The following is a 55,672-nucleotide window of genomic DNA, read 5'->3' on the forward strand; positions in this document are numbered from 1 at the left end:
CCGGCGTGTCACTGGTTCTCGCAAGGCAATCACCCCGATTACCGCGCGGTGCTGCCCGAAGCGCTCGCGGGCCTTGCCGCAACCGGCGACGCAGCCGACGCTCCCGCCGACAAAGCCGATGGCGAAGAAGGCAAGAAGACCCGCACGCCGAGCAAGGAAATCAAGATCGAGCAGGTGCGCGGGCTGCTGGATTTCTGTGGCGTGGGCTCGCATCGGGGCGGCTTGCGCGTCGTCGTGCTGTATCCGGCCGAGGCGCTCAACGTCGCAGCGGCGAACGCGCTCTTGAAGACGCTCGAAGAACCGCCGTCGGGCGTCGTGTTCCTGCTGGTGTCGGCCCGCGTCGACCGGCTGTTGCCGACGATCATCAGCCGCTGCCGTCAGTGGCCGATGAGCGTGCCGCCGGCGAACGAAGCGAGTGCGTGGCTCGCGTCGCAAGGCGTCGACGATCCGGCGGCGCTCCTCGCGCAGGCCGGCGGCGCGCCGCTCGCTGCGCTCGCGCTGGCGAACGACGAGAACCGCGCCTTGCGCGACTTCACGCTCGCGCAACTTGCCGCCGGACCGAATTGCGATGCCTTCGCGTGCGGCGAAAACCTGCAGAAGCTGCCGGTGCCGCTCGTGCTCGGCTGGTTGCAGCGCTGGCTTTACGATCTGCTCGCGCAACGCACGGCTAGCCGTCCGCGCTATTTCCCCGGCGCGGCGAAGGCGCTCGCACGTTGCGCGCAAAGCGCCGATCCGGCCGCGCTCGCGCGCTACATGAAGACGGTCACGCGGCAGCGCGCGGTGGAAAATCATCCGCTGAACGCGCGCCTCGTGTTCGAGGAACTGTTCATGGGCTATCGCGGGATCTATACGGCCTGAGCGGCCAGAGCGGCCTGAGCGGCAGAGACCGTCGAGCCGCGCCGCAAGGAATGCACCAAGGAGCACCCGATGTTTGTCGATTCACACTGTCATATCAACTTCGAAGGGCTCGCGGACCGATTGCCCGACGTCCTCGACAAGATGCGCGCGCATTCTGTGACACATGCGCTGTGCGTGTCGGTGGATCTCGAGACGCTGCCTTCGGTGCTCGCGATCGCCGAACAGCACGAAAACGTCTATGCGTCGGTCGGAGTGCATCCCGACCACGAGGATATGCGCGAGCCGAGCGTCGCGGAACTCGTCGAGCTGGCGAAGCATCCGAAAGTTTGCGCGATCGGCGAAACCGGGCTCGACTACTATCGGCTGGAAGGGCGCAGCATCGCCGACATGGAATGGCAGCGCGAACGCTTTCGCACGCATATCCGCGCCGCGCACGCGACGGGCAAGCCGCTCATCATCCACACGCGGTCGTCGTCGGACGACACCTTGCGCATCATGCAGGAAGAGCGCGCGGACGTGCCGGGCGGCGTCATGCATTGCTTCACCGAACCGTGGGAGATCGCCGAACGGGCGCTCGCGCAGAATTTTCATATCTCGCTGTCGGGCATCGTCACGTTCAAGAAGGCAACCGATGTGCAGGACGTCGCGCGGCGCGTGCCGATCGAGCGCCTGCTCATCGAAACCGATTCGCCGTACCTCGCGCCGGTGCCGTATCGCGGCAAGCCGAATGAACCTGCGTACGTGAGTTATGTCGGACGTTTCATCGCGCAGTTGCGCGAGCAGCCGGAAGAGGCCGTCGCGCAGGCGACCACCGACAACTTCTTCCGGCTCTTCAAGATCGCGCGGCCAGTCTGAGGGCGGCCGGCCCGCGCGCAAAAAAACTGTTTCAAGGCAATTCGAAGGTCACTTATGAACACTTCCCCGATGGTTTCCACTCTGAACACGACGCGCGGTGCGCGCAAGGGCACGGCCGTGCGCGGACTCGTCGCCGGCGCGCTGCTGGCGGCCTGCGCGATCGCTCAGCCGGTCTGGGCCGCGTCCGTGGACTCGCTCATCAAGGCGGTCAAGTTCGACGACGTATCGGCGGTCAAGAAGCAGCTCGCGCAGGGCGCGGACCCGAACACCGTCGACAACACGGGCACGCCGATCCTCGTGATCGCCGCGCGCGAGAAGTCCGACAAGGTCGGCCAGTTGCTCGCCGACAACCCAAAGACCGATCTCGAGAAGCTCGATCCCGCCGGCGAAAACGCGATGATGCTTGCCGCGCTCAATGGCGACGCGACCTTCGTGAATCTGCTGATCGCCAAGGACGCCGAAGTGAACAAGAAAGGCTGGACGCCGCTGCACTACGCCGCGACCAACGGCCATGACGACATCGTGAAGATTCTGGTCGACCATTCGGCCTATATCGACGCCGGCTCGCCCAACGGCACGACGCCGCTCATGATGGCGGCGCGCGGCGGTCATCTTTCGACGGTCAAGCTGCTGCTCGACTCGGGCGCCGATCTGCGCGTGAAGAATCAGCTCGGCCTGACGGCGGTGGATTTCGCGCAGAAGTACAACGAGAAAGATGTCGCCGAAGGTCTGAAGGCGCGTCTGGACTCGATGCAACAAGGCGGCGGCGCTGCGCAAAGCGGCTCAAACGGTGCAAAATAACGGCGCGACATCAAGTCACGGGGCGAGCGCGGTCAGGCGCGGCCGCGCATCGCTCCGAACCCGTTGCTCCGACCAAGCCGCCGCTCAACATAAAAGGAAGACCATGCTGCGGGAATTCGTCCTCGCCTGTGCTCTCGCGACGCCCGTCTGTGCGTTCGCGTTTACCGGCAACGATCTGAACAAGCTCTGCACCAAAACGGATCCCAACTCACGGACCGCCTGCGCGGCCTATATCGAAGGCGCGGCGGACGGCATCTACAACACGATCGAGGCGATCGGCGGAACCTCCGGGCCGCAGGTCGGCCAGTACTTCTGCCTGCCGGCGGACGTGAAGCCGCAGCAGCTTACGGACGCGGTGCGCAAGTACATCGCCAACAATCCCGACAAGGCCGATTTCAACGCGACCACGATGGTTTCGCTCGGACTCGGCAAGGCGTTTCCCTGCAAGGCGGAACGCTGAGCATCTGGTGACGCCGGAGCACTGGCGTCACGCTTGCTGAACCAAGAGGCGACGGCCGCGCCCGGACGGCCATCGCCGCTGCTGTCTGCAACCTGGCGCAATATCGCGCAGCACCACGCATCCGTGCGATGCGACCGCCGTATCCTCCTCGCCGCTTTCACTTTCTCGAGGCTGATCCCGCGACGCTCATGCTCTCACTCGACCATTTCCTGAATCTTGCGGAACGTCCGCTCGGCACCTGGCCCGGCGCGCTCGTCGTGGCCGTCATCGCGGTGGCGTTTGCGATTGCCGCGCATCGCATCGGCGCGCGCATTCTCGTGCGCATCGCGCGTCCTTATCCGCTGATGAGCGTCGTGCTGCGCTATATCGACACGCCCGCGCTCATCCTGCTCATCATCCTCGGGCTCGGTTTCATGATCTTCGAGGCGCCCGATACGCTGCCGTTCATCGGCGTGCTGCGCGATGTCGAGACCGTCGCGCTGATCGTCGCGCTCACGTTTCTCGCGGCGCGCTCGGCGGGCGCGGTGGGCGAGGCGATCGTGCAGGCGCATCCGCTCGACACCGACGACAATCTCAACGCCCGCCGCATCCACACGCAGGCGCGCGTGCTCGCGCGCTCGGTGATGGTGGTGATCGTAATCATCGGTTTCGGCGCGGCGCTGATGGCGTTTCCGAGCGTGCGGCAGATCGGCGCGAGCCTGCTGGCGTCGGCGGGCGTCGCCGGGCTCGTCGCCGGTATCGCCGCGCGGCCGGTGCTCGGCAATCTGATTGCGGGCTTGCAGATCGCGCTGTCGCAGCCGATTCGCCTCGACGATGTCGTCGTGATTCAGGGCGAATGGGGACGCGTCGAGGAAATCACGGGCACGTACGTGTCGATCCGCATCTGGGATCAGCGGCGGCTTATCGTGCCGTTGCAGTGGTTCATCGAAAATCCGTTCACGAACTGGACGCGCAACAGTTCGCAGATCATCGGCACGGTGTTTCTGTATGTCGATTACCGGATGCCGCTCGCGCCGCTGCGCGAGGAGCTGGAGCGCATCCTCGAGCACGCGCCGGAATGGGATGGCCGTGTGCAGGTGCTGCAGGTCACCGACGCCACCGATCGCGCGATGCAACTGCGCGTGCTCGTCAGTTCGTTCGACTCGGCGCTGAATTGGGATTTGCGCTGCCGCGTGCGCGAAGGGCTCGTGAACTTCGTGCAGGCGACTTATCCGCACTATCTGCCGCGCGCGCGGGCGGATCTGTCGACCGACAAGGAAAGTCACGTCGATTTCGCGCCGCCGCTCGAAAGGGCGGGCACGGCACACGCGGCAAGCACGGCGAATACGGCCGCCGATCCGGTCGCGAGCCGCGGCGAACCGACCGGGCCGGACCCGAGGGCGCACCCGGCGGCGTCCACCGCGCCGGCGCCGGCAGAAAAGACCTGACGGAAACCCGCGCGGCGTTTCCGGGTCGAAATTTTGGGTTGATGCTGAGAAAGTCACGTTAAGTCACGTTAATCACGTTCGAAGAGGAAAAGGAAAGTCTATGAGCCGTCTCGTCGTCGTATCCAACCGGGTCGCCACGCCGACCGAAACCAAGGGCTCCGCGGGCGGGCTCGCCGTCGGTGTCTTCGGCGCGCTGAAGGACAGCGGCGGCGTCTGGTTCGGCTGGAGCGGCGACGTCGTGAGCGAAACCGTCGCGAATCAGGGACCGAAACTCGAACGGGACGGCGCGGTGACCTTTGCGACCGTCGGCCTGCCGAAAAAGGACTACGACCAGTACTACCGCGGTTTCTCGAACGCGATGCTGTGGCCGGTTTTCCACTATCGCAACGATCTCGCCGTCTACGACCGGGACGAGTACGCGGGCTACCGGCGCGTGAACGCGTGGCTCGCGCACAAGCTCATCAAGCTGCTCGAACCCGGCGACATCATCTGGGTCCACGACTATCACATGATCCCGTTCGCCGAGGCGCTGCGCTCGGCGGGCATCACGAATCGCATCGGCTTCTTTTTGCACATTCCGTTTCCGTCGCCGCAGATCCTGTTGAACATTCCGCCGCACGAGGAACTGGTGAAGTCGCTGTGCTGCTATGACGTCGTCGGGTTTCAGACGGAAAGCGATCGCGTCGCGTTTCACGACTACATCGTCCGGCACGCGCACGGCACCGCGACCCCCGACGGCCACGTCGAGGCTTTCGGACGCAAGCTGCGGACGAACGTTTATCGCATCGGCGTGTTTCCCGATGAAATCGCCGAGCAGGCCGAACGCGGCGAGGCGCGTCAGGACGTGATGGACCTGAAGCAGAGCCTCGAAGGCCGTAAGCTCATCATGAGCGTGGATCGGCTCGATTACTCGAAAGGACTGGTCGAGCGCTTCCGCGCGTTCGAGCATTTTCTGGAAAAGTCGCCCGAGTGGCGCGGCAATGTCACGCTCGTGCAGATCGCGCCGCCGACGCGCTCGGACGTCGAAACCTATCAGCAGATTCGCCAGAACCTGGAGTACGAAGCGGGGCGCATCAACGGACGTTACTCCGGGCTCGATTACACGCCGATCCGCTATCTCAATCAGCGATACGACCGCTGGAAGCTGATGTCGCTGTTTCGCGAATCGCAGATCGGGCTCGTCACGCCGCTGCGCGACGGCATGAATCTCGTCGCGAAGGAATACGTCGCGGCGCAGAACCCCGACGATCCCGGCGTGCTCGTGCTTTCCCAGTTCGCCGGCGCGGCCGATGAAATGACCGGCGCGGTGATGGTCAATCCGCACGATATCGTCGGCACGAGCGAAGCGATCGGCCGCGCGCTGGCGATGCCGCTCGCCGAGCGCAAGCAGCGCTACGAGACCAACATGGCGGCGCTGCGCAAGCATGATCTGGGCGTGTGGCGCGACAACTTCCTCGCCGATCTGCGCGGCGACGCCGAACGGTAACCGTCGCCGGAAACGAATGTTTCCGTGCTGTAACAGAGCGATGAAAGTGCAAGAGACGTCCGGAACGGGCGCATCCGCACTCGATAATGGGCTTCATCGCAGCGGATGGCGGAACGATTCGTAAGGGCAAACCTCGTTGTCCGGCCTTACGATCCGCTGTCATACTCGATGCGCGCCGCGGCTGGCAAGCGATCAGCCGCACGTCGATATCCGCATGGAGACGAGAACGATGAGAATTGCCCAGATTGCTCCGCTGACCGAATCGGTGCCGCCGAAGCTCTATGGCGGGACCGAGCGTGTGGTGTCGTACCTGACCGAGGCGCTCGTCGAGCTCGGTCACGAGGTGACGCTCTTCGCCACCGGCGATTCGCAGACCAGCGCCAACCTGGAACCCGTGTGGCCGCGCGCGTTGCGGCTCGACCCGGCGATCCGCGACCGCATCGCGCCGCACATGCTGCTGATGGAACTCGTGCGCCGCCGCGCCGAAGAGTTCGATGTCCTGCACTTTCACATGGACTATTACTCGTTCTCGCTGTTCAAGCGCCAGGACACGCCGTTCGTGACGACAATGCACGGCCGGCTCGATCTGCCCGAGCAGCAGCCCGTATTCGATACGTTCAACACCGCGCCCGTAATCTCCATTTCCGACGCGCAGCGGCATCCGCTGCCGCAGGCGAAATGGGTCAGCACCGTTTATCACGGCTTGCCGGAGAAGCTCTACGTGCCGCAGCCGGTGGAGCAGAAGTATCTGGCGTTCCTCGGACGCATTTCGCCGGAAAAGCGCGTCGATACGGCCATTCGCATCGCGGGCCGATGCGGCTTGCCGATCAAGATTGCCGCCAAGGTCGATTTCGCCGACCACGAGTATTTCGAGCGCGAGATTGCGCCGCTGCTGGAGCTGCCGTATGTCGAGTACGTCGGCGAGATCAACGACAGTCAGAAAGCCGAATTCCTGTCGGGCGCGCACGCGCTCGTGTTTCCGATCGACTGGCCCGAGCCGTTCGGCCTCGTGATGATCGAGGCGATGGCGTGCGGCACGCCGGTCATCGCGTTCAATCGCGGCTCGGTGCCGGAAGTGGTGGACGAGGGCGTGTCTGGCTTCATCGTCGAGGATGAAATCGGTGCGGTGGCCGCGGTGAATCGTCTGCATACGCTGTCGCGCGAGCGCGTGCGCAATCGCTTCGAGGAGCGCTTCACGTCGCATCGCATGGCTCGGCAATATCTGGAGGCGTATCAGTCGGTCGTGCGCGCGCAGAAGCGTGCGCGCTTCAAAGTGATCGATCGCGCGACGACGACCTGACGCGCGACCCGACACGAAGCGGGAAAAAACAAAAAACCGCCGTGTGGCGCGACCCGGAAGGTCGCACCACACGGCGGTTTTGCATTCGCCGCGAGGTCAAGCGCGACGCGCTCAGTACTTGATGCGCGACACCTTCGTGCCTTGCAGCGACACGTCGGCCATCAGGCCGGCGTTGGTCAGCACGATGGCCTCGACCGGTTTCGTGGCGGTGGTCGTGTCGATCACGCCGTTCGCGCCCATCTTCACCAACGCCACCGATGCGTCCGCGCCCGCCGACCAGCCGTCGGAGTTGCGGAATTTGTCGAGCGCATCCTGCGTCATGAACAGGAAGATCAGCGCCTTCGACTGCGCGCCTGCCTGCAGGCCGAACGAGCCGGACGTCGTGCTGTAGTAGCCGACGCTGCTGCCCCCCACACGCAGCGCACCCTTGCCGTATTGCGCGCCGACGATGAAGCCGGCCTGAAGCACCGACGGGAACACCAGCACGCCGCGCGCTTTCGCGACCAGCTCGCGCGAGCCGCCGACGGTGGCATAGAGACGCTGGATCGTGCTGTCGACATCTGCGTCGATGGCGCGGCGGTCATCGGCGGCGCCCGCGGCCGCTTCGCTGCCGGCGTTCCGGTTTGCCGTGCAGCCGGCAAGCGCGAGGCCACCCATTGCCAGCACGGCCGTCGACTTGAGCATGAAGTTTCGTCTTTGCATCATTGTTCTCCATCGTGGAATTTAGGAAACCCCATAAGAGCGGGAGGGTGAGGCACGCCAAGTTATAGCACAGCAAGGTGAAACCGCGAGCCTCGGCCCATGCGCCGAAAGCCTTGTCAGGCTTGGGTCTTCAGGCTCCGCAACATTCGGGCGAACAAGCCGGACCTAGCTTACTCCGAATCCGTCCCCATAAGCGTCAGGCGCGTCGTTAAATTACACAAATCTTTCGAAGCACACATCGTCTGATACAAGGTTAGACGAAGCTTTGACCAAACCGAAATGGAAACGGCGTTTTCGCCCGAAGTGCGGCCCAAGGCGAGCAGAATTTTCGTGACGCTGCCTTTAGGTCGTACGAGAAAACCGCTGAAGGAAGTAGCAACGACCGTACCCGAGGCTCGGTCACGGATGGGTCGTCGTTTTTACTTCGGCGGAGGGCGGCGCAGGCGTGTGTTGCGGACGGCGCAGCGCGCGCCGGATGCCGCCGATCAGCACGCCGAGCACGAGCAGGAACGCTGCGGGCACGATCCAGTAGCCGACGAACGCATGCCAGAGATAATCGGCGAGCGTCGCCTTGCGATGCGCGTATTCGTTGAGCGCTTCCTGATGCTTCACCTCGGTGGCGGCGATGGCATCTTCGGGACAACCGGCTGCGCGCGCTTCTTCGGACGTGCCGTGGCAGCGCGCCGCGGCGCCGGCCGCGCGTTGGGCATCGGTCAACTCCCAGCTGGCAAGCGACTTCTGGAGATCGACGTTGTTGTACGCCATCTCCTCGCGCACTTCGTTCACCGCGACGATCAGCACCGGCACGAACCAGAACGTGATCGCCACGAGCCACCGCCTGAACCAGCGGTTCTTGTGTCTCCATGCCATCCGATGCCTCCATGCGCGGCTTTTCGCCTCGCTCGAAACGGCGGCGGCCGATGGCGTCTTTCTTGTATTTCGTAAGGGGCCGCCTTCGCGCCATCTTATGAGAAAAAGACGACGGTGCGAATCACTAGCTTGGGTGCAGTGCAATATCGGCCGGTAGGGAGCGTAAATACGCAAGGGGCGCCGCGCGCGAACGGCGCGGCGTGCAGAACGCGAACGCAGGCGAGATCAGCCCTTGTTGCTGAGGCAGCTTTTCATGAAACTCTTGCGGTCGTCGCCTTTCTTGTCGCCTGCTTGGCTGTTGCACGCCGTCATCTTCTGCTGCTGCGTCATCGGCGCGGATGCGGCAGCCGGCGCGGCGGACAGACAGCTCTTCATGAAGACCTTGCGGTCGTCACCTTTCTTGTCGCCCGCCTGCTTGTTGCAATCGGTCATCTTGCTTTGCTGACTGTTGGCGGCGAAGGCGACGTTCGCGCCGAGCGTCAGGCTCAGCACGGCGATGAGGGCGGTGGCTCGAATGGTCATGTGACGCTCCCTGATTTGAGTGACGGTTGTTGTTCGACGGCGCGTGTCTGTATCGGCATGTCGCCCGCGCATTATGGCAAACACAATATGAACGGTGTGCGGGATAGGGTGAAATCGGGAGTCGCGGGAACGAGGCTTGCAAACGCCTTTCGTCGCCGGCGATCCGCACGACCGATGCAGCCGACGTATGATCGTGCGATGCATGTCAATGCGAAAGGAGATCGTCCATGTCCACGCCGCTGTCGGATCATTACAAAGGCTTCGAGATCAGGGTTCAGGCATTGAGGCGCGCGAAGGATCGCGACGAGCCGGACGACAGCCCGCGACACTTCGACATAGTCGTGACGATCGCGAAGAGCGCGCACGGCGAAAGCGGCCGCTCGGTGATGTTCGGCGTGCCCGATCAGGAACCGTTCGACAGTCCGATCGACGCGACGCGCGCGGGCATCGACTACGCGCGCGACATCATCGACAACAAGGTCGAAGGGCAGTCGGTCGAAGATCTCTGAGTCTTGTCCGCAGGCAACTAAAAACGCCGTCGAGCAGCCGTTCGACGGCGTTGTCGTATGTGCTGCACTACACGTTAGCCCGATTGACCTCCGGCGCCTGTCCAACGAGAATCGACGGCGAGCAAACGTTCAAACGTGCGCGAAAGGGCGTCGAAGGCATTGGCGCGCGAGCGTCCGGCGCGTTTCGATTGGCGTTGCTCGCGTTCGCTGCATCTCGCAAGACCAACAAACCAGAATAAGCATTGGAGATCCGCATGAACCGAATCATCCGCCGACGCGTCCTCACGGCTGCCGTCGCGCTCGCCGCCTGCACCGCATTGCCGTTCGCGTCGTCATCGGCGTTCGCGCAGCCGGCGGGCAAGCCCAAGGTGGCGCTCGTCATGAAATCGCTCGCCAACGAGTTCTTCCTGACGATGGAAACCGGCGCGAAAGACTATCAGGCGCACAACGCCAGCCAGTTCGACCTGATCACCAACGGCATCAAGGACGAGACCGACACGGCGGCGCAAATCCGCATCGTCGAACAGATGATCGTCTCGAAGGTCGATGCGCTCGTGATCGCGCCGGCTGATTCGAAGGCGCTCGTGCCGGTCATCAAGAAGGCGGCGGACGCGGGGATCATCGTCGTGAACATCGACAACCGGCTCGATCCGGACGTGCTCAAGTCGAAGGATCTGAACGTGCCGTTCGTCGGACCGGACAACAAGAAGGGCGCGCGTAAGGTCGGCGACTATCTCGCGCCGAAACTGAAGAAGGGCGATGAAGTCGCGATCATCGAAGGCGTGACGACCACGACGAATTCGCAGGCGCGCAGCGCGGGCTTCAAGGAAGCGATGGACGCCGCCGGCATGAAGGTGGTCGCGCTGCAGTCGGGCGAATGGGAAATCGACAAGGGCAACGCGGTCGCGTCGCAGATCCTGAACGCCAATCCGAACGTGAAGGCGCTCCTGTGCGACAACGACAACATGGCGATCGGCGCCGTGTCGGCGATTCGCGCGGCGGGCAAGGCGGGCAAGGTGCAGGTCGTCGGCTTCGACAACATCGGCGCGATCAAGCCGATGCTCAAGGACGGCCGCGTGCTCGCCACGGCCGACCAGTACGCGGCGAAGCAGGCGGTGTTCGGCATCGACGTGGCGTTGAAGGCGATTGCCGGCCACAAGAAGCAGTCGGAGCTTTCGCAGGTCGTGGAAACGCCGGTCGATCTCGTGACGAAGTGAGCCGGCGCGAAGCCTCAAGTTCGCGGCGGGCGTGCCGATAACACACTGACGAGCGCGAAAGGCAGACGGCGCGGGCACGCTCCGCGGCCTTTCGCGCGGGCTTCGCCCAGCCGTGCTGGATCATTCCGAGGATGCACAACCGAGCCTTGAAGCGCCCCATGACCGGACCGAACGATGCGAACGTGCTGACGGTGACGGGCATCGGCAAGACCTATGTCGAGCCGGTGCTGACGGACGTATCGCTCGATCTCGTCGCGGGCGAGGTGCTCGCGCTGACCGGCGAGAACGGCGCGGGCAAGAGCACGCTGTCGAAGATCATCGGCGGGCTGACCGATCCGTCGACCGGCGCGATGACGCTCGCGGGCCAGCCCTACGCGCCGAAGAGCCGCTCGGAGGCCGAATCGCTCGGCGTGCGCATGGTGATGCAGGAGCTGAACCTGCTGCCGACGTTATCGGTGGCGGAGAATCTCTTTCTAAACCGCTTGCCGCGCAAGGGCTTCGGCTGGATCGACCGCAAGCGCCTCGCAGAAGACGCGCGTCACGCGATGGCGCAAGTCGGGCTCGACGCGATCGATCCGGATACGCTCGTCGGCGGTCTCGGCATCGGGCATCAGCAGATGGTCGAAATCGCGCGCAATCTGATCGGCGATTGCCGCGTGCTGATTCTCGACGAGCCGACCGCGATGCTCACCGCGCGGGAAGTCGATCTGCTGTTCGAGCAGGTCGAAAGGCTGAAGGCGCGCGGCGTCGCGCTCGTGTACATCTCGCACCGGCTGGAGGAATTGCGGCGCATCGCCGAGCGCGCGGCAGTGCTGCGCGACGGACGCCTCGTGCATATCGGTCCGATGGACGCGCTCACGAGCGACCGGCTCGTCACGCTGATGGTCGGACGCGAGATCGGCGAGCGCATCGATCTGGGCGAACGGCGGATCGGCGATGTCGCGCTGAAAGTGGAAGGCATGACGCGGCTGCCGGCCGTGCGCGACGTGTCGTTCGAGGTGCGCGCGGGCGAGATTTTCGGCGTGAGCGGGCTGATCGGCGCGGGCCGCACCGAGCTGATGCGGCTCATCTACGGCGCGGATCGCGCGGACGCGGGCACGGTGTCCGTCGCGCGCAAAGGGCAGGCGCTGCGGCGCGTGACGGTGCAATCGCCGTCGGATGCGGTCGAAGAAGGCATCGCGCTCATCACGGAGGATCGCAAGGGCGAGGGCCTGCTGCTCAGCCTGCCGATCGCCGCGAACGTTTCACTGGGCAACGTCGGCGCGGTGGCTCGGCACGGCGTGGTCGACGCGCGCCGGGAAGCGGCGCTCGCGCAACGGCAGATCGACGCGATGCGGATTCGCACGTCGGGGCCGGCGCAGGCCGTGTCGGAACTGTCGGGCGGCAACCAGCAGAAGGTCGTGATCGGCCGGTGGCTCGCGCGCGACTGCTCGGTGCTGCTGTTCGACGAGCCGACGCGCGGCATCGACGTCGGCGCGAAGTTCGACATCTACGGGCTGATGGGCGCGCTCGCTCGCGAAGGACGCGCGCTCGTCGTCGTGTCGAGCGACCTGCGCGAGCTGATGCTGATCTGCGACCGTATCGGCGTGATGTCGGCGGGGCGCATGACGGGCGTGTTCGAGCGCGCGAACTGGACGCAGGACGCGCTGCTCGCGGCGGCGTTCTCGGGTTACGCGAAGCGCGAGGCGATCCTGCACGAGCCCATCGCCCCGGACGCGAAAGCGCCCGAAGACAACGTGGAGCATTGAATGAGCGAAGCGAATCTGCCCGCCGATGCGCCGAAGAGCACGAAAGGCGTCGGCACGCGTCTGGGCATTTCGAATTACCTGGGTCTCGCGGGCGCGCTCGCCGCGATGATCGCGCTGTTTTCGGTGCTGAGCACGCACTTTCTGACGTACGACACGTTCAGCACGATCGCGAACCAGATTCCGGATCTCGTCGTGATGTCGGTCGGCATGACGTTCGTGCTCATCATTGCGAGCATCGATCTGTCGGTCGGCTCGGTGCTGGCGCTGGGCGCGTCGGTGGTGAGCGTGGCCGCGCTGAAATGGCACTGGCCGGCGTTTCCGGCGGCGCTGATCGGGCTCGCGGCCGCCGCACTGACGGGCGCCGTGACCGGCCTCGTGACGGTGGCATGGCGGATTCCGTCGTTCATCGTCTCGCTCGGCGTGCTGGAAGGCGCGCGCGGGCTTGCGTATCAGATGACGAATTCGCGCACGGCGTACATCGGCGATGCGTTCGATTTTCTGTCGAATCCGATCGCGTTCGGCATCTCGCCCGCGTTCCTGATCGCGGTCGCGGTGATGATAATTGCCCATCTGGTCTTGACCCGGACGGTTTTCGGCCGATATCTCGTAGGGATCGGCACGAACGAGGAAGCCGTGCGTCTCGCGGGCGTGAATCCGCGGCCGTACAAGGTGATCGTTTTCGCGCTGATGGGCGCCTTGTCCGGACTCGCGGCGCTCTTTCAGATCTCGCGGCTCGAAGCCGCCGATCCGAACGCCGGCGCGGGGTTGGAACTGCAGGTGATCGCGGCGGTCGTGATCGGCGGAACGAGCCTGATGGGCGGGCGCGGCTCGGTCATCAGCACGTTTTTCGGCGTGTTGATCATCTCCGTGCTGGCGGCGGGACTGGCGCAGATCGGCGCGAACGAGCCGACCAAGCGCATCATTACCGGCGCGGTGATCGTGGTGGCGGTGGTGCTGGATACATACCGCAGCAGGAGAAAGCGGGTTTGATCGAAGGGCGGCGCAGGCGGGCGCTCCGGAACGGGGTGGAGCAACGGCCGGCGACGAGAGAAGGCAGCGGGCGGCAGCGGCGAACGGGGATTCATCGCCGCCGCACACAATGAAGCAGGCAGGGCGCGGGGAAAGCAGAGCGGCGCATGAAAAGTGGTCGCGCCGGACGCCTTACGACCAATAAGAGCAGTTGGACCAAAGCATAGCGAAGGACGATGTATGGCGACGATCAAAGACGTGGCAGCCATTGCCGGGGTGTCGTTTACGACGGTATCCCACGTAGTGAACAATTCGCGGCCGGTTTCGGCCGACGTGCGGGCGAAAGTCGAGCGGGCGATCCGTGAGCTCGACTACGTGCCGTCGGCGGTCGCGCGCTCGCTGAAGGCGCGCTCGACGGCGACCATCGGCCTGCTCGTGCCGAACGCGACGAATCCGTATTTCGCCGAGCTCGCGCGCGGCGTCGAGGACGGCTGCGCGAAGAACGGCTATTGCGTGTTCTTCTGCAACTCCGACGACGATCCCGCGAAGCAGCGCAACTATCTGCGCGTGCTGCAGGAAAAGCGCATCGACGGGCTCGTGATTGCATCGGCGGGCGAGGACTCGGTGCTCGCGCAATGCCTCGCGGGCGCGCGCGAGCCGCTCGTGATCGTCGACCGCAATATCGAGGGGCTGCAATCGGACCTCGTGCAGATCGACCACGAAAAGGGCGCGTATCTCGCGACGCGGCATCTGCTGCAGCTCGGGCATTCGAAGATCGGCTGCATCACCGGCCCCGTCGCGACCGCCGTTTCCGCGATGCGCCTGCACGGCTTCATCCGCGCGATGGCCGAGCGCGGCATGGAAATCGCGCCGAACGCGATCCAGCAGAGCGATTTTTCCGCGACGGGCGGTTACGCGGCGGCCTCGCTCCTGCTCGACAACATGAAGCCGACGGCGATCTTCGCGTGCAACGACATGATGGGCATCGGCGCGCTGCGTGCGGCGGCGGAGCGTCACATCAACGTGCCGACGGACTGCTCGATCATCGGTTTCGACGATGTCGAGCTGTCGCGCTACACCTATCCGGCCTTGTCGACGGTGGGGCAATCGGTGCGCGCGCTCGGCGAAATGGCCGCGCAGACGCTGATCGAGCGCATCACCGGCAAGCTGACGGGCACGACGCGCCGCCGCGTGGTGCCGCCGCGCCTCGTGCGCCGCGAATCGACCGCGGTAGTGCCCGAGTCGCGCGGCGCGAAGGCGTAACGACCGCGGTGCAGTGAAGGAACCAAAGGAAACGAGATGGGCGACAGTGCCAAAACCGGCCGCGTGACCGTGGTCGGCAGCCTCAACATGGATCTCGTCGCGCGCGCGCCGCGCCTGCCGCGACCGGGGGAAACGCTCGCCGGACACGCGTTCGCGCAGATGCCGGGCGGCAAGGGCAGCAATCAGGCGGTCGCCGCGGCGCGCCTGGGCGCGCATGTCGCGATGATCGGCTGCGTCGGCGACGATACGAACGGCGCCACGCTCAGAGGCAGCCTCGAAGCGGAAGGCATCGACTGCACGGCGCTCGCGACCAGCGCCAGCGCGCCGACGGGCGTCGCGCTCATCGTCGTCGACGATGCGAGCCAGAACGCGATCGTCATCGTCGCGGGCAGCAATGCCGAAGTCACGCCCGCGCGCATCGAAGCGCAGGAGGCGCTCATCGCGCGCGCCGACGTCATCGTGTGCCAGCTCGAAACGCCGCCGGACGCCGTGCGCGCCGCGCTTGCCGCCGGCCGTCGCCTGAAGCGCACGACGATCCTGAATCCCGCGCCCGCCGCGCGCAAATTGCCGCCGGACTGGTTCCCGCTGATCGACTATCTGATTCCGAACGAACTCGAAGCCGCGACGCTCTCCGGGGTCGCCATCGAAACGCCCGACGACGCGCGCCGCGCCGCGCAGGCGCTCAAGGCGAAAGGCGCGCGCAACGTCATCGTGACGCTCGGCGCGCAAGGGGTGCTGGCTTTGCTCGACGGCGCGGACGACGAAGGCGTTCATCTGCCGTCGCCGCGCGTCGAAGCGGTCGATACGACCGCCGCCGGCGACACGTTCATCGGCGGCTTCGCGGCGGAACTCGCACGCGGCGCGGCGGCAATGCACGCAATCGCGTTCGGCCAGCGCGCGGCGGCAATCGCGGTGACGCGGGAGGGCGCGCAACCATCGATTCCGCACCGCAGCGAAATTTCAGCATAACTTTTCAATATTCATTGAAAACACGGCGCGTCTGACGCGCCGTTTTCTTTTCATACGAAACAAATTCCTCAAGTGCCGACACATTCGCGCCGTTTACATCGATAGCGGTCGCGCGATGTCCCGCGCGCACGCTGCCACGCAACGACGACTCCGCTCGCGAGCGACATCAGGGAAAAAATTCAATGAAAACAGCTTTGACGATCAAGGCGCGCCTCGGCATCTCGATGGCGTTTCTGGGGGCACTGCTCATCGCGATCGGCGCGTTGGGGCTCACCGGCATGAGCCATTCGAATCGCGCGTTTCAAGACACCTATTCGGTGCAGATGCCCGCGGCGATCGCCGTCGGCAACGCGGAAATGTATGCGGCGCGCGAGCGTCTCGTGTTCGATCGCGCGGCGCTGCTCGCCGGCACGCCGGAGGTGGCGGCCACGGTCGAGCGCGCGCGCATGATGCGCGAACGCGCGGACGGCTACTGGAAGCAATACCTGGCGCTGCCGCAAGCGCCGGAAGAAAAGCGCCTCGCCGACGCTGCTCAGGACCGGCGCCTCGCGCTGCAGGGCATCGTCGACAAGGGCGTCGCGGCGGTCTTGGCGAACGATCACGACGCCATCATCGCGAACGCCAAGGCGATGCAGGCCACGTACAACGAACTCGCCAACGCCAACGACGCGCTGCGCAAGCATCTGACCGAAGCATCCGCGAGAAGCTATGAGGAGACGCAGGACCGCTTCGGATGGTTCCGCGCGCTGAGCTTCGGCGCGATCGCGCTCGGCATCGCCGCGGCCGCGTTCGCGTGGCTGTCGCTCAGGCGCGCCATCGCGCGGCCGCTCGAAGCGGCGCTCGGTCATTTCGAATCCATCGCCGCGGGCGATCTGCGCCGCGAGGTCGCCATCACGTCGCGCGACGAAATGGGCCAGTTGCTCGAAGGTCTCGCCAAGATGCGCACGAGCCTGCTGACGACCGTCCGCACGGTGCGCTCGGGCAGCGAATCGATCGCGTCGGCGACGCAGCAGATCGCCGCGGGCAATACCGATCTGTCGTCGCGCACGGAAGAACAGGCATCGGCGCTGCAGGAAACCGCGTCGAGCATGGAAGAGCTGACCGGCACCGTCCGCCAGAACGCCGACAACGCACGGCAGGCGAGCGCACTCGCGGCGAACGCGTCGGAAATCGCCGGCAAGGGCAGCGCGGTCGTCACGCAGGTCGTCGACACGATGCGCGAGATCAACGGCAGTTCGTCGAAGATCGCGGACATCATCACGATCATCGAGGGCATTGCGTTCCAGACCAACATTCTGGCGCTCAACGCGGCCGTCGAAGCGGCGCGCGCGGGCGAAGAAGGGCGCGGCTTCGCGGTCGTCGCGGGCGAAGTGCGCAGTCTGGCGCAACGCTCGTCGGCGGCGGCGAAGGAAATCAAGGAACTCATCGACACGTCCGTCGCGCGCGTGCAGACGGGCACGACGCTCGTCGACGCAGCCGGCCGCACGATGAGCGAGATCATCGGCGCGGTGCAGCGCGTGACCGACATCATGGGCGAGATCGCGGCGGCGTCGGAGGAACAGTCGAGCGGCATCGAGCAGGTGTCGCGCGCCGTCACGCAGATGGACGAAGTCACGCAGCAGAACGCGGCGCTCGTCGAGGAAGCGGCGGCCGCCGCGCAGTCGCTCGAAGATCAGGCCGGGCGGCTGCGGCAGGCGGTGGCGGTGTTCCAGGTCGCGGACGGCGCGGCGCTTGCTGCTGTTCCGGCAGCATCCACGATGGCGGCGAAAATTGCACCGCGCGCAACGATGCCTGCGCGCGTTGCCTTGAAGTCGGCGAAGCGCGCACCCGCCGCGCCGTCGCCCGCGCCGAAGGCGTCCGCCACGACGGAGGCAAGCGGCGACTGGGAGACGTTCTGAGCGCGACAGACGGCGCTTAAGGCCCGAATGCGCGCGAGTGCACACGCGCGCGACCAACGTCGATCCGGTAACCCGTACACTGGTGGGTGCCTCACCGCTCACACGAGGATATCGACATGACCGGATCGACACTCGCCGCGAAGCTCGCGGACGCCCGCCGCCGGCATCAGCTGATCGACACGCTGGCGCCGGCCGACATACCTGCGGATGCGCCCACCGCCTACGCGATCCAGCACGAGATGCTGAGAGAGTCGGATGCGCGCATCGGCGCCTGGAAGATCGGCGCGCGCGCACCCGACGCGCTCGCCACGGGCGCGCCCATCGACGCCGCGCTCGTCCATGTTTCGCCCGCGCGCCTACCTTTTCAATCGTTTTTCCGCGTGCTCGTGGAACTCGAAGTCGCGTTCCGCTTTTCCTATGCGCTGCCCGCGCGACCCGACCCTTACACACGCGAGGAAGTATTCGACGCGATCGGCGGCATCGCGGTCGCGCTCGAAGTCGTCGACAGCCGTTTCGCTCAATGGCCCAATCTCGATCCGCTGGCCCAGCTCGCGGATTCGCAGAACAACGGCGCGCTCGTCGTATCGGGCATGGAACCTTACGACGTCGTCGCGCCGGGCTTCGACTTTCTGACGCCGCGACTGGAATTCACCCTCGACGGCGTGTCGATCGCACCGGCCGCGCTCGGCAATCCCGCGGGCGATCCGCGCGAATTGCTGCCGTGGCTCGTCAACCATTGTTCTCGCATGGGTTTGACGGTCGAGCCGTTCTGGACCATTACAACAGGTTCCTATACGGGCGCGTATCGCGTCGATGGACCGGGCATGCTGCATGGTGCGATCGATCGCATCGGCGAACTGGAATTGGTGCTCGCTTGATGTTCGGATGCGCCGCACCGGGAACGATTATTGATGATGTCGCACGCGCATCGTCTTTATCGGATGCGTGCATCTCTTGAGCGCTTGTCCACGTAACCAAGGATGTGAGGCGCGCGTCGCATTGGCGGACGGAAGCAGTAGATAAGTAGCGAAGAGCGCGGGGAAGCGAACAGGCAGGGACCATGTCGCGCAAGAGGATAGCGACATTGGGATGAACATTGTAGGTGAACGAAAATAGCGCACCAAGCTAGGAATTCTTCGAAGCAAATGAACAACGCAAGTGCGTGAAAAAAAATTCGAAAGGGTTTAGGATGATTTCAAGCGATGTCGTTTCGATTACGCGCGTTGCGCACGGCATAGCTTTCTGACTTCGGCGAGGAGGTAGCATGGATATCTACAGCAGTTTCGCGACGCGCTTCGAAAAAACTCGCGAGGAGGAATTCTCGCTCGAAGAGTATCTCGCGCTCTGCAAAGAAGATCCTGCCACATATGCAACAGCGGGCGAACGCATGTTGACGGCCATCGGGGAACCGGAGATGGTCGACACTCGGCTCGACCCGCGTTTATCGCGTGTGTTTGCAAACAAGGTCATCAAGGTGTATCCGGCATTCCGCGAGTTCTACGGAATGGAGGAAGTGATCGAGAACGTCGTGTCCTACTTCCGGCACGCGGCGCAGGGTCTCGAAGAGAAGAAGCAGATCCTTTATCTGCTGGGTCCGGTGGGCGGCGGCAAGTCGTCGATCGCCGAACGACTCAAGCAGCTCATGGAGCGTGTGCCGTTCTATTCGCTGAAGGGCTCGCCCGTCAACGAATCGCCACTCGGCCTTTTCGATTACGACGAAGACGGTCCGGTGCTCGAAGAGCAATACGGCATTCCGCGCCGCTATCTCAAGAGCATTCTCTCGCCGTGGGCGGTGAAGCGCCTGCACGAGTACAACGGCGACATCCGCAAATTCCGCGTCGTGCGCCGCTATCCGTCGATTCTTCGTCAGATCGGCATTGCGAAGACCGAGCCTGGTGATGAGAACAATCAGGACATCTCGTCGCTCGTCGGCAAGGTGGACATCCGCAAGCTCGAAACGTATTCGCAGGACGACGCCGATGCCTACAGCTATTCCGGCGGCCTGTGCCTCGCCAATCAGGGCTTGCTGGAATTCGTCGAGATGTTCAAGGCGCCAATCAAGGTGCTGCACCCGCTGCTGACCGCGACCCAGGAAGGCAACTTCAAGGGCACGGAAGGCTTCGGCGCGATTCCGTTCGACGGCGTCATCCTCGCGCACTCGAACGAGTCGGAGTGGAAGGCGTTCCGCAACAACAAGAACAACGAAGCACTGCTCGATCGTATCTTCGTCGTGAAGGTGCCGTACTGCCTGCGCTACGGCGAAGAGATCAAGATCTACGAGAAGCTGCTGCGCAATTCGTCCCTCGCCGAGGCGGTCTGCGCACCGGGCACGCTCAAGATGATGGCGCAGATGGCCGTGCTCACGCGTCTGCACGAACCGGAGAACTCGAGCCTCTTCTCGAAGATGCAGGTCTACGACGGTGAGAACCTGAAGGACACGGACCCGAAAGCGAAGTCGTATCAGGAGTATCGCGATTACGCGGGTGTCGATGAAGGCATGACGGGCGTGTCCACGCGTTTCGCGTTCAAGATCCTGTCGCGTGTCTTCAACTTCGATTCGAGCGAGGTCGCGGCGAATCCGGTGCATCTCATGTACGTGCTCGAACAGCAGATCGAGCGCGAGCAGTTCCCGCCGGAAACGGAGCAGAAGTATCTGTCGTTCATCAAGGACGTGCTCGCGTCGCGCTATGCCGAGTTCATCGGCAAGGAGATTCAGACCGCTTATCTGGAGTCGTATTCGGAGTATGGACAAAACATCTTCGACCGCTATGTGACGTATGCGGACTTCTGGATTCAGGATCAGGAGTTCCGCGATCACGACACCGGCGAGAGCTTCGACCGCGCGGCATTGAACGCCGAGCTGGAGAAGATCGAGAAGCCCGCGGGCATCAGCAACCCGAAGGACTTCCGCAACGAGATCGTGAACTTCGTGTTGCGCGCTCGTGCGGCCAACGGCGGCAAGAACCCCGCGTGGATCAGCTACGAGAAGCTGCGTGTGGTGATCGAGAAGAAGATGTTCTCCAACACCGAAGAACTTCTGCCGGTGATTTCGTTCAACGCGAAAGGGTCGGCCGAAGAGCAACGCAAGCACGAAGACTTCGTCAATCGCATGGTCGCCAAGGGTTATACGCCGAAGCAGGTCCGGCTCCTGTGCGACTGGTATCTGCGCGTGCGCAAGTCGTCGTGATGTAAGCAAGGCAAGACGGGAGCCGGCGCTCGAAGCGCCTGGCTCCGGTCCCGCGCAAAGCGATAGTCAGGAAGTCCCGGCGGTCCGGGCGCGTGGATTGCAACCGGACCGCACAGTGGACAGTTTGCGAGACGAAAGACGCTGCGATCAGTCGAAGCTTCGCGCAGCGCCTCACAACCTCGCCAATAACGCGGGAGACTGGATGTGCTGCACCAAATCATCGACCGCAGGTTAGCCGGCAAGAACAAGAGCATCGCCAATCGCGAGCGCTTCCTGCGACGCGTCAAGAGTTACATTCGCCGCGCCGTTTCCGACGCGGTGCGCGATCGCAGCATCAAAGACATTCAAAGCACTCAGAGCATCACCATTCCCAAGAAGGACATCTCCGAGCCCTCGTTCCGTCACGGACCGGGCGGCAAGCGCGAGTACGTTCATCCGGGCAATGCGGATTACATTCGCGGTGACAAGATTCCGCGCCCGCCGGGCGGCGCGGGCGGCGGCGGCAAGAGCGCGAGCAACGAAGGCGAAGGGCAGGACGACTTCGTTTTCGAGCTGTCGCGCGAAGAGTTCATGCAGTACTTCTTCGACGATCTCGAACTGCCGCGCCTCGTCAAGACGCAACTGCTCGCCGTGCCGACGTGGAAGAACGTGCGCGCGGGCTGGGCGGCGGAAGGCACGCCCAACAATATCGACGTGGTGAGATCGCTGCGCTCCGCGCTCGGACGGCGCATCGCGCTCGGCTGGCCGCTTGCATCGCAACTGCGTGAGATGGAGCGCCAGCTCGAACAGCTGAAGGAAGAGAACGGCGATCCCGAAGACATCGCCCGGCTCGAAGCGGATATTGTCATCATGCAGGGCCGGATCACGCGCATTCCGTTCATCGATCCGTTCGACCTGCGCTACATCAATCGCGTGAAGCAGCCGACGCCGTCGAGCAAGGCCGTGATGTTCTGCCTGATGGACGTCTCCGGTTCGATGGACGAGCAACGCAAGGATTTGTCCAAGCGCTTCTTCATCCTTTTGTATCTGTTCCTGCAGCGGAACTACGAGAAGATCGAAGTCGTGTTCATCCGGCACCATACGCGCGCGGAAGAAGTGGACGAAGACACGTTCTTCCATTCGACGGAAAGCGGCGGCACGGTTGTGTCGAGCGCGCTCGAACTCATGAAGAAGATCATGGACGAGCGTTATTCGCCGACTGAATGGAACATTTACGGCGCGCAGGCATCGGACGGCGACAACTGGACGGACGACTCGCCCAAGTGCCGCAAGCTGCTCGCGGAAGACATCCTGCCGAAGGTCCGGTATTTTGCCTATATTCAAGTTGCGCCGGAGGAGCAGAATCTCTGGTTGGAGTATGCTCAGCTTGCGATGGGCGCGCCTGAACTCGCCATGAAGAAGGTCGATTCGGCGGCGGACATCTATCCGGTGTTCCGCGAGCTGTTCGAAAAGCAGCAGGCGGCCGCATGACGACGCGGCATTTGCACAACGAGACGCGTGGGTATCAGCTGGAAGGCACGGACGATCGTGTGGATTCCCAGCTCGAATCAGAGGCCAGGCAACGCAAGGCGTCCGCGAAAGCAGACGGCGCGCACGAGGAAGGCAGAATGAATGTATCGGAGAAGCGGCGACCGCTGCCGTGCCCGTCGGACTGGAGCGTCGAACTGATCGAGGAGTACGACGCCGAGATATCGCGCGTCGCGAACCGTTATGGTCTCGACACCTATCCGATCCAACTGGAAATCATCAGCTCCGAGCAGATGATGGATGCGTATGCGTCCGTCGGCATGCCGGTGAATTATCGCCACTGGTCGTTCGGCAAGCACTTTCTTGCGACCGAGAAAGGCTATCGGCGCGGGCAGATGGGCCTCGCGTATGAGATCGTTATCAACTCGAATCCCTGCATCGCGTATCTCATGGAAGAGAACACCATGACGATGCAGGCACTCGTGATTGCGCACGCCGCGTACGGGCACAACTCCTTTTTCAAGGGCAATTATCTTTTCCGCCTGTGGACGGACGCGCACGCGATCATCGATTACCTCGTCTATGCGAAGAATTACATCGCGGAGTGCGAGGAGCGTTATGGGCTGGATCGCGTCGAGGAACTGCTCGATTCGTGCCACGCGCTGATGAATTACGGCGTCGATCGCTATAAGCGGCCGCAGAAACTGTCGCTGGCGAAGGAAGCGGCGATGCGCCGCGAGCGCGAAGCGTATCTGCAATCGCAGGTCAACGAACTGTGGCGCACGCTGCCCAAGGGCAAGGAGCCGTCGCCCGAGGAAACCGAGAGCCGGTATCCGCCGGAGCCGCAGGAGAATCTGCTGTATTTCGCGGAGAAGAATGCGCCGTTGCTTGAGCCGTGGGAGCGGGAAGTGATCCGCATCGTGCGCAAGATCGGGCAATATTTTTATCCGCAGCGGCAGACGCAAGTCATGAACGAAGGCTGGGCCACGTTCTGGCATTACACATTGCTGAACACGCTTTATAACGAAGGCCGTCTCGAAGACAGCTTCATGATGGAGTTTCTGCATTCGCATTCGAATGTGGTGTATCAGCCGCCGGTGACGAAGCCGTATTACAGCGGCATCAATCCGTACGCCCTCGGCTTTTCGATGATGAGCGACATTCGCCGCATCTGCGAAAACCCGACGGACGAGGATCGCGAATGGTTCCCGGAACTCGCGGGAAGCGACTGGCTGGAATCGCTGCATTATGCGATGCGCAACTTCAAGGACGAGAGCTTTATCGCGCAGTATCTGTCGCCGCATCTGATCCGGGAAATGCGTCTGTTCTCGATTCTCGATGACGATATGCGCGATGCGCTGGAAGTGTCGGCCATTCATGACGATAGCGGATATCGTTACGTGCGTCAGGCGCTGTCGCGGCAATACGATATTCATCATCGGGAGCCGAACATTCAGGTTTATTCGGTGAACACGCGTGGGGATCGCAGCCTGACGCTGCGGCATTTCATGACGGATAACCGCCATCTCGCGAACGATAGCGACGAAGTGCTCAAGCACATGGCGCGCTTGTGGCAATTCGACGTTTATCTGGAAAGCGTCGATGAAAACGGAACGGTGAGGAAGCGGTTCGAATGCCGGTATACGGCGCCGAGTACGCGCTGACATCACCTCCGACAGTTATCTGAACAACGCGCGCCGTCTTGAAAGGACGGCGCGTTTTTTTTTGCTCAGACGTCGCTTCGCATGGATCGCAGTCAGCCACGAATTAAGAGGATTCGTCTAAACAATCTGCGCTACATGACTGAGAATTGTCCGCAGGAGGATCGAACCATGGCGGACAATTCAGCACCCAGTTCTGATAAATGGCGCGACGGAATAAGTGCAGCGGTTGGGGATGATAGATGGAACAGTTGGGACAATGAAGTTCAGCTGGCGGTCAGCGAATTCAATCATCACCTGATCGGAAACGCGGGATATCGACCGCTCGATTGGCGGATCATCAAGGCAATGACATGGGTCGAATCCGGCGCCAACAGTTCCGAATGGAAAAAAGAAGCCGATGCAAATAGGTGTAGCAGGAGATCCGGGGCTGTCAGCGCTGCTCTCTGCCAAGGAAGGTGGAGACTTGATTCTGCCGCCAGCATGGAAGTCCCGCCTGACGGTCGCGTCGGTCAGAGCAGACCCCCTTCATAACATTCGGGCGGGAGTGGGTTATCTGCTCATGCGTTCGGCAAGATTCGAGTACCGAAGTGTGCTGGACGGCGATTCCAGAACGTTCGATGTAACCGTCAAGGCTGGCGATAGCCTCGAAAAGATCGCAAAGGCGCAGGGGAGTACGGTCGATGTGCTCAAAAGCCTGAATCCGGCAGCGAATATCCTGCGCTCGGGTCAAATCTTAAAGTGCCGAAAGGCATCGATCGGACAAGTCATCACTGGCTGGCGACCGATAAACTCAGCCATGATTGCGAATCGCTATAACGGCGGTGGGGACAGCGAGTACGCAAAAAAATTCGACTACGTCTGGACCATTATTGCGCGATGAAGAATGAGAAGGCCATGAGTACGTTAAGGCGCGTCGGCGTGAGTCTAATAGCCTGCTTTCCATTTTTCGGTCATGCAAATTCAGTGTTGAGCGAAAAGGAACTACGCGCACAATGCAGTTCACTCCACTTTTCGCAGGTGCACGTGCGCGCGTGCCTGGAGGAAAAAGCAAATCAGAGCGAACGCGATTTGAAACAGGCCGAACAGAATGCTATCAGCGCGCTCGCGCAGTGGGATGAAGACGACAGATTCAGCCGCGCGGCCAGAGCGGGTCTCTCAACGTCGAATAAGTCGTTCACTCAGTATCGGGAGGCTCAATGCAAATTCTCAGCGTCACTCAATGGTGGGGCCGCAGGGAATTCTCACGAGATCAGGCGACTCGCGTGCATCGCAGAACTCAACAGCAGACGCGCAGAACAACTGCGCAGCGCAGCGTCGGACCTACCTTCGAAGTAACCGGGGTACGTGGCATGGCAGCGCGCCAATGCTGCGAGACCACCACTACGCGCCGCAATTCAGATCGCCTTCAACTTGATAACCAGCGCGCGTTTCCCTCGTTCGATAGTCACCTCGCCGGTCGCGGCCGCGTTCAACAGTTCGAGCAGACGGACGAACTTAAGCGTCGCAACCGACGTCCGCTCAACCATGACGACCCGATCGCCAATCTCGATGCCGCTTGCGGCCAATCTGCCGTCCGGTGCGAGTGCGGCGACCCTGTAGCGATCGCCAGCGCGCTGCAGGCCAGCGCCGATGATCGAGGGCGTGCTGTCTTTGGGCGTATCGGGAAGATCGAAGCAGAACCGGTAGTGACGGAAATCCATTTCGAAGCGGTCCATCTTTTCCAGCAAGCCCTGGCCGATACGAGGCGTTGGTGAGCCTGCCAGCACCGTGAGTTTCGGTAGCGCCTTCTGACCGATGGCGAATCCGGCGATCAAACCCTGCTGATTCGGCGTGAATCGATCGGTCGCATCGTAGGAAAAGGTCGTATTGATGCGCTCGAACCATTGCGCTTCCGCGATCGCATCGAACGTTTCCTGTGGCAGCGCGACATCCCCGTTGTCGCCCGTATCGAGCAGGAACGGCAAGGATTCGTCCCTGAGACGCAGTTCGATGAGCGGCGTTCGCTGCGCGGCATCCAGCGTCATGAACGCGCACTGCTGCCATGCATGCGCAGGTGCTTCGCCGGCATACGCGGAGAGCCGCCCGGCAACATAATCGGCTCGCCATGTCAGATTGCGCATCGACTCCATCCCGATGATGCCGTCGAAAGGCCTCTCATCGACGGAAGAAAGGCGCGCCATGTCACCGATGAGCACCGGTCCGCCCGCCGGGATCGACCAGCCGTCGAGACGGATCGCCGGACTCGTGCCAAGCTCCATGCGCATCGTGTCGCTCGCCGTTCCGCTCGTGACGGCGCGGTCGCCAACGGGCTCCGATAGCAGGCCGTTCCTGAGGAAAACCGCTTCGGCGGCCGGCGTCATCGGGACGGCGGCCAGCCGACCGCGCCTATCGAGTACGTTCAGGGTCGCACCTGTATCCAGAAGGACCCGCACTGATTTGCCGTCCGCGCTGCGCGCCTCGAGGAGCCAGTGGCCGTCACGCTTGAGGGGAACCGAAAGCACCGGAACGTCGTCGGCCGCGGCGGGCATGTCGTCGTGCCTGCCGTTGCAACCGGCGAGCACCGCGCAAAGTAAAAAGCCAGTTGCCGTTGCTCGGAGTTTTGCGAGTCTGAGATCGGTTGTCATGCGGTACTGCCGGATGGTGGTTCGAAACCGCCACCATACAGACAGCCTACACGCCAAGACACATCTTCTTGATGATTCGTTACAGACGAGCAGGCCACGACACCAGGCAGACCAACGCGCGTCACTCGCCCCGGCCGCTCACCCCATCCTGCGAAAACAAATCCCAGCTCGCCATGAACAGCGCCGCGACGAGCGGCCCGATCACGAACCCGTTGATGCCGAAAAGCGCCATCCCGCCGAGCGTCGAAATGAGCACGACCCAGTCCGGCATTTTCGTATCCTTGCCGACGAGAATCGGTCGCAGTACGTTATCGACGAGCCCGATCACCACGACGCAGAACGCGACCAGAATCAGCCCCTTGACGATTTGCCCCGTCATGAAAAAGTAGAGCGCGGCGGGCGCCCACACGATTGCCGCGCCGACCGCGGGCAGCAGCGACAAAAACGCCATCAGCACGCCCCACAAAAGCGAACCGCCGATGCCGAGAATCCAGAAAATCAGCCCGCCGAGAAGACCCTGCACGGCCGCAACCGCGATGTTCCCCTTGACCGTCGCGCGCACCACGGTCGTGAACTTCGCGATCAGATGCTGCTTCGGCTCGGGATCGAGCGGAATCGCGCGCCGGATGCGCCGTCCGATTTCGCCGCCATCGCGCAGTAGAAAAAACACCAGATAAAGCATCACGCCGAAGCTCACCACGAACTGGAACGTGTTCTGCCCGATCGACAGCGCCTGCGTCGCGGCGAACTGGCTGATCTGCGACGCGCCTTCCATCAGCTTGCGCTGCACGCCGGGAATGTCGTCGAGTCCATAACGGCCGAGCAGTTGCTGCACCGACGCCGGCAACGCGTGCAGCACATGCTGGAAGTAAAGCCCGAAATTCAGCTCGCCGCTCTTGATCCGCGCGTAGACGAGGGCGATTTCCTGCACGAGCGTCACCGCGACGATCGCGAGCGGAATGATGACGATGAGAATCGCGGCGGCCAGCGTCGTCAGCGCGGCGAGGTTTCGACGCTTGCCGAAGCGCGCGGCGAGGTAACGCTGCATCGGCTGAAACAGGATCGCGAGAATCGCACCCCAGAAGATGGCGCCAAAAAACGGCAGCAGCACCCAGGCGAGCGCGAGCGTCACGACGCACAGCAGGATATGGAAGAAATTCTGATTGACGTTGTGGTTATTCATTAGCGGCCAGGAAACAAACAAAAGGGCGAAGAGCGGGGCGTTCGCGCTAGGGTTCGAGCAAGAATTCGTCCAAGGGTTCGCCGCGAACCGGCCGATTGTTCGGTCACTGCTGGAGCCGAACCGCTCGCGTCGACTAAAATCCGGCTTCCAATCCTTGCGGATCGCTTTCCGGGAACACGGCGAGCAGGCGCGCGAACGAGCCGATCGTTCGTACGCGGCGTTTATCCGCTCAACGCATCGAACAATGAATCCAGGCGTCGTCTACGCATTCGCGGCCTTTGCCATCTGGGGCCTTTTTCCGATTTACTTCAAGGCCTTGCATTCGATCGGCGCGGTCGAGATGCTCGCGCATCGCATGGCGTGGTCGATGGCATTCCTGCTGATCGTCATGACCGTGCGGCGTCAATGGAAGTGGCTCGGCCCCGTCCTGCGCGACAAGCGTCTGCTTGCGCGTTTCGCCGCGAGCGCCGTGCTGCTGTCGGCGAACTGGGGCATCTATATCTGGGCGGTGAACGACGGGCGCATCGTCGAGGCGAGTCTCGGCTACTTCATCAACCCGCTCGTCAACGTGCTGTTCGGGATGGCGTTCCTGCACGAGCGGCTGCGGCCGGTGCAGTGGCTCGCGGTAACGATCGCCGCGGCAGGCGTCGCGTGGCTGACGTGGGTGAACGGCGCGCCGCCGTGGATCAGTCTCGCGCTCGCGCTGACCTTCGGCGGCTACGGGCTGTTGCGCAAGACCGCATCGCTCGGCGCGCTCGAAGGACTCACGCTCGAAACGATGCTGTTGTGTCCCGTTGCGCTGCTGTATCTCTTTTTTCTGAATTCGCACGGCGGCAGCGGCTTCGAACATGCCTCGCTCAGCGTGAAACTGCTGCTTGCGGCGGCGGGGCCCGTGACCGCGGTGCCGCTGCTGCTGTTCGCGGCAGGCGCGCGGCGCATTCCGCTATCGATGCTCGGGCTCATCCAGTACATCACGCCGTCGCTGCAATTGCTGATCGGCGTCGTGATCTATCACGAGTTCTTCGGGCACGATCAGGTGATCGGCTATGGCGCCATCTGGACCGCGCTCGCGATCTACTCGCTCGAAGGCGTGGTTCGCGCCCGCGCGGCCCGCGTCTGAACGATCAGCGCAACGCGTCGCCGAAGCGGTATTCGACCGTCGCTTCATCGAGCTTCGCCTTGATGTCGGGATCGATCGGCTGATCGACGGCCGCGAGCGTCTCGTTCAGCTGATCGGGCCGGCTCGCGCCGATGATCGCCGACGTCACCGCCGGATTCGCCAGCACCCACGCGAGCGCCGTGCTCGCGAGCGAGCGTCCGGTCGGCGCAACGATTCCCTTGATCGCTTCGATGGTGTGAAATTCGCGCTCGTGCCAGTACCGCTGCGTATACATCGCGCCTGCCTTGCCGACCGCGCCGGTGAAGCGTCCGTCGCTCGGGGCGGCGTCGTAGCGGTGCTTGCCCGTCAGCAGTCCGCCGGCGAGCGGGTTGTAGGGAATGACGGCGAGTCCTTCCTCGGTCGCGAGCGGCAGCAATTCGCGCTCGATCTGGCGAAAGAGCAGGTTGTAGCGCGGCTGCACGGAGACGAAACGCGCGGCGCGCAGCACATCCGAGCGGCCGAGCGCGCGCGCCAGCCGGTACGCCAGAAAATTCGATACGCCGATATAGCGCGCCTTGCCTTGCCGCACGATGGTATCGAGCGCTTCGAGCATCTCGTCGAGCGGCGTGTCGTGATCGTCGTTGTGAAGCTGATAGAGATCGACGTAATCGGTATCGAGCCGTTTGAGCGATGCATCGATCGCGTCGAGCAGATGCTTGCGCGATGCGCCCTTGTGCCACGCGAGCGGCCCCATTTCATGCACGGCCTTGGTCGCGAGAATGTAATGGTCGCGACGGCCTTTCAGCCAGCGGCCGACGATTTCCTCGGTGCGGCCCGCGAGATCGTGCCCGCTGCCGAGCGGATAGACGTTCGCCGTGTCGATGAAATTGACGCCCGCGTCCGCCGCCCGGTCCATGATGCTGCGCGACACGTCTTCCTCGGTCTGCAGGCCGAAGGTCATCGTGCCGAGGGTGAGACGCGAAACGGTGAGACCGGTATTGCCGAATTTGCGGTATTGCACGGTTGCGCTCCAAAGATCGGTTGGACGGACAGAATACTTGCTATGCCGCGCGCTTGCCCGCTGCGGCAGGCGCGGAGCGGCCCGGCGCGTCATCGAGATAGCGGAACACGACACCCGACAGCAACGTGACGACGCCCATGCACACGAAACTCAGCTTGAAGCCGGTCGCAGTCGAGAACGACCCCTGGAAGAGCTGCACGAGCGAGCCGCCGATCGACACGCCCAAACCGATCGCGAGCATCTGCACCATCGAGAAGAGGCTGTTGCCGCTGCCCGCGTCCTTGCTCGACAGGCCTTTCAACGTGACGCTGTTCATCGCGGCGAACTGCATCGAGTTGCACGCGCCGAACACGGCGAGAATCGCGATTTCGACGGCGAGCGGCAGCGTCGGCGAAAACAGCGCGAACGCGACGATCGACGCGCCCACGAGCGCCGTGTTCACGAGCAGGAACATGTCGTAGCCGTAACGCTTCACGAGCTGCGCGATCCAGCGCTTGCTGATCGTGCCGGCGATGGCGATCGGCAGCATCATCAGACCCGAATGCAGCGGGCTGTAGCCGAGTTCGAGCTGCATCAGAAGCGGCAGCAGAAACGGCACGGCGCTCGATCCGATCCGGCATAGCAGATTGCCGATCAGCCCGACGCTGAAGTTCGGCTCGCGAAAGAGCGCGAGCTGAAAGAGCGGATTGCGCTTCTTGCGCGCGTACGGAACATAAGCGAACGCCGACACGGCCGCGAGCGCGAACAGCGCCGCCGATACCGCGCCGCGATGCGTCTCGACCGGGCAATCGAGCGCGAGCGAGAACGACACCATGCACATCGAGAGCAAGCCGCAGCCGACGAAGTCGAAGGGCGGGGCGTCATGCACCGTGTCGTTCGGCAGGAAGCGCTGCACCGCATACAGGCCGACCGCGCCGATCGGCACGTTGATCAGGAAGATCCAGTGCCACGAGAACGACTCGACGAACCAGCCGCCAAGCGTCGGGCCGAGAATCGGGCCGACCTGGCCGGCGACGGAGATCATCGCGAGCGCGGAAACGTAGGCTTCGCCCGACACGGCGCGCAATATGGCGAGACGCCCGATCGGCAGCAGCATCGAGCCGCCGACGCCCTGCAGCACGCGCGCGAGCACCAGTTGGTTCACCGAGTGCGCGTTCGCGCAGGCGAGCGAGCCGATCACGAACAGCGAAATGGACACCTGATAGACGCGGCGCGTGCCGAAGCGGTCGGCGAGCCAGCCCGATGCGGGTGTGAGCAGCGCCATCGTGAGCGTGTAGGCGACGACGATCGACTGCATCGCGAGCGGCGCGGCGTTCAGACTGCGCGCGATGGAAGGCAGCGCCGTGTTGACGATCGTCGTGTCGAGCGCCTGCATGAAAAAGCCCACGGCGACGATCCAGAGCAGTGCCGTGTGGGAGGAACCTTTGGTCATGTGGAAGCGGAGTTGCGGAGGGCCGCGCGCCCACGAAAGCCTTTTGAAAACAAGGTCGTTTGCGCGATATGTGAAATCTTAATGACTCCGCACGTCATCGGGAAGACCGCTAGCCGCATTGACTGTTATCGGAATATGCGATGACAATATCGCATGCTCAATCCAGTCTGGCTGACGACATTCGCGACGGTGGCCGCGTCGCATAGCTTCACCGACGCCGGGCGCCAGCTCGGGCTGCGGCAGTCGAGCGTGTCCGAGCATATTCGTCGCCTGGAGGAGAGCGTCGGGCGGCGGCTTTTCGTGCGCGATACGCATTCGCTCGCGCTCACCGCCGACGGCGAAGCGATGCTGGTCCACGCCCGCGTGATTCTGGAAGCGATGGCGCACGCGCAGTCGCAGTTCAGCTCGCCGCGGCTGCGCGGACGCGTGCGGCTCGGCTCATCGGACGATATCGCGCTCGGGCCGCTGCCGAGCGTGCTCGCGGCCTTTCGCGACACGCATCCCGATGTCGAGCTGGAGATTACGATCGGCATGACGGGACGGCTCTATCAGATGGTCGATGCGGGCGAGCTCGATCTCGCGGTCGGCAAGCGGCGTCTGGGCGATGCGCGCGGCATGCGGCTTTTTTCCGGCCGGCTCGAATGGCTCGCGAAGCCGGGAACGGTCGTCGATACGAAAGAGCCGCTGCCGCTCATTCTGGTCTCGGAGCCGAGCGTCACGCGCGGCGTCGTGCTCGATTCGCTCGCGATGTCCGGCGCAAGCTGGCAGATGGTCTGCACGAGCAGCAGCCACGCGGGCTGCATCGCCGCGGCGCGCGGCGGTCTCGGGCTGACGGTGCGCTCGCATTTCCTGGCGGCGCGCGGACTCGCGCCGCCGGTGAATCGCGCCGACTTGCCCGAATTGCCCGAAGTGGAATTCATCGCGTTCGGCGCCAAACATCTGAGCCGTCCGGCCGAAACCTTGCTACAGCTTCTGGAAAATAGCGATCTGCGCGGCGAATGGGACGGCGAATGACATGCGCGGGCAGCGCACCGGACGCGGCCCTGCAACGACCGGCAGACCCGAATGGCTATCTGCAAACTGTTCTTATATATTGTGCGGCGTTTGAAGTAGCCACCTTAAAAGACGTGCTTCGGTTCTTCCTTTTCTTCACTTCCGGTTTGCCCGGCATCCGTGCGCTTCTCGCGGCGATCGCGTTCGCCGCGTGCTCGAACGCCCACGCGGCGACCTATCTGACGAAACACTGCGCCGATCTCGAAGGGAAAACCGTGCCCGCGTCGATCATCGGCTTGCCGACGCGCGGCGCGACGATCGTTTCGGCATCGGTCGTCAAGGCGGCGGCGCTCGGCAACCGCAACGGCGAATACTGCCGCATTACCGGCTTCATCAGGGCGCTGCAGGACACGACGCCCGATATCCGCTTCGAAGTGAATCTGCCGAGCCGCTGGAACGGCCGCGCCCTGCAGATGGGCGGCGGCGGCTACAACGGCACCATCGTTTCCGGCACCGAGCCGATGTCCTTCGCCCCCGATTCGACGCCGCTCGCGCGCGGCTACGCGACCTTCGGCTCCGATTCGGGCCACGTCGGCAATTCGGGGCGCGCGGACTTCGCCGGCAACGACGAAGCCATCGTGAACTTCGGCTTCGGCCATCTGAAGAAAACCCGCGACGTCGCGCTCGCGCTGATCCAGATGGGCTACGGGCGGGCGCCCGAAAAGACCTATTTCGCGGGCGGCTCGACCGGCGGCCGCGAGGGCTTCACGGTGATCGAGCGGTTTCCGAACGACTACGACGGCGTCATCGCCAACGCGCCCGCCATCAACTTTTCCGGCGTGCGGCTGATGGGCGTGAAGGTCGGCCAGGCGTCGTATGCGAAGCCGGGCGGCTTCGTCGGCCTTGCGCAGCAGCGGCGCGTCTTCGAGACCGTCGTGCACGATTGCGACCGGCTCGACGGCGCGGCGGACGGGATCGTCAGCAATGTCGAGGCGTGCAGGAAACTGGAGCCGCAGATCATCGCGTCGCTGCGTTGCGAGAACGGACAGCGGCCTTCCTTGCGCGACAGTTGTCTGTCGGACGCGCAGATCGACACGCTCGAGACCCTGCGCGACGGCGTCACCTTGCCGTATCCGCTCGCGTATGACGTCAGCGCCTATCCGGGCTACAACGTGTTTCAGGGCGTGGACTTCTCCGGCGCGCTCGGCCTCGGCGATTCGCCGACGCTGCTCAATCCGCCGACGTTCGGCGCGAACGGCTATCTGTTCGCCCAAGGCGATGCCTATATCCGCCACTTCGTCACGCGCGATCTCGCGTTCAGCTCGCTCACGTTCGACGTCGACACGCCCGGGCGCTTCAAGCAGCGCCTCGTCACGCTCGCGTACACCGTCGGCGCGATGAACCCGGATTTCACCGCGTTCATCGCGCATGGCGGCAAGCTCATCGCGATGCACGGCCTCGCCGACGAAGTCATCAGCCCGAATCAGACGATCGCGTTTTATCGCGGGCTCGTCGATCGTTACGGAAAGGACAGCGTCGACGCGTTCATGCGGCTGTACATGGTGCCGGGATTCCAGCACGGCAACGGCGTGTTCATCCCCGCGTGGGACGAGCTCGGCGCGCTCGACGACTGGGTGAGCAACGGCATCGCGCCGGAGACGCTCATTGGCAGCGACATCGCGCCCGCCACCAACGGACGCACGCGGCCGATGTGCCGTTATCCGAACTATCCGCGCTATATGGGCAAGGGCAGCATCAACGTCGCGGCGAGCTTCCGTTGCGTCGAGCCGTGAGCATCGGCATCGGCATCGTCAGAATGCGTTGGCGTGCCGGTCCGATATGCGCGGCCAGTATCTCGCCAGCCAGCGCGACACGAGTCCGCGCTTCGCGACGCGATACGACGTGAGCGACACCTCGATCGGCTGATCGCTCTCGGACGTGAGCCACACACGCTCGCCGCGCGCGAGACGCACGACATCGCCGGGCTTCATCCAGTAATCGTACGGATCGCGATGACGCGTCAGCCAGATCGACGGCGCCGCCGCATCGCCGATGCGCAGTTCGGCGTCGCGCGTGAGCCGCCACGACACCATCTGATGCGGATGCACTTCGACAAAGACCACGACGCGCGCGCCCGATGCAGCAAGGCGCCCGGAAGCGACGCCGTGGCCGACGCCATGACGCGCGAAAACTTGCGATACCTTTTCCATCTCTGCTCTCCATGATGTGAGCCGAAGACGGAACCTTGCACGCAAAAACAAGAAGGCCCCGTCTTGCGGCGGGGCCTTCGGAATCTGTCTGCTTGCTTTTCTGCTAGCGCACACGCTGTCCCGATGACCCGCCACGGATGGCGTTCATGCGGTTTTTAATCGCGGCGATGGAGAAAAGGATGGCTGCGTGCATGTGTCGCAGTATCGATGGGCATGTTCGTGTTTGTCAATATCGAGATAGACTTGAACGCATCAAAAAACATTCGGAGGCTCGTCGTGGCTTATCTGCTACTCGTCGTGGAACCGGTCGAACAGCGTGGCCAGCGCACGGAGGAGGAGGGGCGCGAGGCGTATCGCCAGATGGGCGAATTCGCGGAAGGACTGAAGGCGCGCGGCGTGCTGCGCGCGGTCGAATCGCTGACATCGCTCAGGGATGCGGCGCGCGTCAGCGCAACGAACGGCGATGCGCGCGTCATCGACGGACCGTTCGCCGAAGCTAAGGAGATGATTGGCGGCTTTTTTCTGATCGATTGCGAAACGCGCGCCGAAGCGGTCGCGATCGCGGCCGAATGTCCGGCAGCGAAATGGTGCACCGTCGAAGTCCGAAAAGTCGGCCCTTGCTATACCTGACACGCGCTTCGTGTCGATTTTCCTGCGCGCCGTTCGTCGTGGTATTGAAAACAGCGATCAACCCGGAGACCGCCGCCATGCACAAACAAATTTTCGTGAACCTTCCCGTTCGCGATCTCAAGCGTTCGATGACGTTTTTCAAGGCACTGGGCCTGAGCTTCGATCCGGCGTTCACGAATGACGACGCCGCGTGTCTCGTCATCGGCGAAAACATTTACGCGATGCTGCTCGTCGAAACGTTCTTCCAGACTTTCACCAAAAAACCGATCGTCGATGCCCACGCGAGCACCGAAGCGCTCGTGTGCCTGTCGTGCGAGAGCAGGGCGGAAGTCGACGATCTGGTTGCGAAAGCCATCGCCGCGGGCGGACGTGCGCCGCGCGCGCCGCAGGATCACGGCTTCATGTACGGCCACGGATTCGAAGATCTCGACGGCCATATCTGGGAGCTCGTGCACATGGATCCGGAAGCGGCGTGAGCGGGCGCGCGAAACGGGACAGCACGCCGGACGATGCCGCCCGGCGCGCCATCGACGCGGTGTGGCGCATCGAGTCCGCGAAGGTGATCGCGAGCGTGGCGCGCGTCGTGCGCGACGTCGCGCTTGCCGAGGAACTGGCGCAGGACGCGTTCGTCGCCGCGCTGGAACACTGGAGCCAACCGGGCGTGGGCGTGCCCGAGAAGCCGGGAGCGTGGCTCATGACGACAGCGAAGAACAAGGCGCTCGACCGTCTGCGGCAACACGCGCTACACGCGCGCAAGCACGAAGAATACGGACGCGATCTCGACGCGCGGGAAGCGCATATCACGCCCGATTTCGTCGATGCGCTCGATGCCGCGCGCGAGGACGACATCGGCGACGATCTGCTGCGGCTCATCTTCACGGCGTGTCATCCGGTGCTGTCCGTCGATGCCCGCGCCGCGCTGACGCTGCGCCTGATCGGCGGACTCACGACGGATGAAATCGCGCGTGCGTTTCTCGTGCCGGAGCCGACGATCGCGCAACGTATCGTGCGCGCGAAGCGCACGCTGTCGGCGGCCCGCGTGCCGTTCGAGGTACCGAAAGCCGATGCGCGCGCCGCGCGGCTCGGATCGGTGCTCGAAGTCATCTATCTGATTTTCAACGAAGGCTATTCGGCGACCGCCGGCGACGACTGGATGCGACCGGCGTTGTGCGAAGACGCGCTCAGGCTCGGGCGCATCCTCGCGGAGCTGACGCCGGATGAGAGCGAGGTTCACGGGCTCGTCGCGCTGATGGAGATTCAGGCGTCGCGGACCAAGGCGCGCGTCGACCGGGAAGGCCGTCCGGTGCTGTTGCCGGATCAGGACCGCAGCCGCTGGGATCCGCTTCTGATCCGGCGCGGGCTTGCCGCGCTGGAGCGATCCGAAGCGCTGGGCGGTGCGCGCGGCGTGTATGCGTTGCAGGCGGCCCTCGCGGCGTGCCATGCGCGCGCGCCGAGCGCCGCCGACACCGACTGGCCGATGATCGTCGCGCTCTACGACGCGCTGATGCAGACTGCGCCGACGCCTGTCGTCGAACTGAATCGCGCGGTCGCCGTGAGCATCGCGTACGGGCCGGAAGCCGCGCTGCCGATCGTCGACACGCTCGCCGACGCACCCGCGCTCAAGAGCTATCACTGGCTGCCGAGCGTGCGGGCGGATCTGCTGGCGAAGCTCGGGCGCAAGAACGAGGCGCGCGCGGAATTCGAGCGCGCGGCTTCGCTGACGAAGAACGGGCGGGAACGCGCGTTTCTGCTGGAGCGGGCTGGCGAGATGGGATGAGACCGTGAGAGATGGGCTTCGTCCGATCGCGTCATTGATTTAACATAAGACAAATTATCGGCGTTTTTGATGTTACGCCGAATTGGAATGTCGTGTTTTGGTCATCGCGCCGGGACCGACTCGAGCGAGTTTACCCGCCGGCACGCCACCTATAATCGAACGAGACGCGCCGCTATTTTTCAAAAATTGTCGGATTATCAACGCATTAATCAAGAATCCGAAATTTTTGTGAAAAGGCTTGCCGCCTGCGCGCCCGACGCTTCGGCGCACGCAATAATGCCGCCACCTGACTCGGCAAGCTCCCATGATCGACAGTTACCAGCAGTTCCATTCCAGCCTGTATGCAGGCGAAATCGAGGCATGTTTCCGTTTTCTCGATGGTCGCTTCGCCGCCGACGGACACACCTCGGAGTACTTGCACGCGCGCGCGCTCGCGCATCTGCGAGGGGGCGAATTTCTGCGCGCCGTCGATATCGGCTGCGAGCTCACGCGCCGATCGAACACCTTCGGCTTCCAGCTTCACAGCCTGTGCGACGCGTGCGCGCATCTCGGATTGAAGGAAGTCGCGCTCAGCATGATCGAGTACGTGGGATGCAAGCCCGATGTCGCACCGATCTTCGCATTCCTGTGGCGCGTCTACGGCTGGCATTATCTCGGCTGCGACGACCGGGTTCTGGAACTGAGCGCGCAAGACGTCGACGAACATTCCGCCTATGTGCTCGGACATCATCAGGGACGCAGCGCGATGCGCCTGAACGGCATCGCGAGCGGCGTCGAACTGTTGCATCGCTATTGGTCATCGCACGAAGCGCGCCGCGTGCTGTTTCCCGATGTCGATATCGAGCATTACTGGTGCGGACAGCGGGTCCTGCCGGCGCATCTGACGATGACGTCGATCGCGTCGGGCCACGGCGATCAAGTCAACTGGGTGCGCTACGCCGGCGCGCTTCAGGCGCTGGGCGTGCAGATCGCCTACGCCGACGGCTCGGACCGGAACTATCGCTTCGCGATGCCCGATGCCGAATCCGCCCGAGACGCCGAAGCCATGCGCGCGGCCGGCTTCGCCGTCGCAACGGACGGCGCGCTGTGGACCGATCCTTTCGCGCTCTTTACCGCGCTTTTCCCGGTGCTCGGTTATGCGTCGTCGGCACGCTATATCGAGCCCGCCGATCCTTGCGCCGCCGATGCAATCGTCGATGAGATCCGCCAGCGCGCGCAGGGCCGGCGCTGCGTCGGCATTTTCTGGTCGTCGTGCGAATCGGCGAACAATTTCGCCAGCCGCAGCCTCGCCCTGCCCGATCTCGTCCCGCTTTTCGACAGCACGCCCGACATCCACTGGGTCGTCATGCAGCGCGGCTTCGAGCGCACGCGCTGGCTGAACGCCCCGCGTTCGAATGACCTCGACCGCTTCACCACCCTCGCCTCCGACGTCACGCTGACGCAAAGCGTGAGCATCATCGACAGGCTCGATGCGTTCGTCGGCAATGATGGCGCGCTGTCGCACATCGCGGGGGCGCTCGGCAAGCCGTGCTACTTGTTTCTCAATCAGGTCGCGGAATGGCGTTACGAGCGCGATCCGCATGTCACGCCCTGGTATGCCTCGATGCGCCTGGTTCGCGCCCGCGGCCTCGGCGACTGGAACGATGTCGTGCGCAACCTGCAGGCGCTTCTGACGGCGCAAGCGCGCTGACGCGCTACACAATACGCAGCGCGAGTGTCTGCGGAATCTCGCTACGCCGCGTGAGCGCGCACGTCGGTGCATCGTGGCGCGGGCCGCGCACATAGCTTTCGAGCTGGTCGATGGCGAACTGCTGCTCTTCGATCAGATGCCGCACCATATCGCCGATCGAAATCATCCCGACGAGCCGGCCGCCCTCGATCACCGGCAGATGGCGAATCCGCTGCCGCGTCATTAGCGTCATGCATTCGTCGGCGCTCGTTCTGAGGCTGACCGACATCACCGGCGCGGTCATGATCTCGCATACGGTGGTCGTCCGCGAGACTTTGTCCTGCAGGATCACCTTGCGCGCATAGTCGCGTTCGGTGACGATGCCGCACACCGCGTCGCCCACCACGACGACGAGCGCGCCCACTTCCGCCCGCGACATCAGCGCGATCGCTTCGTACACGCTCGCCTCCGCGTCGATGGTGTGAACCGTCGTGTCGCGCTTTGCCTTCAGGACTTGCTTCACCGTTGACATTTGCCGTTCTCCTTGCTGTTTTGCCGCCGAATTACTGCCGATGCGCGTGACGCTCGCCGATCAGTCGAAGTCGAACAGATCGCCGAGAAAGGATTTTTTGCGCCGCGCATGTTCGCGCTTGCCGCGCGAATCGCCGTAGTGGTAACCGTCCTGCCGATGCGTGCGGCGCTCGCGATCGTGTCCGCGCTCGTCCCATTCATCGCGCCCGGACGCTTGCGCCTCCGCGAGCGACGCCTGCGCCGCGCGCCGGATGATCTGATCGAGCTCGCCGCGGTCGAGCCACACGCCGCGACAGTGCGGGCAATAGTCGATTTCGATGCCCTCGCGCACGGTCATCAGTAGTTCGGTCGCGGGACATACCGGGCATTTCATGTCGGTTCCTTTCTGATTGCTTTCAATGAAAACAATCTAGCGGAATGGTACGCGTCGAAAAATAGGAGATTTTGAGCGCGTCACTTCAGGAAAACCGAACCGGATGATGCCCTCGCACCGAATTGGTGCGCCCGTGAAGGTCTTGAATCGGAGCGACTTGCGATCCATCTCAAAACCCCGCAAGCTTTCGCCTTGACGTGACGCGCACGCACGCGCGTCGGAACCGCACAACAAAGGCGACACCATGTCCGACAAATCGATGAGCGAAGAACGCCACGGCGCCGAAACCGGCGACCTGCTGTACCTGCTGCAAGGCGCCGACGACTTCAGCCGTTTCGTGTTCCCCGACAGCGAAGCGCTGTTCAAGAGCCTCGCGCGCCAGCAGGCGCCGCATACGCTCTTCATTACCTGCGCGGATTCGCGCGTATCGCCGGAAATGATCACGCAGACGCGCCCCGGCGAGCTTTTCGTGTGCCGCAACATCGGCAACATCGTGCCGGCTTATGGCGAGATGCTCGGCGGCGTGTCGGCGGTGGTGGAATTCGCGGTGCTCGCGCTCAACGTCCGGCAGATCGTGATTTGCGGCCACTCGGATTGCGGCGCGATGAAAGGTCTCGCGTCAGGCGCGGCCATCGCCGATGAAATGCCGACGGTTCACGCATGGCTGCGCAACGCCGAAGCCGCGCGCAGCGTCGTGATGGCGCGCAAGCTGGAAGAAGAACGCATCGTCCAGGCGATGGTCGAGGAGAACATCCGCCTGCAACTGACGCATCTGCGCACGCATCCGGCGGTCGCGGGCCGGCTCGCGCTCGGCAAGCTGCAGGTGCAGGGCTGGGTGTACGACATCGGGCGCGGCAAGGTGTCGATCTACGACGAGGCCGACAGCAAGTTCGAGTCGCTCGAAGAAGCGCGTCTGCGCCTGTTGCGCAAGGACGGGCGTTGACATCGGCACGCCCGGCTTCGCGGCGAGCCGTTGCATAGCGCTTGCTACCGTGATCGATGCCCTCTTTCTCCGAGTGAAAACGTCATGCCTGTCTACGATTACGAATGCGCGGATTGCGGCGCGTTCGAAGCCGTCCGCCGCATCGCCGAGCGCGACGATCCCGCGGCCTGTCCACAATGCGGCGCGACCGCTGCGCGCGTGACGATCGGCGCGCCGAGCGTGGGCGGTTCGAGCGCATCCGTCGGCGCCGCCGAAGAAGCCGGCAGTTACGGCATGAGGCATCGCGGCGGCTGCCTCTGCTGCGGATAGCGCGCTTTGTACCGCGCGCGGGCACGGTCATTGCAAAGTCACCTCCCGTACGCCCCGCGCAGCGCGGGCGTATCATGCAAGACGACGTGCGCGGCGCGCAAGGCCGCACGCAGTCGTAGGCATCGACATCGCGAGCGCGTCGTTGCAAGTCTCGCGATGTTCGCGCTCAACCGTGTTCCGAACGAAAAACAGGAGGTGATAAGGATGACGATAGAGTTCAGCGGGCGCCGTCATGTCGTGGCGGCAGCGCGTGTCGCGTTCGAGGCGAAGGTGGACGGCCGCGAGGTGTGGTGCAGCATTTCCCTCGATGCACTCAACGATCACTTCGGCAATAGCGGGACGTCGTCGCACGATCTCCTCTCCGCGTTCGAAGGCGGACGCGTGCAAATCGAAGACGCCGCCCGGCGCGCGCTCGAGCGCAACGGCGGCCAGTCGGTCGAACTGGAAACCAACGATTTCAAGGCATCGCGAGCGGTTTAGGCCTCAAGCGGCGGGCGGCGGCGCAGTGCACCGCCCGCATCAGTGGACGTAGAAACACTTCAATACGTCGAACATCCACCAGACCGGGCACGGCGTTCTGCAAAAGCCGTCGTAGCCCGCGGCGTGCAATGCATCGCGCGGATCCTGCTTGGCATCGGCGGCGAGCGCAATCAGCAACTCCACTTCGCCCTCCGTCCGATCGACGGTCAGCGCTTCGCGCAGCGTGCGCGCCGGCGCGTGGTCGTGCGCGTCGCCGATGAGCGTATCCACGAACAACACCTGCGGCCGCCAGTTGCGGATGAATTGCGACGCGGCCGCCGCATCGCCGATCTGCACGGCCTCGAAACCGCGCATCGCGAGGAGCAGCGCGAACGAATCGCCGACGTTCGATTCCGAATGCACGATCAAGACGCGCCGCGGACTGGCGAGCGCCATCGTCAGCGGATTCCAGATTTCGCACCGGTCGGTGCGGAGGTCGTACGATCGTTCTTCCATGTCGGTCCGGCACGGCGATAAGCCTCTGCCGATATCAGCAACCCAGCAAGGTTGAGGCCCGCTGCGCTTCAGCGTGCGGCCAGCAGACCGACGATGAGCCCGCCGACCGCCGCCAGCGCAATCGATTTCCAGGGATTGTCGTGCACGTAATCGTCCGTGCCCTCCTTAGCCTGCCTGTACTGCGTCGCGATGACGTCCTGCGCGCCCGCCAGCACGTCGCGCGCGCGCCGCGGCATCGGTCGCGACGGATGGTACTGACTGCCCTGTCCCGCGGCGTGCGTCGCGGCGGGCTGCGCGAGCACCGTCGGACTGTCGCCGCCTTCGAGCACATCGCCGTGCACGTGATACGGCGAATACCTTGCGGGCTTGTGCGCCTCGCCCGGCGTGAGCGGCGTCACGCTCGCGGCCTGTCCGTGCGCCATGCCGGGCGCGAGCGCCGCGTCCATCGCGCTCGCGACCGTGCGGCGCGAGAGCGGCGGATCGGCCGGATCGCCCCGGTCGCCGTTTTGCATCGACTGAATCGTGGATGCGTTGCCGTTTGCATTGTCCATGGCTTCTCTCCCGTTGACTGCGTCCATCGCGCTGCAAAAACCATCGTCCATCTTTCGATCATGCAAGAGTCGCACCGATCGGGCCTGCCAGCAACCTCGGCGTCCGCGGCCGGTCGAGCCGCGCGGCGCTTGGCAATTTTTCTCACATAACGGTGAGAAATGCTCGTTTGCGGCGGCATCGGCGCGCGCCTACGATGCGGGATTCCGGGAGCTGGGCGAGCGGGTGCATCGCGCCGCATCTTTCGTTTCACGCCGCGCCGAAACGTCGGCACGACGCACGCCGATACGATGGTTTCGCTCCCGACTTCTATCGCCAAGCCGCCATGAATCCCGTCAATCTCGCTCAACTGTTCGTTCTCGCCGCGCTCTGGGGCGGCTCGTTCCTGTTCATCCGCGTCGGCGTGACCGATCTCGGCGTCGCGCCGCTGATGGCGTTGCGCGTGGGCATCGGCGCGCTGTTTCTGCTTCTGATGCTCGCGCTGCGCGGCAAGGCGCGGCCAGCCTTCTCGACGATGCGCGAACGCGCGTGGCCGCTCCTCGTCGTCGGCGTCCTCAATTCCGCCGCGCCGTTTTGTCTCTTCGCGTATGCCGAGCTGACGCTGTCGGCGGGCGTCACGTCGGTCATCAACGCGACGACGCCGCTCTGGGGCGCGATCGTGGCGTATCTGTGGTTGAGCGACCGGCTGACGCGCATGCGCGTGGCGGGACTTGCGATCGGCTTCGCGGGCGTGCTCGCGCTCGTCTGGGATCAGATGTTCGCGCACGACGCGAGCGCCGCCGCCGCCCCGATGGCGACCGCGCTGGCCGCACTCGCCGCGCTCGCCGCATCGGCTTCGTACGGCGTCGCCGCGAGTTACACGAAAAAGCATCTGATGGGCGTCGATTCGCTGACGGTCGCCGCCGGCACGATGAGCGCGGCGACGATCGTGCTTCTGCCCTTCGCGCTCTTTTTCTGGCCGGCCGGCGCCGTATCGTTGCACGCGTGGGGCGCGGTGCTCGGGCTGGGCGTCGCGTGCACGGGCCTCGCCTACATGATGTTCTTCCATCTGATCGCGGTCGCCGGGCCGGCACGCGCGATCACCGTCACGTTCCTGATTCCGATCTTCGGGATTCTGTGGGGCGCGCTCTTTCTCGCCGAGCGCGTGTCGATGGGCATGGCGGCCGCCTGCGCGATCGTGCTGGTCGGCACGGCGCTCGCGACGGGCGTGATCAAGCGCGTGCCGCTCGTCGGCGCGCGCCGGTCTCAATGCGTGAAGGAAAGCAAAGCGTGATCGGCTAATGCCAGTGACGCGCGAGCGGCCCGTCCTCTCCGGCGACGGGATCGCTTCGCGGGAACGGCAGTTCTTCCATCGCGATGCGTTCCTGCTCGCTGATCGCTTCGCGGCGGATATCCCATTGCTGCCCCGGCGGATAAGCCCCGACGACCTGAAAGCGCCGTCCGGCCGTCAGCAGGCAATGGCCGGTGCCGGCAGGCAGGACGAGCGCGTCGCCGGCGCTGACCGCGATCACGCGGCCATGCGGGCCGCCGAGAATCAGTTCGGCGTCGCCCGATGCGACACCGAGCGCCTCATGCGCGGTCGAATGGAAGTGATGATAGTCGAAGACACTGTCGCGCCACTGCGGCGGCCAGCCGTTCTGCGCGAAAAGCGCTTCGAAGCGCTCGGCGCAATCGGTGGCTTTGGGGTCGATCGCGCCGCGCCACACCAGGACGGGCAGCCGCGTGTTATTTGGCACCCAGCCGTTCGGCGGCAGCATGAAATGCTCGCAGCGGGCGTGTTGCGACAGCAAGCTTGCAGTTTGCTCGGTCATGTTGCGCTTTCTCCGAAAGAGTCAGAGAAATCGCAGCAACGCACGTTCCAGTCGGAATGGACCGCGCGTCAGCGGCCGTGCCAGTGACCGCCGCCGCCGCTCGAGAAGCCGATGCCGAGCGACACCGACGGCGCCGCGTAGTAGCCCGGTCCATACGCATAGCCATAGGCAGGCGCGTAGCCATAAGCGGGCGCGGGCGCATAGCCATAAGGCGGCGCATAAACGCAGCCGCCGAGCCCCGCCGCCGCCACGAGCGCGACGGGCACGATCAGCGAGCGCGCGAGGCGCGACCGGGTTCGAGTTCGAGTTGAATTTTTCATGATGATGCCCCGTTGCCGCCGGCTTCCGGCTTACCAGTGCCGATAGCCGTAATAGCCGCCGTGATGCGCGTACCAGTCGCGGCGTCCCCAGTAGCGATAGCCATCCCAGTAGCGGTCGCCGTGCCAACCCACGACGATCGCCGGCGCGGGCGCAACCATGACCGGCGCGGGCTGATAGGCGACGGGCGGAGGCGGCGGCGCGTACATGGGCGGCGGAGGCGGCGCATAGACGGGAGCGGGCGCGACGTACACCGGCGCCGCATAAACCGGCGCAACCGGAACCCCGAGATTGATGCCCAGGCTCACGCCCGCCACGGCGGCTTCGCAAGCGAGTCCCGCCGACAACGCGATACCGATCCCGACCAAGCCCTTGATGTTCATTTCGTCCTCGTCTGAGAAGGCCGACAAGCAGACCGCGATGCGATCCTGGATTCATATGCAGCCATGAATCCATCGTAGCCGCGCCGCGTGCGGGCTGCGTTACAACGCCTGTAACAGATGTGAATCCTGAAACGAATGTGCGAAAAGCCGATGCGACGCCGCTTCGCCCGCGCAGGTTGCGCGCTGTTGCGCCGACGTGGGATAGTTCCGGCTTCGTCAAACGGATGCCTGGACGATGGACTTGTTGCGGAGCATGAGAATCTTTGCGCGCGTGGCTGAAGCGGCCAGCTTCACCGTCGCGGCGCAGCAGATGGACATCACGACGGCGCAGGCCTCGCGCGCGGTCACCGAACTCGAAACGCATCTGCGCACGCGGCTTCTGAATCGCACGACGCGCCGCGTCGCCCTCACCGATGCCGGCAACCGTTATCTCACGCGCTGCAAGGAAGTGCTCGAACTCGTCGATCTCTCCGAGGCCGAGGCGAGCAACGCCCAGGTTTCGCCGACGGGCGTGCTGCGCATGCATGCCCCGATCACCTTCGGCCAGCACTACGTGGTGCCCGCGCTCACGCGCTATCTCGAGCAGCATCCGCAGGTGCGCGTCGAGCTTACGCTTTCGCAACATATCCCCGACATGCTCGACGAAGGCTTCGACGTCTTCCTGCAAGTCACCACGTCCGCACTGCCCGACTCCGCGCTCGTCTCCACGAAAATCTGCTCGATGCCGAGCGTGCTGTGCGCGTCGCCGGGCTATCTCAAACGGGCGGGCACGCCCCAGCGCATCGACGATCTGAAGAACCACGCGTGCCTGCAACTCGTGACGACGTTTTTCCCCGTCGACCGATGGGTCTTCGGAGGCCCGCGCGGCCACGTCGAAGTGGAGCTCGACCCGGGCCGCCTGCGCGTCAATTCCGCCGATGCGCTCGCGGTCGCGCTGTCGAACGGTCTCGGCATCGCGCCGCTGCCGATGCTCGCCGCGCTGCCGTGGCTCGACAGCGGCGCGCTCGTGCGCGTGCTGCCCGAGTGCGAACTTCAGACAATGACCATCTACGCGATGTACGCGTCCCGCCAGTATCTCGATGCGAAGATCCGCACGTGGGTCACGTTCCTGCGCGAGTTCGTCGAAGAGACGCTCGCGAGCCAGGCCGCGTGATCGTCGGATAAAACGCCGCGTTCCTAATACGAATGGCGAAGAACAGCGCGTATGCGAAGGTTCTCTAAACGCGTAGTTGCAAGCATGCTTCGGAACACTAAACTGCTTGATGGTGCGCCTGCATCTCGTCACGACGATGCGCCGCAACAGAAAGGAGTCGGCCGACATGAACAAGACTCTGCGCGCGAGCACCGCGTTCCCCGCGCGATGGCTCTGCATCGCCACGCTCATCGTCATGGCGTGCATGTCCGCGCGCGCGGAACCGAGCGGCGCGCGCGTCGTCGCGGGTTCCGGCTCGGTGACGAGCGCGGGCGCCAACACGATCATTCAGCAGAATAGCGGCCGCCTCGCCATCGACTGGAATTCGTTCAGCACGCGCCCTGGCGAAGCGGTCACGTTCAATCAGCCGGGCGCGAATTCGATCGCGCTGAACCGCGTCGTCGGACCGCGCCCGACGGCCTTCTTCGGCAAGCTCGACGCGAACGGCCAAGTGTTCATCGTCAATCCGAACGGCGTGATCTTCGGGCCGGGCGCGCAGGTGAACGTCGGTGGATTGCTGGCATCGACGCTCAATCTGTCGACAAGCGATTTCATGAGCGGCCACTACACCTTTTCGGGCGACGGGCGCTGGCATCGGCATCATCATCATCACGAGGACGGCGCGGCGGTCGTCAATCTCGGCACGCTCACGAGCGCGCCCGGCGGTTATGTCGCGCTGATCGGCGCGCGCGCGATCAACGCCGGCACGATCGACTCGCCCGGCGGTTTCGCGGCGCTCGCGGCGGGCGAGCGCATCGCGGTCACGCTCGGCGATCACAGCATGATCGGCTTGTCGGTGGAGCGCGGCGCGTTGCGTGCGCTCGCCGCCAATCACGGTCTGATTCAGGCCGATGGCGGTCAGGCCTGGCTCGTCGCGAGCGCCGAGGACGCGCTCCTCGCCAATGTCGTGAACAACACGGGCGTCATCCGCGCGAGAAGCGCCGTGAACCAGAACGGCGTGATCCGCCTCGTCGCGGACAAAGGCGTCGTGCAGGCCGGCGGCACGCTCGACGCATCCGCGCCGGATGGCGGCAACGGCGGCGCCATCGAAACGGCGGGCACGCAGGTGCGCGTCGCGCCGGACGCGCAGGTCACGACGGCGGCGGCATCGGGACAAACCGGAACGTGGCGCATTGCAAGCGACTTCGCCGCGCTCGTCGGCGGCGGCGATGCATTCGGACAGCGCTTCGGCACGATTCAGGGCGCGACGCTTTCGCGCGTGCTCGAATCGACCAATGTGTCGATCAGCGCCGCGTCGCCGGCGGGCTTTGCGGCGTTCGGCCTCGTGCTGATCGACGGCCCGGTCGCGTGGAGCGGCGTCAACACGCTTTCGCTCGCGGCGCAGAGCGCTATCCGCGTCGACGCGTCGATCAGCGCGCCGCGCGGCACGCTCGCGATGACGACCGCCGGCACCGCGACACAACAGGCGCCCATCCAGGCGGCCAATGTCGCCCTGCAAGGCGGCGCGGGCGCGTACCGGCTGACGAACGCGGGCAATCGCATCGGCACGCTGGCGGCGAACGCCGGTTCCGTCGACATCGCCGATAGCGCGCCGCTCACGATCGGCCGCGTCGCGGGTTTGTCGGGCGTTTCGGCGAGCGGCGCGGTCACGCTCACGGCGCCCGCGCTCACGCTCGCCGCGCCCATTGCGAGCCGCGCGAGCGGCACGGCGATCACGCTCGCCCCGGCGACCTTCGTGAACCGCGCGGGAGCGAACGCGCTTTCCGCGCCGAACGGCCGCTGGCTCGTCTACTCCGACGCGCCCGAGGCCGACGCCTTCGGCGGACTGCAAAGCGGCAATCTCGCGCTCTGGGGCGATGCCTACACCGGCGGCGCCGATGCGCGCGCGGCATCGGCATCGGGCAACCGGTTCGCGTTCAATGCGCGGCAGCAGGTCACGTTGACGGCGATCAACATCGACGTGCCGTTCGAGACGCCGCGCACGCTCGGTCCGAACGACGTGACGATCGCGCTGCGCTACAACGGCGCGAACTACGGCAACGCATTCGCCGACAGCCCGGCGAACCACGAGCCGTTCGTCTTTACGGTGACGAGCACCGGCGCGACGCCGGGCGCGGCGATCGGCACGTACGCGATCACGGTCACGGCGACGGGCGGCCCGACCGGCTACACGATCACGACGCAAGGCGGCACGCTGCGCATCGCGGGCACGCCGCCGCCTGCGCCGCCGTCCGTCCCCGTACAGCCGGTGATGCCGCAAGAACCGGAAACGCCCGTCACGACCGTCGCGGCGCTGCCCGGCATTCTCGATTCCGTGCGTACCGACGCGGCCAATCCCGCGCCGCTCTACAACGCGACGCCGGGCCTTCAGCCGGAGTCCGCGCCGCTCGTGCAGCAGCGCACCGATTCGACGAGCGACGGCAGCCGTCTGCCGGACGACGCATGGCCCGGTCACGTATGCCGCATGTGAGGCCCAGGCGCGTGCGACGCTTCGGGCCCCGCGAACGACGCCACAGCGTCGCGTCTCGCCGGCTCGCCGTGCTCATCGCGACGCTCGTCGCGGCGACGGCGCGCGACATGCGCGAAACGCACGCCCAGACGCTGCCGAACGCGGGCAGCATCCTGCGCGAACAGCAGCAGCAAGCGCCCGCGCCCGTCCCGCCTTCCGATCTGCGTCTGAACGTGACGCCCGCGCCCGAACCGCCGCCCGTCTCCGGCGAAACAGGAGGCATCCGCTTCGAAGTGAAAGGTTTCGCGTTCACCGGCAACACGCTTTTCCCGACGGCGGAACTGCTCGACGCCGTGCGGCCGTTCATCGGTGCGGGGCGTTCGCTCGACGATCTCGAAAGCGCCGCCGATCGCGTGAGCGCGTTCTATCGGCGGCACGGCTATCTGGTCGCGCGCGCCTATGTGCCGCCGCAGCAGATCGATGACGGCATCGTGCGTATCGCGGTGAGCGAGGGACGTTACGGTCGCATCGACATCGACAACCAGTCGCGCACGCGCGACCCCGTCATCGCGCGATTTTTCGGCGCGCTCAAACCGGGCGACGTGATCGACGAGCGCGCCCTCACCCGCGCCACGTTGCTCGCGCAGGACGCGGCCGGCACGACGGGCGCGAACGCGACGATCTCGCCGGGCCTTCTTCCCGGCACCTCCGACATGACGCTCGCCGTGCCGACCGCGCGGCCCGTCTCCGGCAGCGTGCAGGCCGACAACTACGGCCAGACGACGACCGGCACCGCGCGTCTCATCGGCGCGCTGCAATGGAACAATCCGCTCGGCATCGGCGATCAGTTGGGCGCGCGGCTGCTCGGCTCGATCACCGGGCAGTTCTACGGCAACATCGGCTACACGGTGCCGGTCGGCGGCAGCGGGTTCGCGTGGGGCGTCGGCTACACGCGCTCGACGTATTCGGTCGGCGGTCAGTTCGACGAACTCGACGCCTACGGCAGCGCCAATGTCTTCTCGACGTTCCTGAGCTACGCGCTGCTGCGCTCGCCGTCGGCGAACGTATTCGCGACGCTCGGCTACGACCACAAGCTGCTGTCGGATCACCTCGGCGCGTTCGATTCCGTCAGCGACAAGACGAGCGATGTCGGCCGGCTCGGGCTCTCGGGCAATCTGACGCTCGAAAAGAGCATCACGACGTTCGACACGGCTATCCAGCAAGGCAACCTGCGCTATAAGACGCCGCAGCCGGAACAGATCGCCGCGCAGATCGCCGGTGCGTTCACGAAGTTCGTGTTCGCCGTGACGCACACGCAGGTGATCGGCGATCAGGCCAACGGCACGCAGCTCTACCTTTCGCTCAACGGCCAGGCGACTTCGCGCAATCTCGATTCGTCCGAGCAGATCTCGCTCGGCGGCCCGTATGCCGTGCGCGCCTATGCGACCGGCGACGCGCCCGTCGACGAAGCGTATATCGCGACCATCGAACTACGGCAGACGATCAGGCAATCGCTCGTGCCGGTGCTCGTGACGCTATCGGGCTTCATCGATACCGCCGACGGGAAGATCGTCGCGCATCCGGTCGCGCCGGGCAGCGATCACGTCCGGCTTTCCGGGCTGGGCGTCGGCGCGACGTTCGCCGCGCCGCACGACTTTCTGCTGTCGATGTCGTACGCGCACACGCTCGGCTACGTGCCTTCGACGCTCGGCACCGGACACGCGAACCGCTTCTGGATCGCGCTCACGAAGTCCTTCTGAGACCGAACATGACGCGCGCCCGACACCTTCTTCTCTTCCTCTTCCTGGCGATGACCGCGCGCGCGGCGTGCGCCGAAGCGGTCGCGACGATCACCGCGCTCGTCGGCAATGTCGCGATTCAATCGGCGGGCGGCGCGCAACGCGTGGCGGCGGTCGGCGGCGACATCGACAACGGCGACACCGTGCAGACCGGCGTCGGCTCGGAAATCGTGATGATCTTCACCGACAAGCAGCGCGTGTATCTGAAGCCCGGCTCGGTGTTTCGCGTCGACGATTTTCATTACGCGGTGAACGCGCCGCAGGAAGACCGCAGCTTTCTGTCGCTCGTGAAAGGCGGATTGCGCGCGCTCGACGGGCTCGTCGCGAAGGAAGGCAAGCCGGAGAACTATCGCGTGAAGACGCCGACGTCGACCATCGGCATACGCGGCACCGAATATTCCGTCACCGATTGCGCGAATCTCGAACCGGGCGCGAACGCGGATTGCAAGGGCGATCAGATCGTCGTCTACGATGGTCAGATCGTCGTCATCAATCAGGTCGACAGGCAGATCGTGCGCGCGGGCGAAGGCGCGATCGTCGTGAGTCCGCGGCTGCCGTTCGGCGTGCTGCCGGCATCGCGCGTGACGCCGGTGGTGCCGTCGGCGGCGTGCCGTTAGCGAGCCCACGATGAGCGAAAACACGAGCCGCGATACGGACGTCATGCGCGCAGCGCAGTTGCACGCGGCGCTCATGTCTTTCGGCGTCGATGCGCACGCGCGCGTGCTGGCGGCGCGGCTCGTCGTCGCGAACGAGCAGATCCGGGCCGCGCAATGAGGGTGCGAGAACCGCTCGCGTTCACGTTCAAACGCTCGGGCGCGCGCTGGGCGCTCGGGCTCGCGATCGTCGTCGCGCTCGCGGGACATGCGCTGTCGCGCTATGACATCCGCTTCATCGATTCGCTCGACGCGATGATCTACGACGCGAAAGTGCGTCTCTTCATGCCGCGCACGACGGACGCGCGCATCGCGATTCTCGATATCGACGAGAAAAGCCTCGCCGAACTGGGCCGCTGGCCGTGGGATCGCGCGCGCATGGCGGCGCTCGTCGATACGCTGTTTTCGCGCGAGCGCATCGCGGTGCTCGGCTTCGACATGGTGTTCGCGGAAGCCGACGCGAGTTCGGGCCTTGCCGTGCTCGACGAACTCGCGCGCGGCCCGCTCGCCGAGGACGCCGCGTACCGCAAGACGCTCGATGCGCTTGCTCCGCGCCTCGATTACGACCGCCGTTTCGCCGATGCCCTTGCCGGTCATCCCGTCGTGCTCGGCTTTTACTTTTCGAATCGCGATGCATCGAGCGGCGCGATTCCATCGCCCTTGATGAGCGCGCGCGCGTTCGGCACGCATCCGCTCATGCTCTTCGACTGGACGAGCTACGGCGGCAATCTGCCCGCGCTGCAACAGGCGGCGAAGCGCGCCGGATACTTCAATCCCGTGATCGATTTCGACGGCTCCGTGCGCCGCGTGCCGCTCATCGCGGCCTATCGCGACGGCGTGTACGGCGCGCTGTCGCTCGAAGTGATCCGCGCGCTGTTCGGCGACGCCGCGGTGACGCCGGTCTTCGACGACGCAACCGATCCCGCCGCGCCGCTCGCGGGACTCGCGCTCACGACGCCGCGCGGCACGCGCACGATTCCTGTCGATGAAAACGGCGCGGCGCTCGTGCCCTATCGCGGCCCGACCGGCAGCTTCCCGTATTACTCCATCGCCGACGTGCTCGGAGAGCGCATTCCCGCCAACGCGCTCGCGGGCAAGATCGCGCTCGTCGGCACGACGGCGCCGGGCCTGATGGATCAGCGCACGACGCCCGTCGGCGAGGTCTATCCGGGCGTCGAGGTGAACGCGAATCTGATCGGCGGCATGCTCGACGATACGATCCGCTTCGAACCCCCGTTCGCGTCGGCGTTGCAGGCGTCGATGCTCGCGCTCATCGGACTCGCGATGATCTTCCTCTGGCCGTGGCACATGCCCGCGCGCGCGACGATCTTCACCGCGATGTTGCTCGCGCTCGTCGTCGCGGCGGATCTCTTCGCGTTCGCGCGGCTTCGCTGGTCGATTCCTGTGGCGTCGCCGCTGCTCGCCGCGCTCGCGCTCTACGTGCTCAACATGTCGTACGGCTACTTCGTCGAGGCGCGCGCGAAACGCCATTTCACCGCGCTGTTCGGGCAATACGTGCCGCCCGAGCTCGTCGAGGAAATGAGCCGTCATCCGGAGGACTACAGCATGGCCGGGCGGCGCGCCGAGTTGACCGTGCTGTTCTGCGACGTGCTCGGCTTCACGGCCATCGCGGAGACGCTGGAGCCGGAAGCGCTCGCGCGTCTGATGAACGAGTATCTCGGCACGATGACCGAAGTGATCCGCGCGCATCGCGGCACGCTCGACAAGTACATCGGCGATGCGATCATGGGTTTCTGGGGTGCGCCCGTCGACGATCCGGATCACGCGCGCAACGCCGTCGCGGCGGCGCTCGGCATGCGCGCGGCGCTCGTCGAGCTGAACCGCACGCTCACGGCGCGCGGCTGGCCGACGCTGTGGATCGGCATCGGCATCAATACGGGGCCGATGACCGTCGGCGACATGGGCTCGCACGTGCGCCGCGCCTACACCGTGATGGGCGATGCCGTGAATGTCGCGGCGCGGCTCGAAGGCCTCACGCGGCGCTTCGATATCGACATCATCGTGGGGGAAGCGACGCGCGAACGGGTGACGGATATCGCGTTCCGCGAGATCGATCGCGTGCGCGTGAAAGGACGCGTCGCGCCGATTGCGGTGTTCGAGCCGCAGCCCCCGCACGAACACGGCGATGCGCTCACGCGCTGGCACGCGGCGCTCGCGCACTATCGCGCGCGCGAGTGGGACGAAGCGCAAACGCTACTCGCGACGCTCGCGGCGCAGTATCCTGAGCGACAGGTGTACGCGATGTATCGCAGGCGCATCGATGCGCTGCGCGGCATTGCGTTGCCCGAGGACTGGGATTGCGTAAGCGAATTCGACACGAAATGAATCATCATGAACGTTCGGGTACTCGGCTGTAGCGGCGCGATCAGGAGCGGCGGCGACGATGCGGGCGATCGCGGCGGCACGACGGCGCTGCTCGTCGACGGCGACATCATGATCGATGCCGGCACGGGCGTCGCCGTGCTCACCGACGACGAACTCGCGCGTATCGATCATGTGTTTCTCACGCACTCGCATCTGGATCACATTGCGTATCTGCCGCTCATGATCGATGCCACGAGCGACGCGCGCGATAGGCCGCTCGTCGTTCACGCGAGCCGCGCGACGCTCGACATACTTCAGGCGCACATCTTCAACAATCTGATCTGGCCGGACTTCACGCGCATTCCTTCGCCCGATGCGCCGGGCGTGCGCTTCGAAGCGCTGGAGGTCGGCGAATGCTTCATGCTGAACGGGCGCACCGTGACGGCATTGCCCGCGCGGCATACGGTGCCGTCGATGGGGCTGGCGGTGTCGAACGCAACGGCGTGCATCGCATTCAGCGGCGATACGACGAGCAATCCCGAGTTCTGGGCCGCCGTGTGCGCGTTGCCGGGACTGCGCCATGTGATCGTCGAGACCGCGTATCCGGATGCGCAGATCGCGTTGGCGCGTGCGGCGCATCACTATTGCCCGAAGCTCATCGCCGATGATCTGCGTGGCCGCGCGATGAAAGCCGAATTGCTGATTTCGCATCTGAAACCGCCGCACGGCGCGCAGATTCTGGAAGAACTGCGCGCCGCGTTGCCCGATGTGTCGCTGCGTGCGTTGCGCGCGGGCGAAGTGCTGACGTTGTGATGTTCAACGCGAACCCGCTGCCGCACGACGCTCGATGCTGATCGGCGTGACGTTCGCCGGCGCCGACGTAACCGCGGCCGGCAGCAACTCGCCTCGCACGATCGCCCGCACCGTTCCCGCGATCATGAGACCGATCACCACGTTGGCCACGACGAACGCAGCCGGTGCGATCCACGTCATCGGGCCGGCGGCGCCGCGTTCGAGCATGCGAATAGCCATCGTCGGCAATGCTGCGGCACCGAAGCTGAAGGCCCAGTACGAAGGCGTGAACGCGCGTTGGCGAATCCAGGGCACGAGGCGCGCGAGCATCAGCGCCTGATAGAGACCGTAGCCGAGCAGCATGTATGCGAACGTATCGGGTACGCCGTGCGTGATCGCGAGATACGACACGCCTCCGACGACCGGCGGCGCAAGCTGGATGCCGAGCGTAGGGCGCAATGCTTCGGGCAGCGGTTCATGCACGGCGGCGCGATGCAACACGATCGATTCGATCGCGAGCCACGAGAACACGCCCGCGCCGAACAGCAACATGCCGATTTGCGTGAAACCGAGCCCGGCCGCCGCCGTCGCCGCGACGAAGCTGGGCGCGACCGTCGGAAGGTAGATGGCGGGCGTCGTCAGCTCGGGCTTGCGGCCGCCCTGCCAGAACCGGCCATGCAGATACGCGCCGAGCGCGAGCGAACTCGCGACGCCGATCGCGAAGAGCGCGATCGCGAGCGGCCGCGAATAAGGCTGCACGGCTTGTGCGACGAGCATCGCCGATACCGGCACGAGCGCCGCGAACGAAGACTGCACCGGATGACGCATTTCCGCGATGGCCGCATCGCGCTGGACGAGCCACTTGCGCCCGTATGCGACGAGCACCGCGATCCAGACGACGAGCGCGCCCGCCGTCAGCCATGCGGGCACCGCATCGGGAATCGCCCACACGCGAGCCGCCGCGCGCCATGCGCCCGCGAGCGCGAGCCCGCCGACCGCGATGCCGAAGAACGCAGCCGGCATCGGCGCGCGATTGTTCGTACCATTGTTGCTGTTCATTGCCCTTCTCCTTGATTTGCGTCGTTGGAGAAAGGTTAGTGGCGACGGCCTTCCGCGCGTATGCCGCAGCGTCTCATTGCGCTGCGCGCGCGTCTCAATCAGTCGCCGCCGCGCAGCTTCACCGCGATTTCGTGCCAGTCCTCTACCGCGTGTTTCAGCTCGCGGCACAGTCTCGGATCGAGCGCATCGAGACGCGACCACAGACGATCGAGCGTCTTCTCACGGGCTTCGTACACGGCGACCGCCGCGACTCTGCTCGCGCCCGACAGACGCGCCTCGGCATCGGCGCATTCCATGTAGAGATGCGCGAGATGCGGATCGGCAAGTTCGACGGGACGCAGGTGAACGGCAGTGAAGCGTGACTTCATGGTGGTTTCCCCGGCTCTTCTTGTTATCGGCGCGCGCTTTCGCATCGCGGTTGCGCGACAGTATGAAGGGCC

General features: G+C 64.5%; 55 protein-coding genes (1 of these 55 running past the window's edge). 38 read left to right on the forward strand and 17 right to left on the reverse strand.

The genetic code is table 11. The features are described 5' to 3' along the window. The 7 genes from NCS03_RS07400 to NCS03_RS07430 form a co-directional block, all read left to right on the forward strand. On the forward strand, window positions 1–858 hold the 3' portion of the coding sequence (locus NCS03_RS07400; protein ID WP_250528989.1) for a DNA polymerase III subunit delta'. It extends 180 nt beyond the left edge of the window; 858 of the gene's 1,038 nt are visible here — the last part of the coding sequence; the start codon falls outside the window, past its left edge; its stop codon occupies window positions 856–858. A 69-nt stretch (window positions 859–927) separates the two neighbouring features. After that, window positions 928–1,713, forward strand: coding sequence for a TatD family hydrolase (locus NCS03_RS07405; RefSeq protein WP_008349683.1), 786 nt, complete (start codon window positions 928–930; stop codon window positions 1,711–1,713). Between the two features lie 54 nt (window positions 1,714–1,767). Further along, the gene (locus tag NCS03_RS07410; RefSeq protein ID WP_033535925.1) at window positions 1,768–2,514 is read left to right on the forward strand and encodes an ankyrin repeat domain-containing protein; all 747 of its coding nucleotides are present in this window, start codon (window positions 1,768–1,770) and stop codon (window positions 2,512–2,514) included. A 103-nt stretch (window positions 2,515–2,617) separates the two neighbouring features. Continuing rightward, a complete protein-coding gene (locus NCS03_RS07415; protein WP_008349679.1) occupies window positions 2,618–2,974 on the forward strand; it encodes a Rap1a/Tai family immunity protein in 357 nt (118 codons plus the stop codon). Window positions 2,975–3,162: 188 nt separating this feature from the next. After that, the gene (locus NCS03_RS07420; protein ID WP_250518189.1) at window positions 3,163–4,401 is read left to right on the forward strand and encodes a mechanosensitive ion channel family protein; all 1,239 of its coding nucleotides are present in this window, start codon (window positions 3,163–3,165) and stop codon (window positions 4,399–4,401) included. Between the two features lie 100 nt (window positions 4,402–4,501). Then, on the forward strand, window positions 4,502–5,887 hold the full coding sequence (otsA, locus tag NCS03_RS07425) for an alpha,alpha-trehalose-phosphate synthase (UDP-forming) (RefSeq protein WP_250528990.1): 1,386 nt from the start codon (window positions 4,502–4,504) through the stop codon (window positions 5,885–5,887). A 229-nt stretch (window positions 5,888–6,116) separates the two neighbouring features. Then, window positions 6,117–7,187, forward strand: a complete 1,071-nt coding sequence (locus tag NCS03_RS07430; protein ID WP_008349671.1) for a glycosyltransferase family 4 protein — start codon at window positions 6,117–6,119, stop codon at window positions 7,185–7,187. Window positions 7,188–7,298: 111 nt separating this feature from the next. On the opposite strand, the gene NCS03_RS07435 is transcribed toward NCS03_RS07430, so the two are convergent. From NCS03_RS07435 to NCS03_RS07445, 3 genes are all read right to left on the reverse strand, one after another. Beyond that, on the reverse strand, window positions 7,299–7,889 hold the full coding sequence (locus tag NCS03_RS07435) for a BPSL1445 family SYLF domain-containing lipoprotein (RefSeq protein WP_008349670.1): 591 nt from the start codon (window positions 7,887–7,889) through the stop codon (window positions 7,299–7,301). Between the two features lie 399 nt (window positions 7,890–8,288). Beyond that, window positions 8,289–8,759 (reverse strand): hypothetical protein, encoded by a 471-nt coding sequence (locus NCS03_RS07440; RefSeq protein ID WP_244808084.1) that lies wholly within the window; start codon window positions 8,757–8,759, stop codon window positions 8,289–8,291. Between the two features lie 225 nt (window positions 8,760–8,984). Then, a complete protein-coding gene (locus NCS03_RS07445; protein WP_250528991.1) occupies window positions 8,985–9,281 on the reverse strand; it encodes a PsiF family protein in 297 nt (98 codons plus the stop codon). Between the two features lie 227 nt (window positions 9,282–9,508). Between NCS03_RS07445 and NCS03_RS07450 the strand changes: the two genes are divergently transcribed. From NCS03_RS07450 to NCS03_RS07510, 13 genes are all read left to right on the forward strand, one after another. Beyond that, on the forward strand, window positions 9,509–9,790 hold the full coding sequence (locus NCS03_RS07450) for a hypothetical protein (protein WP_250528992.1): 282 nt from the start codon (window positions 9,509–9,511) through the stop codon (window positions 9,788–9,790). A 254-nt stretch (window positions 9,791–10,044) separates the two neighbouring features. Beyond that, on the forward strand, window positions 10,045–11,007 hold the full coding sequence (locus tag NCS03_RS07455) for a sugar ABC transporter substrate-binding protein (protein ID WP_250502032.1): 963 nt from the start codon (window positions 10,045–10,047) through the stop codon (window positions 11,005–11,007). 158 nt (window positions 11,008–11,165) lie between these two features. Continuing rightward, window positions 11,166–12,755 (forward strand): sugar ABC transporter ATP-binding protein, encoded by a 1,590-nt coding sequence (locus NCS03_RS07460; protein WP_008349659.1) that lies wholly within the window; start codon window positions 11,166–11,168, stop codon window positions 12,753–12,755. Continuing rightward, complete coding sequence (locus NCS03_RS07465) at window positions 12,756–13,745, forward strand: ABC transporter permease (RefSeq protein WP_008349658.1); 990 nt, start codon at window positions 12,756–12,758, stop codon at window positions 13,743–13,745. A gap of 219 nt (window positions 13,746–13,964) precedes the next feature. Then, window positions 13,965–14,987: a LacI family DNA-binding transcriptional regulator gene (locus NCS03_RS07470; protein ID WP_008349655.1), complete on the forward strand. Its 1,023-nt coding sequence runs from the start codon at window positions 13,965–13,967 to the stop codon at window positions 14,985–14,987. 36 nt (window positions 14,988–15,023) lie between these two features. After that, window positions 15,024–15,956, forward strand: coding sequence for a ribokinase (gene rbsK / locus NCS03_RS07475; protein ID WP_175982895.1), 933 nt, complete (start codon window positions 15,024–15,026; stop codon window positions 15,954–15,956). Between the two features lie 182 nt (window positions 15,957–16,138). Further along, window positions 16,139–17,854, forward strand: a complete 1,716-nt coding sequence (locus NCS03_RS07480) for a methyl-accepting chemotaxis protein (protein ID WP_250528993.1) — start codon at window positions 16,139–16,141, stop codon at window positions 17,852–17,854. A 116-nt stretch (window positions 17,855–17,970) separates the two neighbouring features. After that, a complete protein-coding gene (locus tag NCS03_RS07485; RefSeq protein ID WP_175982894.1) occupies window positions 17,971–18,732 on the forward strand; it encodes a hydratase in 762 nt (253 codons plus the stop codon). A gap of 386 nt (window positions 18,733–19,118) precedes the next feature. Then, window positions 19,119–21,041, forward strand: a complete 1,923-nt coding sequence (locus NCS03_RS07490) for a PrkA family serine protein kinase (RefSeq protein WP_008349646.1) — start codon at window positions 19,119–19,121, stop codon at window positions 21,039–21,041. Window positions 21,042–21,245: 204 nt separating this feature from the next. Beyond that, window positions 21,246–22,511 (forward strand): YeaH/YhbH family protein, encoded by a 1,266-nt coding sequence (locus tag NCS03_RS07495; RefSeq protein ID WP_008349643.1) that lies wholly within the window; start codon window positions 21,246–21,248, stop codon window positions 22,509–22,511. Then, window positions 22,508–24,172, forward strand: a complete 1,665-nt coding sequence (locus tag NCS03_RS07500; protein WP_008349642.1) for a SpoVR family protein — start codon at window positions 22,508–22,510, stop codon at window positions 24,170–24,172. The genes NCS03_RS07495 and NCS03_RS07500 overlap by 4 nt, the downstream gene beginning before the upstream one ends. A 397-nt stretch (window positions 24,173–24,569) precedes the next feature. Beyond that, window positions 24,570–25,052 carry a LysM peptidoglycan-binding domain-containing protein gene (locus tag NCS03_RS07505; RefSeq protein ID WP_350029354.1) on the forward strand — a complete coding sequence of 161 codons (483 nt, stop codon included), beginning with the start codon at window positions 24,570–24,572 and terminating at the stop codon, window positions 25,050–25,052. Between the two features lie 14 nt (window positions 25,053–25,066). After that, complete coding sequence (locus NCS03_RS07510; RefSeq protein ID WP_250529016.1) at window positions 25,067–25,507, forward strand: lysozyme inhibitor LprI family protein; 441 nt, start codon at window positions 25,067–25,069, stop codon at window positions 25,505–25,507. Between the two features lie 59 nt (window positions 25,508–25,566). Here NCS03_RS07510 and NCS03_RS07515 read toward each other — a convergent pair whose 3' ends face one another. Next, window positions 25,567–26,796, reverse strand: a complete 1,230-nt coding sequence (locus NCS03_RS07515; RefSeq protein WP_250528994.1) for a pepsin/retropepsin-like aspartic protease family protein — start codon at window positions 26,794–26,796, stop codon at window positions 25,567–25,569. 121 nt (window positions 26,797–26,917) lie between these two features. Further along, the gene (locus tag NCS03_RS07520) at window positions 26,918–27,979 is read right to left on the reverse strand and encodes an AI-2E family transporter (RefSeq protein ID WP_175982891.1); all 1,062 of its coding nucleotides are present in this window, start codon (window positions 27,977–27,979) and stop codon (window positions 26,918–26,920) included. A 244-nt stretch (window positions 27,980–28,223) separates the two neighbouring features. Here NCS03_RS07520 and rarD point away from each other — a divergent pair, with 244 nt between their 5' ends. Beyond that, on the forward strand, window positions 28,224–29,099 hold the full coding sequence (rarD, locus tag NCS03_RS07525) for an EamA family transporter RarD (protein WP_008349632.1): 876 nt from the start codon (window positions 28,224–28,226) through the stop codon (window positions 29,097–29,099). A gap of 4 nt (window positions 29,100–29,103) precedes the next feature. On the opposite strand, the gene NCS03_RS07530 is transcribed toward rarD, so the two are convergent. Both NCS03_RS07530 and NCS03_RS07535 read right to left on the reverse strand, forming a co-directional pair. Continuing rightward, a complete protein-coding gene (locus NCS03_RS07530) occupies window positions 29,104–30,099 on the reverse strand; it encodes an aldo/keto reductase (protein WP_250502035.1) in 996 nt (331 codons plus the stop codon). A gap of 40 nt (window positions 30,100–30,139) precedes the next feature. After that, window positions 30,140–31,531 carry a DHA2 family efflux MFS transporter permease subunit gene (locus NCS03_RS07535; RefSeq protein WP_250480523.1) on the reverse strand — a complete coding sequence of 464 codons (1,392 nt, stop codon included), beginning with the start codon at window positions 31,529–31,531 and terminating at the stop codon, window positions 30,140–30,142. A gap of 153 nt (window positions 31,532–31,684) precedes the next feature. On the opposite strand from NCS03_RS07535, the gene NCS03_RS07540 reads away from it, so the two are divergent. Both NCS03_RS07540 and NCS03_RS07545 read left to right on the forward strand, forming a co-directional pair. After that, window positions 31,685–32,545 (forward strand): LysR family transcriptional regulator, encoded by an 861-nt coding sequence (locus NCS03_RS07540; protein ID WP_008349626.1) that lies wholly within the window; start codon window positions 31,685–31,687, stop codon window positions 32,543–32,545. A gap of 113 nt (window positions 32,546–32,658) precedes the next feature. Beyond that, complete coding sequence (locus NCS03_RS07545) at window positions 32,659–34,317, forward strand: tannase/feruloyl esterase family alpha/beta hydrolase (RefSeq protein ID WP_250528995.1); 1,659 nt, start codon at window positions 32,659–32,661, stop codon at window positions 34,315–34,317. A gap of 18 nt (window positions 34,318–34,335) precedes the next feature. Here the strand turns inward: NCS03_RS07545 and NCS03_RS07550 are convergent, their stop codons facing one another. Then, complete coding sequence (locus tag NCS03_RS07550) at window positions 34,336–34,734, reverse strand: DUF2917 domain-containing protein (RefSeq protein ID WP_250518196.1); 399 nt, start codon at window positions 34,732–34,734, stop codon at window positions 34,336–34,338. A gap of 276 nt (window positions 34,735–35,010) precedes the next feature. Between NCS03_RS07550 and NCS03_RS07555 the strand changes: the two genes are divergently transcribed. The 4 genes from NCS03_RS07555 to NCS03_RS07570 all read left to right on the forward strand — a co-directional run bounded on the left by NCS03_RS07555 (window position 35,011) and on the right by NCS03_RS07570 (window position 38,831). Further along, window positions 35,011–35,364 (forward strand): YciI family protein, encoded by a 354-nt coding sequence (locus NCS03_RS07555; RefSeq protein ID WP_175982887.1) that lies wholly within the window; start codon window positions 35,011–35,013, stop codon window positions 35,362–35,364. A gap of 77 nt (window positions 35,365–35,441) precedes the next feature. Further along, window positions 35,442–35,840 (forward strand): VOC family protein, encoded by a 399-nt coding sequence (locus tag NCS03_RS07560; RefSeq protein WP_008349619.1) that lies wholly within the window; start codon window positions 35,442–35,444, stop codon window positions 35,838–35,840. After that, on the forward strand, window positions 35,837–37,141 hold the full coding sequence (locus NCS03_RS07565; protein WP_250528996.1) for an RNA polymerase sigma factor: 1,305 nt from the start codon (window positions 35,837–35,839) through the stop codon (window positions 37,139–37,141). Before NCS03_RS07560 ends, NCS03_RS07565 begins: the two co-directional genes overlap by 4 nt. 304 nt (window positions 37,142–37,445) lie before the next feature. Further along, complete coding sequence (locus NCS03_RS07570; protein WP_250528997.1) at window positions 37,446–38,831, forward strand: glycosyltransferase family 9 protein; 1,386 nt, start codon at window positions 37,446–37,448, stop codon at window positions 38,829–38,831. 4 nt (window positions 38,832–38,835) lie between these two features. On the opposite strand, the gene NCS03_RS07575 is transcribed toward NCS03_RS07570, so the two are convergent. Both NCS03_RS07575 and NCS03_RS07580 read right to left on the reverse strand, forming a co-directional pair. After that, entirely contained in the window at window positions 38,836–39,342 is a 507-nt protein-coding gene (locus NCS03_RS07575; RefSeq protein ID WP_250502138.1) for a CBS domain-containing protein, read from the reverse strand. A 60-nt stretch (window positions 39,343–39,402) separates the two neighbouring features. Next, entirely contained in the window at window positions 39,403–39,714 is a 312-nt protein-coding gene (locus tag NCS03_RS07580; protein ID WP_008349612.1) for a TFIIB-type zinc ribbon-containing protein, read from the reverse strand. 244 nt (window positions 39,715–39,958) lie between these two features. Here NCS03_RS07580 and NCS03_RS07585 point away from each other — a divergent pair, with 244 nt between their 5' ends. The 3 genes from NCS03_RS07585 to NCS03_RS07595 all read left to right on the forward strand — a co-directional run bounded on the left by NCS03_RS07585 (window position 39,959) and on the right by NCS03_RS07595 (window position 41,446). Then, window positions 39,959–40,657 carry a carbonic anhydrase gene (locus NCS03_RS07585; protein ID WP_008349610.1) on the forward strand — a complete coding sequence of 233 codons (699 nt, stop codon included), beginning with the start codon at window positions 39,959–39,961 and terminating at the stop codon, window positions 40,655–40,657. Between the two features lie 84 nt (window positions 40,658–40,741). Continuing rightward, window positions 40,742–40,966 carry an FmdB family zinc ribbon protein gene (locus NCS03_RS07590; RefSeq protein WP_250528998.1) on the forward strand — a complete coding sequence of 75 codons (225 nt, stop codon included), beginning with the start codon at window positions 40,742–40,744 and terminating at the stop codon, window positions 40,964–40,966. A gap of 204 nt (window positions 40,967–41,170) precedes the next feature. After that, window positions 41,171–41,446 carry a DUF1488 family protein gene (locus NCS03_RS07595; protein ID WP_008349606.1) on the forward strand — a complete coding sequence of 92 codons (276 nt, stop codon included), beginning with the start codon at window positions 41,171–41,173 and terminating at the stop codon, window positions 41,444–41,446. Window positions 41,447–41,485: 39 nt separating this feature from the next. Here NCS03_RS07595 and NCS03_RS07600 read toward each other — a convergent pair whose 3' ends face one another. Further along, on the reverse strand, window positions 41,486–41,941 hold the full coding sequence (locus NCS03_RS07600) for a response regulator (RefSeq protein ID WP_250528999.1): 456 nt from the start codon (window positions 41,939–41,941) through the stop codon (window positions 41,486–41,488). 68 nt (window positions 41,942–42,009) lie between these two features. Continuing rightward, on the reverse strand, window positions 42,010–42,492 hold the full coding sequence (locus NCS03_RS07605) for an ElaB/YgaM/YqjD family protein (protein ID WP_250434724.1): 483 nt from the start codon (window positions 42,490–42,492) through the stop codon (window positions 42,010–42,012). A 323-nt stretch (window positions 42,493–42,815) separates the two neighbouring features. On the opposite strand from NCS03_RS07605, the gene NCS03_RS07610 reads away from it, so the two are divergent. Further along, window positions 42,816–43,763, forward strand: coding sequence for a DMT family transporter (locus tag NCS03_RS07610; RefSeq protein ID WP_250529000.1), 948 nt, complete (start codon window positions 42,816–42,818; stop codon window positions 43,761–43,763). A gap of 4 nt (window positions 43,764–43,767) precedes the next feature. Here NCS03_RS07610 and NCS03_RS07615 read toward each other — a convergent pair whose 3' ends face one another. From NCS03_RS07615 to NCS03_RS07625, 3 genes are all read right to left on the reverse strand, one after another. After that, window positions 43,768–44,301: a cupin domain-containing protein gene (locus NCS03_RS07615; protein ID WP_008349599.1), complete on the reverse strand. Its 534-nt coding sequence runs from the start codon at window positions 44,299–44,301 to the stop codon at window positions 43,768–43,770. Between the two features lie 68 nt (window positions 44,302–44,369). Beyond that, window positions 44,370–44,621 carry a hypothetical protein gene (locus tag NCS03_RS07620; RefSeq protein ID WP_235366340.1) on the reverse strand — a complete coding sequence of 84 codons (252 nt, stop codon included), beginning with the start codon at window positions 44,619–44,621 and terminating at the stop codon, window positions 44,370–44,372. Window positions 44,622–44,651: 30 nt separating this feature from the next. Then, entirely contained in the window at window positions 44,652–45,002 is a 351-nt protein-coding gene (locus tag NCS03_RS07625) for a hypothetical protein (RefSeq protein WP_008349595.1), read from the reverse strand. 235 nt (window positions 45,003–45,237) lie between these two features. Between NCS03_RS07625 and NCS03_RS07630 the strand changes: the two genes are divergently transcribed. From NCS03_RS07630 to NCS03_RS07660, 7 genes are all read left to right on the forward strand, one after another. After that, a complete protein-coding gene (locus NCS03_RS07630; protein ID WP_250529001.1) occupies window positions 45,238–46,155 on the forward strand; it encodes a LysR family transcriptional regulator in 918 nt (305 codons plus the stop codon). A gap of 166 nt (window positions 46,156–46,321) precedes the next feature. Then, window positions 46,322–48,625 (forward strand): two-partner secretion domain-containing protein, encoded by a 2,304-nt coding sequence (locus NCS03_RS07635; protein ID WP_250529002.1) that lies wholly within the window; start codon window positions 46,322–46,324, stop codon window positions 48,623–48,625. Then, window positions 48,598–50,364 carry a ShlB/FhaC/HecB family hemolysin secretion/activation protein gene (locus NCS03_RS07640; RefSeq protein WP_250529003.1) on the forward strand — a complete coding sequence of 589 codons (1,767 nt, stop codon included), beginning with the start codon at window positions 48,598–48,600 and terminating at the stop codon, window positions 50,362–50,364. Before NCS03_RS07635 ends, NCS03_RS07640 begins: the two co-directional genes overlap by 28 nt. A gap of 8 nt (window positions 50,365–50,372) precedes the next feature. After that, entirely contained in the window at window positions 50,373–51,020 is a 648-nt protein-coding gene (locus tag NCS03_RS07645) for a FecR family protein (RefSeq protein ID WP_250518205.1), read from the forward strand. Between the two features lie 10 nt (window positions 51,021–51,030). Further along, window positions 51,031–51,177, forward strand: coding sequence for a hypothetical protein (locus tag NCS03_RS07650; protein WP_160297415.1), 147 nt, complete (start codon window positions 51,031–51,033; stop codon window positions 51,175–51,177). Beyond that, entirely contained in the window at window positions 51,174–53,402 is a 2,229-nt protein-coding gene (locus tag NCS03_RS07655) for a CHASE2 domain-containing protein (RefSeq protein ID WP_250529004.1), read from the forward strand. The genes NCS03_RS07650 and NCS03_RS07655 overlap by 4 nt, the downstream gene beginning before the upstream one ends. A gap of 6 nt (window positions 53,403–53,408) precedes the next feature. Next, window positions 53,409–54,194 carry a 3',5'-cyclic-nucleotide phosphodiesterase gene (locus NCS03_RS07660; RefSeq protein ID WP_250439764.1) on the forward strand — a complete coding sequence of 262 codons (786 nt, stop codon included), beginning with the start codon at window positions 53,409–53,411 and terminating at the stop codon, window positions 54,192–54,194. Window positions 54,195–54,197: 3 nt separating this feature from the next. Here NCS03_RS07660 and tehA read toward each other — a convergent pair whose 3' ends face one another. Beyond that, window positions 54,198–55,232, reverse strand: coding sequence for a dicarboxylate transporter/tellurite-resistance protein TehA (gene tehA, locus NCS03_RS07665; protein ID WP_250434733.1), 1,035 nt, complete (start codon window positions 55,230–55,232; stop codon window positions 54,198–54,200). A 98-nt stretch (window positions 55,233–55,330) separates the two neighbouring features. Beyond that, complete coding sequence (locus tag NCS03_RS07670) at window positions 55,331–55,600, reverse strand: hypothetical protein (protein ID WP_008349582.1); 270 nt, start codon at window positions 55,598–55,600, stop codon at window positions 55,331–55,333. Window positions 55,601–55,672: the final 72 nt, after the last annotated feature.

Source organism: Caballeronia sp. ATUFL_F1_KS4A, from assembly GCF_023630905.1.
GTDB classification, from domain to species: domain Bacteria; phylum Pseudomonadota; class Gammaproteobacteria; order Burkholderiales; family Burkholderiaceae; genus Caballeronia; species Caballeronia zhejiangensis.

Bases quoted from the DNA above. Each gene is read 5' to 3' on its own strand.
- NCS03_RS07405 (WP_008349683.1), top strand. From the start codon at position 928: ATGTTTGTCGATTCACACTGTCATATCAACTTCGAAGGGCTCGCGGAC.
- NCS03_RS07410 (WP_033535925.1), top strand. From the start codon at position 1,768: ATGAACACTTCCCCGATGGTTTCCACTCTGAACACGACGCGCGGTGCG.
- NCS03_RS07415 (WP_008349679.1), top strand. From the start codon at position 2,618: ATGCTGCGGGAATTCGTCCTCGCCTGTGCTCTCGCGACGCCCGTCTGT.
- NCS03_RS07420 (WP_250518189.1), top strand. From the start codon at position 3,163: ATGCTCTCACTCGACCATTTCCTGAATCTTGCGGAACGTCCGCTCGGC.
- otsA (WP_250528990.1), top strand. From the start codon at position 4,502: ATGAGCCGTCTCGTCGTCGTATCCAACCGGGTCGCCACGCCGACCGAA.
- NCS03_RS07430 (WP_008349671.1), top strand. From the start codon at position 6,117: ATGAGAATTGCCCAGATTGCTCCGCTGACCGAATCGGTGCCGCCGAAG.
- NCS03_RS07435 (WP_008349670.1), bottom strand. From the start codon at position 7,889: ATGCAAAGACGAAACTTCATGCTCAAGTCGACGGCCGTGCTGGCAATG.
- NCS03_RS07440 (WP_244808084.1), bottom strand. From the start codon at position 8,759: ATGGCATGGAGACACAAGAACCGCTGGTTCAGGCGGTGGCTCGTGGCG.
- NCS03_RS07445 (WP_250528991.1), bottom strand. From the start codon at position 9,281: ATGACCATTCGAGCCACCGCCCTCATCGCCGTGCTGAGCCTGACGCTC.
- NCS03_RS07450 (WP_250528992.1), top strand. From the start codon at position 9,509: ATGTCCACGCCGCTGTCGGATCATTACAAAGGCTTCGAGATCAGGGTT.
- NCS03_RS07455 (WP_250502032.1), top strand. From the start codon at position 10,045: ATGAACCGAATCATCCGCCGACGCGTCCTCACGGCTGCCGTCGCGCTC.
- NCS03_RS07460 (WP_008349659.1), top strand. From the start codon at position 11,166: ATGACCGGACCGAACGATGCGAACGTGCTGACGGTGACGGGCATCGGC.
- NCS03_RS07465 (WP_008349658.1), top strand. From the start codon at position 12,756: ATGAGCGAAGCGAATCTGCCCGCCGATGCGCCGAAGAGCACGAAAGGC.
- NCS03_RS07470 (WP_008349655.1), top strand. From the start codon at position 13,965: ATGGCGACGATCAAAGACGTGGCAGCCATTGCCGGGGTGTCGTTTACG.
- rbsK (WP_175982895.1), top strand. From the start codon at position 15,024: ATGGGCGACAGTGCCAAAACCGGCCGCGTGACCGTGGTCGGCAGCCTC.
- NCS03_RS07480 (WP_250528993.1), top strand. From the start codon at position 16,139: ATGAAAACAGCTTTGACGATCAAGGCGCGCCTCGGCATCTCGATGGCG.
- NCS03_RS07485 (WP_175982894.1), top strand. From the start codon at position 17,971: ATGACCGGATCGACACTCGCCGCGAAGCTCGCGGACGCCCGCCGCCGG.
- NCS03_RS07490 (WP_008349646.1), top strand. From the start codon at position 19,119: ATGGATATCTACAGCAGTTTCGCGACGCGCTTCGAAAAAACTCGCGAG.
- NCS03_RS07500 (WP_008349642.1), top strand. From the start codon at position 22,508: ATGACGACGCGGCATTTGCACAACGAGACGCGTGGGTATCAGCTGGAA.
- NCS03_RS07505 (WP_350029354.1), top strand. From the start codon at position 24,570: ATGCAAATAGGTGTAGCAGGAGATCCGGGGCTGTCAGCGCTGCTCTCT.
- NCS03_RS07510 (WP_250529016.1), top strand. From the start codon at position 25,067: ATGAGTACGTTAAGGCGCGTCGGCGTGAGTCTAATAGCCTGCTTTCCA.
- NCS03_RS07515 (WP_250528994.1), bottom strand. From the start codon at position 26,796: ATGACAACCGATCTCAGACTCGCAAAACTCCGAGCAACGGCAACTGGC.
- NCS03_RS07520 (WP_175982891.1), bottom strand. From the start codon at position 27,979: ATGAATAACCACAACGTCAATCAGAATTTCTTCCATATCCTGCTGTGC.
- rarD (WP_008349632.1), top strand. From the start codon at position 28,224: ATGAATCCAGGCGTCGTCTACGCATTCGCGGCCTTTGCCATCTGGGGC.
- NCS03_RS07535 (WP_250480523.1), bottom strand. From the start codon at position 31,531: ATGACCAAAGGTTCCTCCCACACGGCACTGCTCTGGATCGTCGCCGTG.
- NCS03_RS07540 (WP_008349626.1), top strand. From the start codon at position 31,685: ATGCTCAATCCAGTCTGGCTGACGACATTCGCGACGGTGGCCGCGTCG.
- NCS03_RS07550 (WP_250518196.1), bottom strand. From the start codon at position 34,734: ATGGAAAAGGTATCGCAAGTTTTCGCGCGTCATGGCGTCGGCCACGGC.
- NCS03_RS07560 (WP_008349619.1), top strand. From the start codon at position 35,442: ATGCACAAACAAATTTTCGTGAACCTTCCCGTTCGCGATCTCAAGCGT.
- NCS03_RS07570 (WP_250528997.1), top strand. From the start codon at position 37,446: ATGATCGACAGTTACCAGCAGTTCCATTCCAGCCTGTATGCAGGCGAA.
- NCS03_RS07575 (WP_250502138.1), bottom strand. From the start codon at position 39,342: ATGTCAACGGTGAAGCAAGTCCTGAAGGCAAAGCGCGACACGACGGTT.
- NCS03_RS07580 (WP_008349612.1), bottom strand. From the start codon at position 39,714: ATGAAATGCCCGGTATGTCCCGCGACCGAACTACTGATGACCGTGCGC.
- NCS03_RS07585 (WP_008349610.1), top strand. From the start codon at position 39,959: ATGTCCGACAAATCGATGAGCGAAGAACGCCACGGCGCCGAAACCGGC.
- NCS03_RS07590 (WP_250528998.1), top strand. From the start codon at position 40,742: ATGCCTGTCTACGATTACGAATGCGCGGATTGCGGCGCGTTCGAAGCC.
- NCS03_RS07595 (WP_008349606.1), top strand. From the start codon at position 41,171: ATGACGATAGAGTTCAGCGGGCGCCGTCATGTCGTGGCGGCAGCGCGT.
- NCS03_RS07600 (WP_250528999.1), bottom strand. From the start codon at position 41,941: ATGGAAGAACGATCGTACGACCTCCGCACCGACCGGTGCGAAATCTGG.
- NCS03_RS07605 (WP_250434724.1), bottom strand. From the start codon at position 42,492: ATGGACAATGCAAACGGCAACGCATCCACGATTCAGTCGATGCAAAAC.
- NCS03_RS07610 (WP_250529000.1), top strand. From the start codon at position 42,816: ATGAATCCCGTCAATCTCGCTCAACTGTTCGTTCTCGCCGCGCTCTGG.
- NCS03_RS07615 (WP_008349599.1), bottom strand. From the start codon at position 44,301: ATGACCGAGCAAACTGCAAGCTTGCTGTCGCAACACGCCCGCTGCGAG.
- NCS03_RS07620 (WP_235366340.1), bottom strand. From the start codon at position 44,621: ATGAAAAATTCAACTCGAACTCGAACCCGGTCGCGCCTCGCGCGCTCG.
- NCS03_RS07625 (WP_008349595.1), bottom strand. From the start codon at position 45,002: ATGAACATCAAGGGCTTGGTCGGGATCGGTATCGCGTTGTCGGCGGGA.
- NCS03_RS07630 (WP_250529001.1), top strand. From the start codon at position 45,238: ATGGACTTGTTGCGGAGCATGAGAATCTTTGCGCGCGTGGCTGAAGCG.
- NCS03_RS07635 (WP_250529002.1), top strand. From the start codon at position 46,322: ATGAACAAGACTCTGCGCGCGAGCACCGCGTTCCCCGCGCGATGGCTC.
- NCS03_RS07640 (WP_250529003.1), top strand. From the start codon at position 48,598: ATGGCCCGGTCACGTATGCCGCATGTGAGGCCCAGGCGCGTGCGACGC.
- NCS03_RS07645 (WP_250518205.1), top strand. From the start codon at position 50,373: ATGACGCGCGCCCGACACCTTCTTCTCTTCCTCTTCCTGGCGATGACC.
- NCS03_RS07650 (WP_160297415.1), top strand. From the start codon at position 51,031: ATGAGCGAAAACACGAGCCGCGATACGGACGTCATGCGCGCAGCGCAG.
- NCS03_RS07655 (WP_250529004.1), top strand. From the start codon at position 51,174: ATGAGGGTGCGAGAACCGCTCGCGTTCACGTTCAAACGCTCGGGCGCG.
- NCS03_RS07660 (WP_250439764.1), top strand. From the start codon at position 53,409: ATGAACGTTCGGGTACTCGGCTGTAGCGGCGCGATCAGGAGCGGCGGC.
- tehA (WP_250434733.1), bottom strand. From the start codon at position 55,232: ATGAACAGCAACAATGGTACGAACAATCGCGCGCCGATGCCGGCTGCG.
- NCS03_RS07670 (WP_008349582.1), bottom strand. From the start codon at position 55,600: ATGAAGTCACGCTTCACTGCCGTTCACCTGCGTCCCGTCGAACTTGCC.